The sequence below is a fragment of the Streptomyces sp. NPDC079167 genome (genome assembly GCF_040686735.1).
Lineage (GTDB): Bacteria > Actinomycetota > Actinomycetes > Streptomycetales > Streptomycetaceae > Streptomyces.
Map to the genome: position 1 here is coordinate 230436 of NZ_JBFBLO010000007.1, position 57671 is coordinate 288106.

Genomic DNA, 57671 nt, shown 5'->3' on the forward strand with positions numbered 1-57671 from the left:
ACACCCAGGAGCGGCTGGTGACCGGGCATGACGCCGATGTCGCCGGACGTGGTACGTGCGACAACGAGGGTGGCCTCGCCGGACCAGACACTGCGGTCCGCGGCGACCAGCTCGACATGCAGCTCAGCAGCCAAGGGTGGCTCCTCGGGTCACCACCCGGCGGTCGTGCCGGGTGTCGGTTCAATTCTACGGGGCGTGGTGAGGGGGGCGGGACACACCCACCCCCCTCGGTGAGCCGGAGGCTCAGGAGACGCCGAGCTCCTTGGCGTTGGCCTTGAGGTCCTCGATGCCACCGCACATGAAGAACGCCTGCTCGGGGAAGTGGTCGTACTCCCCGTCACAGATCGCGTTGAACGCGGCGATCGACTCGTCGAGCGGCACGTCCGAACCGTCCAGGCCGGTGAACTGCTTGGCGGCGTGGGTGTTCTGCGACAGGAAGCGCTCGACGCGACGGGCACGGTGGACGACGAGCTTGTCCTCCTCGCCCAGCTCGTCGATACCGAGGATCGCGATGATGTCCTGGAGGTCCTTGTACTTCTGCAGGATCCCCTTGACGCGGCTGGCCGTGTCGTAGTGGTCCTGCGCGATGTAGCGCGGGTCCAGGATGCGGGACGTGGAGTCCAGCGGGTCCACGGCCGGGTAGATGCCCTTCTCGGAGATCGGACGGGAGAGAACCGTCGTCGCGTCGAGGTGGGCGAACGTGGTGGCCGGGGCCGGGTCGGTCAGGTCGTCCGCGGGGACGTAGATCGCCTGCATCGAGGTGATCGAGTGACCACGCGTCGAGGTGATGCGCTCCTGGAGCACACCCATCTCGTCGGCCAGGGTCGGCTGGTAACCCACCGCGGACGGCATGCGGCCGAGCAGCGTGGAGACCTCGGAGCCGGCCTGCGTGAAGCGGAAGATGTTGTCGATGAAGAGCAGCACGTCCTGCTTCTGCACATCGCGGAAGTACTCCGCCATGGTCAGGGCGGACAGCGCGACCCGCAGACGGGTGCCCGGCGGCTCGTCCATCTGGCCGAAGACCAGCGCGGTCTTCTCCAGGACGCCCGAGTCGGTCATCTCGTCGATGAGGTCGTTGCCCTCACGGGTGCGCTCGCCGACACCGGCGAACACCGACACACCGTCGTGCAGCTTCGCCACACGCATGATCATTTCCTGGATGAGGACCGTCTTGCCGACGCCCGCACCACCGAACAGACCGATCTTGCCGCCCTTGACGTACGGGGTCAGCAGGTCGACGACCTTCAGGCCGGTCTCGAACATCTCGGTCTTGGACTCGAGCTGGTCGAAGGCCGGGGCCTTGCGGTGGATCGGCCAGCGCTCGGTGATCTGCGCCTCGGCCTCCGGCTCGTTCAGGATCTGGCCGAGGGTGTTGAACACCTTGCCCTTGGTGATGTCACCGACGGGGACGGTGATGCCCTCGCCCGTGTCGGTCACCGGGGCCTGGCGGACCACACCGTCGGTCGGCTGCATCGAGATCGCGCGGACCATGCCGTCACCCAGGTGCTGGGCGACTTCCAGGGTCAGCGTCTTACGAGCGCCGGCCTCGGCCGGGTCGTCGACATCGATGTGCAGGGCGTTGTAGATCTCCGGCATCGCGTCGACGGGGAACTCCACGTCGACGACCGGGCCGATGACCCGGGCGACGCGGCCCGTGGCAGCGGCCGTCTCAACTGTCGTCGTCATTACTTGTCACTCCCCGCGGACGCGTCGGCCAGCGCACCTGCACCGCCGACGATCTCGCTGATTTCCTGGGTGATTTCGGCCTGGCGGGCCGCGTTGGCAAGCCGGGAGAGGCTCTTGATCAGATCCCCGGCGTTGTCGGTCGCCGACTTCATCGCACGGCGGCGGGCAGCGTGCTCGGAAGCAGCGGCCTGCAGCAGTGCGTTGTAGATACGGCTCTCGACGTAGCGCGGCAGAAGGGCGTCGAGGACGTCCTCCGCCGACGGCTCGAAGTCGAACAGCGGAAGGATCTCGCCCTTACCCGTGTTCTCCTCCGCGACCTGGTCGAGCGAGAGCGGCAGCATCCGGCCGTCGACCGCGTTCTGCGTCATCATCGACACGAACTCCGTGAAGACGATGTGCAGCTCGTCGACGCCGCCCTCGGCCGTGTCCTTCTGGATGGACTCGATCAGGGGCGCGGCGATCTTCTTGGCATCCGAGTACTCGGGGCTGTCGGTGAAGCCGGTCCACGACTCCGAGACCTTGCGCTCGCGGAAGCCGTAGTACGCGACACCCTTGCGGCCGACGATGTACGTGTCGACCTCCTTGCCCTCGGCCGCCAGCCGCTCCCTCAGCCGCTCCGCCGCCTTGATGGCGTTGGAGGAGTAGCCGCCGGCCAGACCGCGGTCGCTCGTGAGGAGCAGGACCGCCGCCCGGGCCGGAGCCTCGGCCTCGGTGGTGAGCGGATGGTTGGTGTTCGAGCCGGTCGCCACCGCGGTCACCGCACGGGTGAGCTCGGTCGCGTACGGCATCGACGCCGCCACCTTGCGCTGCGCCTTGACGATGCGCGAGGCGGCGATCATCTCCATCGCCTTGGTGATCTTCTTGGTCGCGGTGACGGCTTGGATGCGGCGCTTGTAAACGCGAAGCTGAGCGCCCATCGATCAGCCCTCGCCCAGGAGCTTGCCGTCCGAGGTCTCGAACTGCTGCTTGAAGGCGGCGATCGCGTCGGCGATCGACTGCAGCGTGTCGTCGGACATCTTGCCGCCCTCGGCGATGCTGGTCAGGAGGTCCTTGCGCTCGCGGCGCAGGAACTCCAGCAGCTCGCTCTCGAAGCGGCGGATGTCCTCGACCGGGACGTCGTCCATCTTGCCCGTGGTGCCGGCCCAGACGGAGACGACCTGCTCCTCCATCGGGAACGGGGCGTACTGCGGCTGCTTCAGCAGCTCGACCATGCGCTTACCGCGCTCCAGCGATGCCTTGGAGGCCGCGTCCAGGTCGGAACCGAAGGCGGCGAACGCCTCCAGCTCACGGAACTGGGCGAGGTCCACACGGAGACGGCCGGAGACCTGCTTCATGGCCTTGTGCTGGGCGGAGCCACCGACTCGGGAGACCGAGATACCGACGTTGAGCGCCGGACGCTGACCCGCGTTGAACAGGTCGGACTCCAGGAAGCACTGGCCGTCGGTGATGGAGATGACGTTGGTCGGGATGAACGCCGACACGTCGTTCGCCTTGGTCTCGACGATCGGGAGACCCGTCATCGAACCGGCGCCCATGTCGTCGGAGAGCTTGGCGCAGCGCTCCAGCAGACGCGAGTGCAGGTAGAAGACGTCGCCCGGGTAGGCCTCACGGCCCGGCGGACGGCGCAGCAGAAGCGACACGGCGCGGTAGGCGTCGGCCTGCTTCGACAGGTCGTCGAAGATGATGAGGACGTGCTTGCCGTCGTACATCCAGTGCTGGCCGATGGCCGAGCCGGTGTACGGCGCCAGGTACTTGAAGCCGGCCGGGTCGGACGCCGGGGCGGCGACGATGGTCGTGTACTCCAGGGCGCCGGCCTCTTCGAGGGCACCGCGCACGGAGGCGATGGTGGAGCCCTTCTGACCGATGGCGACGTAGATGCAGCGCACCTGCTTGTTCACGTCGCCCGAGCGCCAGTTGTCGCGCTGGTTGATGATCGTGTCGACGGCCAGAGCGGTCTTACCCGTCTGACGGTCGCCGATGATCAGCTGACGCTGGCCACGGCCGATCGGCACCATGGCGTCGACGGCCTTGTAGCCGGTCTGCATCGGCTCGTGCACCGACTTGCGGACCATGACGCCAGGGGCCTGCAGCTCGAGGGCGCGACGTCCTTCGGTCGCGATCTCGCCGAGACCGTCGATCGGGTTGCCGAGCGGGTCGACGACGCGGCCGAGGTAACCCTCGCCGACGCCGACGGAGAGCACCTCACCGGTGCGCTGCACCGGCTGGCCCTCCTCGATTCCGCTGAACTCGCCGAGGACGATCGCACCGATCTCGCGCTCCTCGAGGTTGAGGGCGAGACCGAGGGTGCCGTCCTCGAACTTCAGCAGCTCGTTCGCCATGGCGGAGGGCAGGCCCTCCACCTTCGCGATGCCGTCGCCGGCAACGCTGACCGTCCCGACCTCCTCGCGCGAGGCCGCGTCCGGCTGGTACGACTGGACAAAGTTATCCAGTGCGTCCCGGATCTCCTCCGGCCGGATCGTAAGCTCCGCCATCTGGGGTTCCCTGCTCTCCTTGTTGGGCCCGAAGTTTCTCAAAGGGGTCTGGGGGCGACCCCCAGGAATCTTCTGCAATTTCTGCACGGCCCAACCGGGCCGCAATTCTTGCTCGTTCAGTTGGTGCGTGGGCGCTGCGCGCTGTCAGCCGGCCATCCTGCGGGTGACCTCTTCGAGGCGCTCCGCGATCGTGCCGTTGATGACCTCGTCACCGACGCGCACCGAGATCCCGCCGAGGACCGCGGGGTCCACGTCCAGGTTCAGGTGCATCTGCCGGCCGTAGATCTTCGCCAGGGCGGCGCCGAGGCGCTGCTTCTGGCGATCGGACAGCGGCACCGCCGAGGTGACGACGGCGACCATGCGGTCCCGGCGCTCCGCGGCGAGCCTGGACAGGGACTCGAGTCCCGCTTCCAGGCTACGTCCTCGGGGCTGCGTCACGAGGCGCGTGATCACGCGCTCGGTGACGGGCTGGGCCTTGCCGCCGAGCAGGCTGCGGAGCAGCTCGCTCTTGGCGGAGGCCGTGGCCTTCCGGTCGGTCAGCGCGGAGCGCAGCGCGACGTCGGAGGCGACGATCCGGCCGAACCGGAAGAGCTCGTCCTCGACGTCGTCGAGCGCACCGGAGCGCTGGGCCGCGGTGAGGTCCGCCGTGTTCGCCAGTTCCTCGACCGAGTCCACCAGGTCACGCGACTGCGACCAGCGGGAGCGGACCATGCCGGAGACCAGGTCCACGGCTTCGCCGCCCACCTGACCGCGCAGCAGTCGTCCGGCCAGCTCGGCCTTGGCCTCGCCGCCCTGCGACGGGTCGGTGAGGACCCGGCGCAGCGATACCTCGCGGTGGAGCAGCGCGGTGACGGCTGCCAGCTCCTCACCGAGCTTCGCCGCGTCGACCGACGTGGAGTCGGTCAGTGCGTCGAGACGCTCGCGTGCGGAGGCCAGCGCCTCGCGGCTCGCTCCGTTCATCGGACGGCCTCGGCCTTCGCCTCGAGCTCGTCGAGGAAACGGTCGACGGTGCCGCTCTGCCGGGCGTGGTCCTCGAGGGACTCGCCGACGAGCTTGCCGGCCAGGGCGGTGGCGAGGGTGCCCACGTCCTGACGCAGCGCGGACGCCGCGGACTTGCGGTCGGCCTCGATCTGGGCGTGGCCGGCCGCGATGATCTCCTCGCGCTGCCGCTGACCCTCCGCCCTCATCTCCTGGATGATGACGGCACCCTGCTCCTGCGCCTCCTGGCGCAGACGGGCGGCCTCGTGGCGGGCCTCGGCGAGCTGAGCCTTGTACTGCTCAAGAACGCTCTGGGCCTCGGTCTGGGCCGCGTCGGCCTTCTCGATCCCGCCTTCGATCGCCTCGCGGCGCTCTTCCAGAACCTTCTCGATGTTCGGGAGGAGCTTCTTGGCGAGGAAACCGAAGACGATGACAAAGGCGATCAGGCCGATGACGATCTCGGGGATCGCCGGGAGCAGCGGGTTCTGGATCTCTTCCTCGGCCGCCAGCTGTAGGGCGTTCACATCAATGCCTTTCGTCGCATCGGGCAGTCGGAATGCCGCGACTTAGTCGACCGGGTAGACGAAGGGCATGACGAGACCGATCAGGGCGAGCGCCTCACAGAGGACGAAGCCGAGGATCTGGTTCGAACGGATCAGGCCGGCAGCTTCGGGCTGGCGGGCCAGCGCCTGGGTGCCGTTACCGAAGATGATGCCGACGCCGACGCCGGGGCCGATCGCGGCGAGGCCGTAGCCGATGGAACCGAGGTTGCCCGTGATGTTGACGGCGGCGAGGGTCTCAAGAGCGGACATGCCGTTTCTTCCTTCTCTTTCAGAACCGGTGGGGGTTGGCCACCGGACGACTATCGGGGGTGGTGCTGGACTGCTCAGTGCTCCTTGGCGAGAGCACCCTGAATGTAGTTGCAGGCCAGAAGGACGAACACGTAGGCCTGCAGCGCCTGGATGAACAGCTCGAAGGCGGTCATCAGGATGGTCATCACGAACGACACACCGGCGTAGGCGATGCCGATGCCGTTCAGCAGGTACCAGCTGGCGATGGTGAAGATCAGCAGCAGCACGTGGCCGGCGAACATGTTGGCGAACAGTCGCACCGCGTGAGTGAACGGCCGGATCAGCAGGTTCGACATGATCTCGATGAGCATGACGAAGGGAAGAGCCGGGCCGATCGACGGGTCGTAGCCGGAGATGTTCTTCCAGCCGCCGACGAAGCCGTGCCGCTTGAAGGTCAGGCTGACCCACAGGATGTAGACGATCGCGGCCAGCGCCACCGGGAACCCGATGACCGAGACCACCGGGAACTGGGCGAGGGGAATGATCGCCCAGAGGTTCATGATCCAGATGAAGAAGAACAGCGAGACCATGAGGGGTACGTACTTCTTGCCCTCACGCTTGCCGAGCGTCTCGTACACCACACCGGTGCGGATGAAGTCGTAACCCGCCTCGGCGACCATCTGGAGCTTTCCGGGCACCAGCTTCGGCTTGTTGAAAGCCGCCCAGAAGAAGCCGACGACGACAACGGTGCTCAGGACCGCCAGCAGCATCGGCTTGTTGATCTCGATGCCGCCAACGGTGAACATCGGCTCGAAAACAAAGGAGTGCAGGCCAGGAGCCGGGAAGCCGCATCCGTCGAAGATGTGGCAGTCGGTCTCGAAGGCGAGCACCGTCGTCGGGTCAGCACTCACCGCGGGCTCCTTCAGCGTGGCGCATAGGTACGGCAACCTCGTTGTGTCGGCGCGGCAAGCAGCCGCTGGTCGGCACTGGACTGGTGTTACGGATGGGGGGCGGCTCAGGCATTACGCCTCGCGATGGAGCAGGCGCCGATTTTGATGCCCGCGCCCGCAGTGCCGCAGTTGGCACCGGACGATAGCAGGGTCTCGAACGCGCGCTTATCCCGGCCCTACCCCTCACGTCGAAGACCCCATGTTCTCGGGCGTCTTGCCCGCGGACGAGTCCGGCTCGACGTAAAGGATCTTGGTCTTCATGTGCACACGGATCTGCGCCGCGACCCACACGAGCGTCGCGGCCATCAGCGAGGCCGCGAAAGCCCTCGGGTTGAACAGCGTCGTGTTCTGGAAGGCGGCGACGAAGACGAAGAGCAGCAGCAGTTCGACCGTGTAGAGCACCAGGCCCATGGCCTGGAACAGATGCGGCATGGACTTCGCCGTGCGCTGCAGGACACCGAGTCCGATCCCCATGAAGAGGATCACCACCAGCGTCCCGACCGCAGCGCCGATCGCTCCCTTGCCGCCGGCGAGCGCAGCGCTGACGGCGACGGCGACAACACCGGCGGCAGCAGTGGGCACGGCGGTGTGGAGGAGAGTCCGGGCGTCGTTGGACGGCATGGCGGTTACTCCGCGTTGCAGGGGGTGGTCAGTGGTCGTCAGGGACGAGCGTAGGCCCGGTCCGAGTCGATGCTTCGGGTCGAAGGACCGTGCTTACCCAGGTCCTTCGGCCCCCTCACCGGGCTTCGTGAACGGTATCACAAACTATTTGATGAGGTCTTTACTCAGAAAGTGTGCCAGCTGTCACACATGAGGGTTACTTCGCGCGTGTGTGCAGAACATCACGGCGCATTGTCTGGTATTGGGGTTTCTGCGTCGGCGATGTCAACGCGGTGAGTTGGCCCGGTCCCGATCCGTGAAGCGCGAACGGGGGCCGATCGCGGTCGCTCCGTTGACGCCGGAGACACCCACGGACACGGAGGCCCGCTCCTGCTCCGGGGAGGCCATGTGCGAGCTCCCCGCCTCGTGTTGGGCGCCGGGGGCGCCGTCGGGCTCCCCCTCGCCGTCGTGCCGGCGACGACGCCGGTAGCGCGGCGGCACGAAGGACTCGGCCCAGTGCGGTGCCCGCGGGGTGAAGCGCGGCATGAGCAGCAGGACCAGGCCGACGGCGCTGAGGCCCACGATGACCAGAACGATCCAGAGCGAGGTGGAGTGCACGGAGTAACCGACCGCGCCGAAGGCGATCAGCGCCGACCAGAAGTACATGATCAGCACGGAACGGCTGTGCGAGTGCCCGATCTCCAGCAGCCGGTGGTGCAGGTGGCCCCGGTCGGCCGCGAACGGCGACTGGCCGTTCCAGGTGCGGCGCACGATCGCGAGGATCAGGTCGGCCGCCGGGATCGCGATGATCGTGAGCGGCAGCAGCAGCGGGATGAAGACCGGCAGCATCGCGTGGGTCGCCCCGCGTTCGCCCCCCACGAAGATACCGAGCCGGTCCGGGTCAACCTGTCCGGTAATCGAGATCGCACCGGCGGCCAGCACCAGGCCGATGAGCATCGAGCCCGAGTCCCCCATGAAGATTCTCGCGGGATGCATGTTGTGGGGCAGGAAGCCGAGGCACATGCCCATGAGGATCGACGCGAAGAGCGTCGCGGGCGCGGCTTCCTCGATCCCATATCCGTACCAGAGGCGGTAAGCGTAGATAAAGAACGCCGCCGTGGCGATGCAGACCATCCCGGCCGCCAGGCCGTCCAGGCCGTCCACGAAGTTGACCGCGTTGATGGTGATCACGACCAGGGCGACCGTGAGCAGGGTGCCCTGCCACTGGGTCAACGCGACGGTGCCGACGCCGGGGATGGGCAGCCACAGGATCGTCAGACCCTGGATGACCATGACCGCGGCGGCGATCATCTGTCCGCCGAGCTTGATCAGTGCGTCGAGCTCGAACTTGTCGTCCAGGACGCCGATCAGCCAGATCAGGGCGGCTCCGGAGAGCAGCGCCCTGGGTTCGTTGGAGAGTTCGAAGACACCGTTCAGGTTGAACAGGTGGTCCGCGACGATCAGTCCCGCGCACAGTCCGCCGAACATGGCGATGCCACCGAGCCGAGGTGTCGGTTCCCGGTGTACGTCACGCGCCCGGATCGCGGGCATCGCCCCGATCGCGATGGCGAACTTCCGCACCGGCCCGGTCAGCAGATAGGTAACCGCTGCCGTGACACAGAGCGTCAGCAGGTAATCACGCACGGGCTGCCCCAGAAAATTCGCCGGCCATCTCAGCCCCACACCCTAGTCTCCTGGGCAAGGACGCCGAGCCACGGGTTGTCGGTTGCACATACCTGGTTCACACCGCCTACCCCGGATACGGCGGATTGCGCTCGGCGAGCCCGCGGACCTCGGCCCGCAGGAGCCCCGGGGCGCTCTCCTCGCGCACGGCCGCGCCGAAGAGCTCGGCGATCCGCGCCATGTCGTCCTCGTCCATTCCCTGGGTGGTGACGGCCGCGGTGCCGAGCCGGATCCCGCGCGCGTCCCCGTACGGCAGGGCGCAGGTGTCCAGGACCATCCCGGCGGCCATGAGCCGCTCGCGGGCGGTGCGGCCGTCGACGCCCAGCGGGCCGGGGTCGGCGACGACGATGTGGGTGTCCGTACCGCCCGTGGTGACCTCGAAACCCTCGGACTCCAGGGCGGCCGCCAGGACACGGGCGTGGGCGACGACCCGGTGGGCGTACACCGCGTACGCCGGGGTGGCCGCCTCCCCGAACGCGACGGCCTTCGCCGCGACGGTGTGCATCTGGGCGCCGCCCTGGGTGAACGGGAACACCGCGCGGTCGATCCGCTCCGAGAGCTCGACGCCGCACAGGATCATGCCGCCGCGCGGGCCGCGCAGCACCTTGTGCGTCGTCGCGCACACCACGTCCGCGTACGGCACCGGGCTGGGCGCCGCTCCCCCGGCGATCAGTCCCATCGGGTGGGCGGCGTCCGCGATCAGATAGGCGCCCACCTCGTCGGCGATGTCCCGGAACTGCTCGTAGTCGGGGTGCCGGGGGTAGGAGATCGACCCGCAGACGATCGCCTTGGGGCGCCGGGCGCGGGCCAGGGCGCGCACCTGCGTGTAGTCGATGAGCCCGGTGTCCGGGTCGACGCCGTAACCGGCGAACCGGAACCAGCGTCCGGAGAAGTTGCCCGGAGCGCCGTGGGTGAGATGTCCGCCGTACGGGAGACCCATGGCCAGCACCGTGTCACCGGGGCGCAGCAGCGCGGCGTAGGCGGCGAGGACGGCCGACGATCCGGAGTGCGGCTGGACGTTGGCGTGCTCGGCGCCGAACAGCTCCGTCGCCCGCCGGACGGCGACGCGTTCCGCGGCGTCGGCCTGCTCGCAGCCGCCGTGGTGACGGGCCCCGGGGTAGCCCTCGGCGTACTTGTTGGCGAGCGGGGAGCCGAGGGCGGCGAGGACCGCGGGCGAGGTGAAGTTCTCGGCGGCGATGAGCTGGAGGGTGCTCGCCTGCCGCCCCGCCTCGGCCATCAGGACGGAGCCGATCTCCGGGTCCTGGCGGAGCAGGGCGCCGAAGTCCTGGGGCATGGCGGTGTCCGGCGTGGGCGCGGCCGCGCGTGCGGCGGGAGTGGTGACCGGCATCGGGGGCTCCGGGCCTGGAGGAGGGGGTGCGTGGCGTCAGATCCAATGTAGGCCCGCCCCGGGCCGCCTGCCCGCTGCCGGGCGCCCCTCTACGCCGGTCGGCGCACCCCGTGCGGGGCGCGCGGGCCGGCGGTGGTTCAGTGCGGGGCGCGCACCCCGGTGAGGGCCGTCATGACGGGGTCGAGGGCCTGGCTGATCTCGTCACCGATGGACCGGAAGAACGTGATGGGGGCGCCGTACGGGTCGTAGACCTCGTCGGCCTCCGCCGTGGGGGCCAGCAGCCAGCCGCGCAGGGCCGCCGCGGCGCGCACCAGCGCGCGGGCTCGCTCGACGACGCCCTCCTCACGGGCGTCCGGCAGCGTCGCGGGGTCTATGGCCCGCACCAGCCGGGTGAACTCCTTGAGGGTGAAGGTCCGCAGGCCCGCCGAGTGGCCCATGGAGATCACCTGGGCGCGGTGGTCACGGGTGGCGGTCAGCACCAGGTCGGCGCGGATCACGTGCTCGTCGAGAAGCTCGCGGCCGACGAAGCCGGTGGCGTCGGCGCCGAAGTCGGCGAGGACGACCTCGGCGTTGGCCTCCATGGGCGCGCCCTCGTGCCCCCAGGTGCCCGCGCTCTCCACGATGAGGCCGCCGCTGAGCGGGTCACCGAGGCGGTCCACGAGGGCATGCCGGGTCAGCCGCTCGGTGATGGGCGAGCGGCAGACGTTGCCGGTGCTGACGTGGAGGATGCGGAAGGTGTCGTGCCGCCCCGTTATGCCACGCCCCTCAGGGGCGGTCAATTGGCCACCTCGAGGTCGGGTACCACCTTGCGGAGTTCCTCGACCGAGAGCGCGCCCGCCCGCAGCAGCACGGGGATCTTGCCGGTGACGTCGACGATCGAGGACGGGACGATCCCGGGGGTGGGGCCGCCGTCGAGGTACACGGAGACGCTGTCGCCGAGCATCCCCTGCGCGGCGTCACAGTCCTCGGGCGAGGGGTGTCCGGTGAGGTTGGCGCTGGAGACGGCCATCGGGCCGACCTCCGTGAGGAGCTCGATGGCCACCGGGTGCAGGGGCATCCGGACGGCGACCGTGCCGCGGGTGTCGCCGAGGTCCCACTGGAGGGACGGCTGGTGCTTGGCGACGAGGGTGAGGGCGCCCGGCCAGAACGCGTCGACGAGCTCCCATGCCTGCTCGGAGAAGTCGGTGACCAGGCCGTGCAGGGTGTTCGGGGAGCCGATCAGGACAGGGGTCGGCATGTTGCGGCCGCGGCCCTTGGCGTCGAGCAGGTCGGCGACGCCCTCCGAGCTGAAGGCGTCCGCACCGATCCCGTACACGGTGTCGGTGGGCAGCACGACCAGTTCGCCGCGGCGGACGGCGGACGCGGCCTCACGCAGGCCGGTCGTACGGTCGGTCGCGTCGTTGCAGTCGTATCGCCGTGCCATCAGCCGGCCTCCTCGGACATGTGCGGGTCTGTCGGGTGGGGTTCTCGCGGTGCCGGTGTCCCGGTGGTCACGGCATGGCCTTGCGGGCCGTGGCGAACCGGGGCCGATTGTTCAGGTCGGGGTGGTCGGCCGCGTCGGCCCAGCCCCGCTCCTCGGTGAAGATCCACGGCACCTGGCCGCCCTGGGTGTCGGCGTGCTCGATGACGACGAGCCCGCCGGGGCGGAGCAGCCGGTGCGCGGTGCGCTCGATGCCGCGGATGGTGTCGAGGCCGTCCTCGCCGGAGAAGAGCGCCATCTGCGGGTCGTGGTCACGGGCCTCCGGCGCCACGTACTCCCACTCGGTGAGCGGGATGTACGGAGGGTTGGAGATGACCAGGTCGACCTGTCCGTCGAGCTCGGGAAGGGCGCTCAGAGCGTCTCCCCGGTGGACGGTGACCCTGGACCCCTCGGCGTTCTTCCGGGTCCACCTCAGGGCGTCCTCGGACAGCTCCACGCCGTGCACACGCGAGCGCGGCACCTCCTGCGCCATGGCGAGCGCGATGGCGCCCGACCCGGTGCAGAGGTCGACGATCAGCGGTTCGACGACGTCCATCGCGCGGACCGCGTCTATCGCCCAGCCGACCACCGACTCGGTCTCCGGGCGCGGGACGAAGACTCCGGGCCCGACCTGGAGCTCCAGGTAGCGGAAGAAGGCGCGGCCGGTGATGTGCTGGAGCGGCTCGCGGGCCTCGCGGCGGGCGATCGTCTCCCAGTAGCGGGCGTCGAAGTCGGCGTCCGGCACATGGTGCAGCTCGCCCCGCTTGACGCCGTGCACGAACGCGGCGAGTTCCTCCGCGTCGAATCGCGGTGAGGGGACACCGGCGTCGGCCAGCCGCTGGGTGGCCTGGGCCACCTCGGCGAGCAGCAGGTTCATCGCGGTTCTCCGTACGGGTTCACGAGCGGGGCGGGGCGGTCGTGCTCACTGCCTACGCGGCGGCGAGCTTGGCGGCGGAGTCGGCGTCGACGCACGCCTGGATGACGGCGTCGAGGTCACCGTCGAGCACCTGGTCCAAGTTGTACGCCTTGAAGCCGACGCGGTGGTCCGAGATCCGGTTTTCCGGGAAGTTGTACGTCCGGATCTTCTCGGAGCGGTCCACGGTGCGCACCTGGCTGCGGCGTACGTCGGAGGCTTCCTGCTCGGCGGCCTCCTGGGCGGCGGCCAGCAGCCGGGACCGCAGGATGCGCATGGCCTGCTCCTTGTTCTGGAGCTGGCTCTTCTCGTTCTGGCAGGAGGCGACGACACCGGTGGGCAGGTGCGTGATGCGGACGGCGGAGTCCGTGGTGTTGACGGACTGGCCGCCGGGGCCCGAGGAGCGGTAGACGTCGATGCGGAGGTCGTTGGCGTGGATCTCGACGTCGACCTCCTCCGCCTCGGGCGTGACGAGCACGCCGGCGGCGGAGGTGTGGATGCGGCCCTGGGACTCGGTGGAGGGCACGCGCTGCACGCGGTGCACGCCGCCCTCGTACTTCATCCGGGCCCAGACGCCCTGGCCGGGCTCGGTGGCGCCGTTGCCGCCCTTGGTCTTCACGGCGACCTGGACGTCCTTGTAGCCGCCGAGCTCGGACTCGGTGGAGTCGATGATCTCGGTCTTCCAGCCGATGCGCTCGGCGTAGCGCAGGTACATGCGCAGCAGATCGCCGGCGAAGAGGGCGGACTCGTCGCCGCCCGCGCCCGCCTTGATCTCCAGGAGAACGTCCTTGTCGTCGCTGGGGTCGCGCGGGACCAGGAGAAGGCGGAGCTTCTCGGTGATCTCCTCGCGCTGCTTCTCCAGGACCTTGACCTCGGCGGCGAAGTCCGGGTCGTCGGCGGCGAATTCGCGGGCGGTCCCGATGTCGTCGCCGGTCTGCTTCCAGGACCGGTAGGTGGAGACGATCGGGGTCAGCTCCGCGTAGCGCTTGCTGAGCTTGCGCGCGTTGGCCTGGTCGGCGTGGACCGACGGGTCGGCGAGCTTCTTCTCGAGATCGGCGTGCTCGCCGATCAGTTCCTCGACCGCCTCGAACATCTTCGGGCTCCTGGTTTCTGCGTCATACGTCTGCGGGCCTGCTGGACGGTGTGCCGCCGGGGAGCGCCCGGGAAGGCGCACCCGGCCGCACAGCCGGAAAAACGCCGGTCCCGGCGCCCGTTGGAGGGCGTCGGGAACCGGCGCAGTGGCTCGCTACTTGCTGGCGGAGCCGGCAGCCTTGCCGAAGCGGGCCTCGAAGCGGGCCACGCGGCCGCCGGTGTCGAGGATCTTCTGCTTGCCCGTGTAGAACGGGTGGCACTCGGAGCAGACGTCGGCACGGATCGCGCCGCCCTCAAGGGTGCTCCGGGTGGTGAACGACGCACCGCAGGTGCAGCTGACCTGCGTCTCGACGTACTCGGGGTGAATGTCGCGCTTCAAGGTGTCTCCTAGATTCGGGAGGGCTCCGGGTCGTTCGCGCGGATTGCGTGTCCGTGAACCGGGGCCGACGTACCAGTCTGCCAGGACCGGCCGTATCTCCCAAAACGAGGGTACGGCCGTGTGTATTCCCGTGCGTTCGGGGAACGTTCCGCGACCATATGGTGACGGCAGGTGCCGTTACCGTACGACCTTCCCGGCCCCGCCCTTGTCGCCGGCCGACTCCTCCGTGGCGGACGCGGGGATCGGCTCGTCCTGCTTGAGGGCCGCCCACACCTGCCGGTCGGCCTTCTCCTGGGGCAGCACCCGGTTCGGGTCCTCGGGGTCGTACTCCACGGGCAGGGTGACCATGTCGATGTTCTTCGAGCCGAGGCCCTTGAGCCCGTTGGCGAAGCCGGTGAGCTTCTTGACGGAGGCGAGCCGGGAGTCGGTGGTGACGGCCTTGGTCGCGGTGTCGGCGAGCCCGAAGAGCGTCTTCGGGTTCGAGAACACCCCGACGCTCTTCGCCTGGTCCATCAGCGCCTTGACGAAGGCCTGCTGGAGCTGGATGCGTCCCAGGTCGCTGCCGTCGCCGACGCTGTGGCGCGTACGGACGAGGCCGAGCGACTGCTCGCCGCTCAGGGTGTGGCGGCCGGGCTTCAGCGAGAGGTGGCTGTCGGGGTCGTCGATCGCCTGCGAGGTGGTGATGTCGACGCCGCCCAGCTCGTCGACGAGCTCCTTGAACCCGGTGAAGTCGACCTCGACGTAGTGGTCCATGCGGATGCCCGACATCGACTCGACGGTCTTCACCGCGCAGGCGGGTCCGCCGACCTGGTAGGCCGAGTTGAACATCGTCCCGTGCTCCGCGCCGACCTGTTCCCCGGTCGTGTCGCTCGTGCAGGCGGGACGGTCGACGAGGGTGTCCCGCGGGACCGAGACCACGCTCGCTGAGGTGTGCCCCTCGTTGACGTGGACGATCATCGCGGTGTCCGCACGCGCGGAGCCCTCGTCGGCGCCGTACTCGGCGTTGGCACCCGAACGGGAGTCCGATCCCAGCACCAGGATGTCCTGCGACCCGTTGTCCACGTCGTCGGGACGCTCGGCCCCCAGTGCGGCGTCGATGTCGACACCCTTCAGATTCCCGTTGAGCGTGTAGTAGGCGTAACCGAGCCCGGATCCTCCGACGGCCACCAGGGCGGCGGCGCCCCACAGCGCGATCCTCTTCGCCCGGCGGCCCGGGGACGGCTTCTTCCGGCGGCTGCCGGTGCCGCGTATTCGGCCGGCGCTCCTGCTCTGCTCGCTCATGCGGGTCCCTCTTTCGCTTCTCGCTCTTACCCCCTGCCGTGGTGCACGGGCGCGGTCCGGCGTCGCTCGGTGGGACGACGGAGCAGCCAGCAGCCTCGCACAGCGAGCTGAGGCCCCCGTCGGGCGACGGGGGCCTCGGAAGAAGCGGGTGCACGGACCTGGAACCGGGCGCTCACCTGGGGTTTCAGCCGAACGGGACACGGCCGCTCCAGCCGGTGACGAACCCGGCGTATGTGGCAAAGATCGCACCCTGGCGTTCCGTCGCCGGGACGGCCGCCGACGCGGTAAGGGGCGGCACGCGCCCTCCCACGCGGCAGTGGACGCCCGAGCGTGGCGGGGGCGGCCGGAGGGGCCGCGCTCTCCCCCGGCTCGCACGGCGGCACCCTCAACCGGCCGGTGCGGAGACACAACAGATGCCCCGTCACGAGGTGACGGGGCATCTGTCGTGGAGCTGCGGCGCGGCGACGTCAGTCGTTGCTGTTGCCGTTGCCCGGTGTCGTCTTCTGGATCTGGAGCAGGAACTCCGCGTTGGACTGCGTCTTCTTCATGCGGTCCAGCAGAAGCTCGATCGCCTGCTGCTGGTCGAGCGCGTGAAGCACCCGGCGCAGCTTCCAGACCACGGCCAGCTCATCGGTGCCGAGCAGGATCTCTTCCTTGCGGGTGCTGGACGCGTCGACGTCCACCGCCGGGAAGATGCGCTTGTCCGAGAGCTTCCGGTCGAGCTTGAGCTCCATGTTGCCGGTGCCCTTGAACTCCTCGAAGATCACCTCGTCCATGCGCGAGCCGGTCTCGACGAGCGCGGTGGCCAGGATGGTCAGCGAGCCGCCGTCCTCGATGTTGCGCGCGGCACCGAAGAAGCGCTTCGGCGGGTACAGCGCGGTCGAGTCGACACCACCGGACAGGATGCGGCCGGAGGCCGGTGCCGCCAGGTTGTACGCACGGCCCAGACGGGTGATCGAGTCCAGCAGGACCACCACGTCGTGGCCGAGCTCCACGAGGCGCTTCGCGCGCTCGATGGCGAGCTCGGCGACCGTGGTGTGGTCCTCGGCGGGACGGTCGAAGGTCGAGGAGATGACCTCGCCCTTCACCGACCGCTGCATGTCGGTGACCTCTTCCGGACGCTCGTCGACCAGGACGACCATCAGGTGGCACTCGGGGCTGTTGACCGTGATCGCGTTGGCGATGGCCTGCAGGATCATGGTCTTACCGGTCTTCGGCGGGGCCACGATCAGGCCTCGCTGGCCCTTGCCGATCGGGGCGACCAGGTCGATGATCCGGGTGGTCAGGACGTTGGAGTCGGTCTCCAGGCGGAGCCGGTCCTGCGGGTACAGCGGGGTCAGCTTCTGGAACTCCGGACGGCCGCGGCCGGTCTCGGGCGCCATGCCGTTGACGGAGTCGAGACGGACCAGCGCGTTGAACTTCTCGCGGCGCTCGCCGTCCTTGGGCTGGCGCACCGCACCGGTGACGTGGTCACCCTTGCGCAGGCCGTTCTTGCGGACCTGGGCGAGCGAGACGTACACGTCGTTCGGTCCCGGCAGGTAGCCCGAGGTCCGGATGAACGCGTAGTTGTCGAGGATGTCGAGGATGCCCGCGACGGGGATCAGGACGTCGTCGTCGGCGACCTGCACGTCGGTCGCGAAGTCGTCGCGGCCACGACGGCCGCGGCGGTCGCGGTAGCGGCCCCTGCGACCGCGCCGGCCGCCCTCGTCGTCGTAACCGTCGTCCTGCTGGCCGCCGCCGCCCTGCTGCTGTCCCTGGTTCTGGCCGCCGCCCTGCTGGCCCTGACGGCGTCCGCCGCCCTGCTGGCCCTGGTCGTCGCCCTTGCCCCGGCGGTCGCGCTGGCGGTCGCGGCGGTCACCGCGGTCCTGGCGGTCACCGCGGTCACGGCGGCCGTCCTGGCGGTCGCCGCGACGGCCCTCGGCCGTGTCGGCGGCGGACTCGGCCTTGGCCTCGCCCTTCGCCTCGGCGCGCTCGTCGCCGCGGTCCTGGCGGCTCTCGGCCTTCGGCTCGGCCTGGGCCTTCGACTCGGCCCTCGGCTCCGCCTTGGGCTCGGACTTGGTGTCGGGGCTGCCCGCCTGGGCGGTCGCCCGGCGACGGCGGCGCTCGCCCGCCGGCGGTTCGTCGTTGGCCGGCTGGCCCGGGATGTCGATCTGCTGCTGCGCGTCGGCCTTGTCGGCGGCCGGCGCGGCAGCGCTCTCGTCACCGGTGCGGGTCTTGGACGTGGCACGCCGCTTCGGCTTGCTCCCGGCGTCCGTACCGGCGGATGCGGCGGCCTTCGGGGCGGGCGCGGAGGATCCTCCGGCCTGCGCCTCCTTGATGACCTCGATCAGCTGGCTCTTACGCATACGCGCGGTTCCCCTGATGCCGAGGCCGGACGCGACCTGCTGCAGCTCGGCCAGGACCATGCCCTCGAGGCCGGTGCCGGAGCGGCGGCGCCGTGCGGTGGTGCCAGTGGCAGCACCTTCGGCGGGCACGGAGCTGTCGACGCTCTTGTCGGCAGTCACGCCCATCAGATCGGTGGTGTCGCTCACGAAGGGTCCTTCCCTGGAGCGGACGTCGGCCTTCTGGCTCGGCGACCGGTTGTGCTGTCCGACTGCGGTCTTTGATCGTGTCGATCGCGGACCTTGCCGGGGCGGTGGTCCGCCGGGTACGGCGGAGAGACGAATGTGCGGGGTTCCGGCGCGAGATCCCCCTGCTCGGCCCACTCCTGGACGAGCAAGAGGGTGTCGTGCCGGTTCCGGAGCGTGCTCGAAAGCTCAGGCGGGCTGCTCAGGCAGTCGGGGAGGCTCCCGGAAGAGTGGTGGTCCCGGAGGGGGACACGAAGCAACGCGCCACGAAGACGTCGATTGCTGACTTGAGGTTAACACTACCGGCTCCAACAAACATTCCCCCTCTCATGCACCGGCAATCACATGCGGTTACGCGGCGAGCGGCAACACGCTCGCACCCGTGGCGTCGAGAGCGAGCCGGTTCGCGGCCCATCCCTCGCCCGCCAGCCGGGCGACCTTGTCGGCGGAGCCCTCGTCCGCCAGCGCGAGCACCGTGGGTCCCGCGCCGGAGATGACGGCGGGGACGCCGTCGGCACGCAGCCGGTTCACCAGGTCGACGGTCTGCGGCATCGCGGGGCCCCGGTACTCCTGGTGGATCCGGTCCTCCGTCGCCGCGAGGAGCAGCTCGGGGCGCCGGGTCAGGGCCTCGACGAGCAGTGCGGCGCGACCGGCGTTGGCCGCGGCGTCCACATGGGGGACGGTGCGCGGCAGCAGGCCACGGGCGGTCTCGGTGAGCACCGGGGTGGCCGGCACGAAGACCACCGGCACGACGGCGGTGGAGGGGTCCATCCGGATCGCCCTGGCGGCTCCGCCGTCCATCCAGGCGAGGGTGAATCCGCCGAGGAGACAGGCGGCGACGTTGTCGGGGTGCCCCTCGATCTCGGTGGCCAGCTCCAGCAGCGCGGCGTCGTCGAGACGGGCCTCGCCGCCCGTCGTCACGGCGCGGGCGGCGACGATCCCGGCGCAGATGGCGGCGGACGAGGAACCGAGGCCGCGGCCGTGCGGGATGCGGTTGGCGCAGACGATCTCCAGGCCGCGGGGCTGGCCGCCGAGCAGGTCGAAGGCCGTGCGCAGGGAGCGTACGAGCAGGTGGTTCTCGTCGCGGGGGAGCGTCTCGGCGCCCTCGCCCGCGATGTCGATGTGCAGCCCGGCGTCGGCGACCCGGACGACGACGTCGTCGTAGAGCCCCAGCGAGAGGCCGAGGGCGTCGAAACCCGGGCCCAGATTGGCGCTGGTTGCGGGGACGCGCACCCGGACGGCGGCGGCTCGGAACGCGGGACCGGCCATCGGTTGGACGACTCTTCCTGTACGGCGGCGGGGATGTTGTGCAGGGTACTGCGACGTGCGTGGGGTGCCGTTGCGCGGGGGGACGGGGGGCCCGGCAGTCACGACGGCTGCTGCACCGCGGCGGATGCGGCGGGGCGGGTCGGGGACAGCTTATCGAAGGAAGGTTCTGCGGCGACATAGGGCGCACAGGAGGCGCACGATGCGTGTCGCACACCTCCTATGCGCTCTCCGCCCCCGGGAGGGCGGTTGAGCTGCGGCGAGGGCCTGTTACGCGAGGCCCAGCTTCTCGGCCGCGGCCACCGCGTCGACCGGGACGGTGACGGGCTGCGGAGCGCCCGCGACGGCCCAGTCGGGGTCCTTGAGGCCGTTGCCGGTGACGGTGCAGACGATCTTCTGGCCGGGGTCGACCTTGCCCTCCTCGGCGGCCTTGAGCAGACCGGCCACGGACGCCGCCGACGCGGGCTCGACGAAGACGCCCTCCTGGGAGGCCAGCAGGCGGTAGGCCGACAGGATCTGACGGTCGGTCACCTCGTCGATGAAGCCGCCCGACTCGTCCCGCGCGTCCAGCGCGAACTGCCAGGACGCCGGGTTGCCGATGCGGATCGCGGTGGCGATGGTCGCCGGGTCCTTGACGATCTCGCCGCGCACGATCGGCGCGGAACCGGACGCCTGGAAGCCCCACATGCGCGGGGTGCGCGTGGAGACACCGTCCCCCGCGTACTCCTTGTAGCCCTTCCAGTAGGCCGTGATGTTGCCCGCGTTGCCCACCGGCAGGACGTGGATGTCGGGGGCGTCGCCGAGCGCGTCGACGATCTCGAACGCGGCGGTCTTCTGGCCCTCGATCCGCACCGGGTTGACCGAATTGACCAGCGCCACCGGGTAGTTGTCCGAGAGGCTGCGGGCCAGGGTCAGGCAGTCGTCGAAGTTTCCGTCGACCTGGAGGATCTTCGCGCCGTGGACGAGCGCCTGCCCCATCTTGCCGAGCGCGATCTTGCCCTGCGGCACGAGGACGGCGCAGACCATGCCCGCGCGCACCGCGTAGGCGGCGGCGGAGGCGGAGGTGTTGCCGGTGGAGGCGCAGATGACGGCCTGCGCGCCCTCCTCCTTGGCCCGGGTGATCGCCATGGTCATACCGCGGTCCTTGAACGACCCGGTGGGGTTGGCGCCCTCGACCTTGAGGTGCACCTCGCAGCCCGTGCGCTCGGAGAGGACCTGCGCCGGAACGAGGGGGGTACCGCCCTCACGGAGCGTGACGACCGGCGTCGAGCTCGTGACCGGAAGCCGGTCCCGGTACTCCTCGATGATGCCGCGCCACTGGTGGGTGCCCTTGCTGGTCATGGGTCCTTACTCCCCTTCAACACGCATGATGCTGGCGACACCGCGCACGGTGTCCAGCTTGCGCAGCGCTTCGACGGTCCCGGAGAGGGCGGCGTCGGGCGCGCGGTGGGTGACGACGACGAGGGAGGCCTCGCCGCCGGTTTCCTGACTGTCCGGCCGGCTCTGCTGGCGGACCGTATCGATGGATACGCCCTGTTCGGCGAAGACCGTCGCGACCTGGGCGAGCACGCCAGGCTTGTCGGCCACGTCGAGACTGATGTGGTAGCGCGTGACGACGTCGCCCATGGGGCTGACCGGCAGACGCGTGTACGCGGACTCACCGGGACCGGTGGTCTCCCCGATGATGTTGCGGCACACCGCGACCAGGTCGCCCAGGACCGCGGAAGCGGTCGGGGCGCCGCCGGCGCCGGGGCCGTAGAACATCAGCTGTCCGGCCGCCTCGGCCTCGACGAAGACCGCGTTGTACGCCTCGCGGACGGAGGCCAGCGGGTGGCTGAGCGGGATCATCGCGGGGTGCACGCGGGCGGTGACGGAATTGCCGTCGGCGGCGCGCTCACAGATGGCGAGGAGCTTGACGGTGCAGCCCATGCGCCGGGCGGAGGCGATGTCGGCGGCGGTGACCTCGGTGATGCCCTCGCGGTGCACCTCTCCGATCCGCACCCGCGTGTGGAAGGCGATCCCGGCGAGGATCGCGGCCTTCGCGGCGGCGTCGAAGCCCTCCACGTCGGCGGTCGGGTCGGCCTCGGCGTACCCGAGGGCGGTGGCCTCGTCGAGCGCCTCGGAGTAACCGGCGCCGCTCGTGTCCATCCGGTCGAGGATGAAGTTGGTCGTGCCGTTGACGATGCCGAGCACCCGGTTGACCTTGTCCCCGGCGAGGGACTCGCGCAGGGGCCGTACGAGCGGGATGGCGCCGGCCACGGCCGCCTCGTAGTAGAGGTCCCGGCCGTTCTTCTCGGCGGCCGCGTGGAGCGCCGAGCCGTCCTCGGCGAGCAGCGCCTTGTTGGCGGAGACGACGCCCGCGCCGTGCTCGAAGGCGGTCGTGATGAGCGTACGCGCGGGCTCGATGCCCCCGATGACCTCGATGACGACGTCGATGTCGCCCCGTTTGACCAGGGCGGTCGCATCGGTGGTGATCAGCGTGGGGTCGATGCCCTCCCGCACCTTGGAGGGCCGGCGGACGGCGACGCCGGCGAGCTCGACCGGCGCGCCGATGCGCGCGGCGAGGTCGTCGGCGTGCGTCGTCATGATGCGCGCCACCTCTGAGCCGACCACTCCGCAGCCCAGCAGCGCCACCTTCAGCGGACGCGTACGCATCATCCGACCTCGTTTCTCATACTTCAGATGTGTTGACCAGTCTCACTCACCGGACGGGGGTTTCTGCCACCCGTCCGGATTTTGAGATGTGAATTTCATCAGCCGACATCGAGACGCAGGAGATCTTCCTCCGTCTCGCGCCGGACGACGACCCTGGCCCGACCGTCGCGCACGGCGACGACGGGCGGGCGCAGGGCGTGGTTGTAGTTGCTCGCCATGGAGCGGCAGTACGCGCCGGTGGCCGGCACCGCGATGAGGTCACCCGGGGCCAGGTCGGACGGCAGGAACGCGTCCTTGACCACGATGTCCCCACTCTCGCAGTGCTTGCCGACGACGCGTACGAGCATGGGTTCGGCCTCGGAGCTGCGGGAGACCAGCGCGACGCTGTACTCGGCGTCGTACAGCGCGGTGCGGATGTTGTCCGACATCCCGCCGTCGACGCTCACGTACGTCCGGAGACCTTCGAGGGGCTTGACGGTGCCGACCTCGTACAGGGTGAACGCGGTGGGGCCGACGATCGCGCGGCCCGGCTCGACGGAGATGCGCGGGGTCCGCAGACCCGCGGACTCGCACTCCCGGGTCACGATGTCGCTGAGCGCCTTGGCGATCTCGTGCGGCTCACGGGGGTCGTCCTCGGAGGTGTACGCGATCCCGAGGCCACCGCCGAGGTCGATCTCGGGGAGCTCGACGCCGTGCTCGTCGCGGATCTCGGCGAGCAGCTGCACGACGCGCCGCGCGGAGACCTCGAAGCCGGCCATGTCGAAGATCTGCGAACCGATGTGCGAGTGGATGCCGATGAGCTCCAGGCCGTCCAGTGTGAGCGCCCTGCGGACCGCCTCGGCCGCCTGTCCTCCGGCCAGCGCGATGCCGAACTTCTGGTCCTCGTGCGCGGTGGCGATGAACTCGTGGGTGTGGGCCTCGACGCCGACCGTGACGCGGATCTGGACGCGCTGGCGGACACCGAGCCGCTGCGCGATGTGCGAGACCCGGACGATCTCCTGGAAGGAGTCGAGCACGATCCGTCCGACGCCGGCCTCGACGGCCCGCTCGATCTCGGTGACGGTCTTGTTGTTGCCGTGGAAGGCGATGCGCTCGGCGGGCATCCCGGCGTCCAGCGCGGTGGCCAGCTCGCCGCCGGAGCACACGTCGAGGTTCAGCCCCTCCTCCTGGAGCCAGCGCACCACGGCGCGCGAGAGGAAGGCCTTGCCGGCGTAGAAGACGTCGGCGTCGGCCCCGAAGGCGTCGGCCCAGGCGCGGCAGCGCGCCCGGAAGTCGGACTCGTCCAGGAAGTACGCGGGCGTGCCGAACTCCTCGGCGAGCCGGGCGACCCCGATCCCGCCGACGGTGAGCGCACCGTCCGCGTCACGGGTGACGGTGCGGGACCAGACCTTCGGGTCCAGCTCGTTGAGGTCGGTGGCCGGGGCGGTGTAGTGGCCCTCGGGAAGGACGTCGGCGTGACGGGGCCCGGCGGGGTGTGCGGATCGGCTCATCGTTCTGCTCTGCTCTCTCAGGTCTCTTCAGAGGTGTCGGGGCGCACTGATGCCGAGCACGAACAGGCCGCCTGCGAGCACCGTCCCGGCGGCTTCGGCAAGGGCCAGCCGGGAGCGGTGGGCGGCCGAGGGTTTCTCGTCGCCGACGGGGAGCGTCGGGCAGGCGTCGTGGAAGTCGAGGAAGGCGTGCGCCACCGTTTCGAGGTGCCGGGCGACCCGGTCCGGCGCCCGGTGGCGCGCGGCCGAGGCGAGTACGCCGGGGTGATCGGCGAGCGCGGCGTGCAGCGCGGGGGCGTCGACATCGGTCTCGTACCCGGCGGTGAAACCGAGCCGCTCCGCCTCGCGGGTGAGCGCGCGGGAGCGGGCGTGGGCGTAACGCACCAGGAACAGCGGATTGGCCTCCCCCTGTACGAGGAGGTCGTCACCCAGGGGCGCGTGGTCGTGGGCGGCGGGCCGCTGGAGCCCCCAGAGAGCGGCCTCAGGTCCGAGCCGGTCCAGCAGCGCCCCGGCGGTGGTGGAGGCGGGTACGGGGCGGATCTCGGTGCTCTCCTCGGCCCCGTACCGCAGGCCGGCCGTGACTCCCAGTTCCTCCCAGCGGGGGTCGGGCTCCTCGGTGCAGCCGACGATCACCTGACCTCCCTGGGTGCGCAGGAGGCGCGCCACGCTCCGGGCGACGACGGCGGCCCTGACCTCGCGGGGGTGGTGGAGCCGGTGGAGGCGACCGGCCTCCGTGGTGACCCGCCCGTACCGGAGGCCCAGCTCGCGGATCTCACCGACGCGGGCCGCGCGGGCCTCGGCGCCGGTGGCGGCGTCGAGCGTGAAGTTCAGGAAGCCGGGCCCCGTGATGTCGACCCGTCCGATCCCGGGGACACCCACGACGCGGTCCCGCAGCAGCGCGGCGACCTCCCGCGCCGGGAGCGCGGCGGGTCCGGCCAGCTGGAGGGCGACGGCGCAGGCGTAGTCGCCGCTGCCGCCGGGCCGTGTCCGCTCCACCCGCACACGCGCGGGCACCGGCGCGCGCAGGGCGTCCTCGTCGACCGCGCGGTGCACAGCGTGCAGCACGGTCCGGGAGAGATCTGCGGGGGTCACGGGACAAGCGTATGGGAGGAAGGGGGGCCCTCCGCCAACCGGTTTCGCCATACGGGCAGCCACCTCGCGGGGCACACCCTCAGCCGGCCGCGCTCCCGGCCGTCCCGGCACCCCGCCTGCCGTCGAACGGCGCCGGGTCCTCCCGGCTCGCGAGCCGTCGCACCATGCGCACCAGCTCGCTCGGCTCGAAGGGCTTCGCCAGGAACGCGTCGACCCCGGCGGCCACCCCCGAGTCCACCTCGTGGGGCGTGCAGGCACTGATGACGGCGACGGGCAGGTGGCCGGTCCGCGGGTCGGCGCGCAGCCGGGTCGCGGTCTGGATCCCGTCGAGCCGGGGCATCACCACGTCCAGGGTGATCACGTCCGGGCGGACCTCGTGCACCAGGTCCAGGCACTCGACGCCATCGGCCGCGGTCACGACCTCGAAGCCCTCCAGCTCGAGATTGACCCTGATCAGCTGCCGGATGACCTTGTTGTCGTCCACAACAAGCACGCGGCCGTACGCCCCTGACACCCTTCGAGGGTAGGTCGAGCGGAGGAGCTGCGTCCGGGTTTTGCCCACTTCCGCCCCCGGAGGGACCGGGGGACCACGCCGCATCCGGAGGCCGACGACGCGTAAATACCTGTTCCCGGACACCCCGCCGGAGCTGGTAGGGTTTCACTCGTCGCCGCCAAGCGCAGCGACATCGCCCCCGTAGCTCAGGGGATAGAGCATCGGCCTCCGGAGCCGGGTGCGCAGGTTCGAATCCTGCCGGGGGCACTTTCCGGAAGACCTCCTGATCAGCGACCCCGCTGACCAGGAGGTCTTTTCCATTCCCCCCGCCCCCTGGGGCCGCTGAGTCGTTGGGGATTTACGGACACACACCCGAACCTTATGTCCCATATGAGCGTCCGTAGCTTCCCAATGACCGGAAGCGGGGGCGTTGCGGTGGCCGGTTTGGGTTGCTGATCTCGGGGTAGCCGCTGCCCGAATCAACCTGTCCGGGCGCGGACGCCCTTGGGCAGCCGGCGCGGATGGCACGGCAGCACGCCAGGACCCGGCTGCCAGGACACATGACCGCCCGGCCGAGGCACCGCCACGGCCACGCGCCGCGCGCATCCGAACGTCCCACACCGCCGAGGGGCTGGGCGGCGCCATGTCTCTTTCGCCGGGGCCCAGGCCGACGCGAAAGGCACACGTGACCACGCTGACAACAGAGCCCCCGGGCAGGTCCGGGGCGCTCGGTGGAGGAGCCGGGCGGACCGTACGCGGGCCCGGCCCTGCCGGAACTGACCGGGAACGGTGGCGGAAACCGCGGAGGCCGTGCCACGAGCTCGCCGATGGTGCGCGGCATCTGCTCTGCGATGAAGGCGGGAAGCCGTGATCAGGCTCGAAATAGGCGGTGGCGTCAACAGCGCCGTCGAGTTCCTGGAAGCCCGGCTGCCCTGGCTCTTCGACTCCCTGCACTCCGTCGGCCAAGGCTTGTACAACGGCGTGTACTTCGTCATGTCGGGCCCCGACGCGCTGGTGATGGGGGCGATTCTCGCGCTGATCGCCTGGTGGCTGCGGGGTGTGGTGGCGGCCCTCCTCGCTTCCGCGGGCTTCTTCCTGATCAACTCGATCGAGTTGTGGGAAAAGGCGATGCAGACGCTGTCGCTTCTCGTCGTGGCGGCCACGATCACCATGGTGATCGCCGTCCCTCTCGGCATCTGGGCGGCCCGGAACAAGTCGGTGAGTTCGGCCCTCCGGCCGGTTCTCGACTTCATGCAGACGATGCCGGCCTTCGTCTACCTGGTCCCCGGCATCACCTTCTTCGGGGTGGGCGTGGTGCCCGGCATCGTCGCCACGATCATCTTCGCGATGCCGCCGGGCATCCGGATGACGGAGCTCGGCGTCCGGCAGGTGGACGAGGAACTGGTGGAGGCCGCGGAAGCGTTCGGAGCCCCTCCGCGTGCCATTCTGCTGCGCGTCCAACTGCCGCTGGCCCTGCCGACCGTCATGGCCGGCATCAACCAGATCATCATGCTCTCCCTGTCCATGGTGGTCATCGCGGGCATGGTCGGTGCCGACGGTCTGGGCACCGTCGTCTTCCAGGCCATCAGCTCGGTGGACATCGGCCTCGGCTTCGAGGCGGGTCTCGCGGTGGTCATCCTCGCCATGTATCTCGACCGCATGACCGGTGCGCTGAACCAGCGCATCTCGCCTCTCGGCCGCCGGGCGCTGGCCAGGGCGGCCTCCCTCCGGGCGGGGAAGGCCCTGCGGTGGCGGCCCAGCACAGCGTTCGCGGGCATAGGCGTGCTGGTCCTCGCCCTGCTCGCCGGCGGTCTGCAGTTCGTATCCGGTCCGGACGACGACGGGCTGGACGTGGACGAGAAGAACCTGGGCAAGGAGGCCGGTGCGGCTCCCAGCATCGGCTACTTCCCGTGGGACGAGGACGTGGCCGTCACCTATCTGTGGAAGAACGTTCTGGAGCGGCGCGGATACGAGCCCAGCATCCACCAGTACGACGTCGGGTCGATGTTCACCGCGATGGCCGGCGGCCAGGTCGATGTGGAGTTCGACGCCTGGCTCCCCAACGCCCAGAAGCAGTACTGGGACAAGTACAAGGACGACCTGGTCGACATCGGTCCCTGGTACGACGAGACCACGCTGGAAGTGACGGTGCCCAGCTATGTCAAGGGCATCGACTCGATGGAGGACCTCAAGGGCAGGTCGGAGGAGTTCGGCGGCAGGATCATCGGCATCGAGCCCGGAACCGGCCAGATGAACATGCTCAAGAACGAGGTACTGCCCGGCTACGGGCTCGACAAGGAGTACAAGGTCACCGACGGCAGTTCCCCCAGCATGATCCTGGAACTGCAGCGTTCGCTGCGCAAGCGCGAACCGGTGGCGGTCGTCCTGTGGTCACCGCACTGGGCGTACAGCAAGTACGAGTTGACCAAGCTCAAGGATCCGAAGAAGTTGTGGGGCGAGGTGAACGAGATCCGCTCGCTCGGCCACAAGTCGTTCCCGGGGAAGTTCCCCGAGTTCCACGGCTGGCTCAAGGACTGGCACATGTCGGAGGAGGAGCTCGGGGACCTGGAGGCGGCCATCCAGGACGAGGGCACCGGCCATGAGGAAGCGGCCGTGGAGAAGTGGATCGCCGAGAACCCGGGCGTGGTCGACGAGATGGCGCCGCTCTCCCCCTGACCGGGACGTACGGTGACGACCCGGCGGGCGCGGTGCGGTGCCGCGCCCGCCGTCCGGCGGTCGCCGGTCTCTCAGAAGGGGCGGTCCCCCGCGATGGCGACCCGCTCGGCGACCCGCGGGTGCGGGGCGTAGTCGTTCACGGCGTAGTGCTGGGTCGCCCGGTTGTCCCAGAAGGCGACGTCGCCCGGCTGCCAGCGGAAACGCACCTGGTACTCGGGTACGTGCGCCTGCTGGAAGAGGAAGCGCAGCAGGCGGTCGCTCTCCGCCCGGTCGATGCCGAGGATCCGGGTCGTGAACGAGGTGTTCACGAACAGCATCCGCCGCCCCGACTCCGGGTGCGTGCGCACGACCGGATGCTCGACCGGCGGGAACGCCTCCTGGTGGGGCGCGAGTTCCTCGGGCCCGTAGAAGCGTGTGAAACCGGGGATGAAGTCGTGGACGGCGCTCGCCCCGTCGATGCGGTCCTTCACGTCCTGCGGCAGGTTGTCGTACGCGGCGGCCATGTCCGCCCACATGGTGTCGCCTCCCAGCGGCGGCACTTCGCGCAGCTGCAGGACGGCGCCGAGAGCCGGACGCTCGCGGAAGGTGACGTCCGTGTGCCAGACGTTCTCGAACGTCTTCGGTGCCCCCGCCGACTTGTCGAAGCGGACGACGTCCTCGCTGTCTCCCCTGGCCAGCAACGGGTTGACCTCCAACTCGCCCCAGTGACGCGCGAAGTCACGCTGGGCGGCCGAGGTGAGGTTCTGCCCCCGGAAGAAGAGCACCTTCCACTCCAGCAGGGCACGGTTCAGCTCTTCGCGCAGGACCGGCTCCAACGGCCGGGAGAGGTCGAGGCCGTGGATCTCCGCGCCGATCGTGCGGGCCTGAGGGACGACGTCGAAGAGGGTGTACGGGCGCGCCGTCGCACCGGCCGGCAGCCGCTCCAGGACACGGTGCCCTTCGTACAGGCCGTCCTGCGGTATGCGTGCCTCACGCAGGACGGGCGGAGTGGCGGAGTGCCCGTCGGCGGTCGTGATGATCGCGTGCGGGGAAGCGGTGGTGGTCATGCGGTTCCTCCTTGGCGGACAGCGAGCCGCCGGGGGCTCCGGTGGGCGGGACCGTGTTCGAAGGGAACGGACGGGATCCGCGACAGCGGCCGGGGCCTCCGGCGGCGCGATGAGGTGGCCGCTCACGCCCACGCCGCGAGCCTGTCGAGCAGGGGCGGACACAGCGGGACCGTGAAGGGCCGGGGGGAGACAAACACCGGTGTTACCGGGTTATCGGCTTCGCCTCGCGAGGCGGCCGAGTGGAGTTGACGACCGGTCAGCGCGAAAAAACGCCGATGCGGGCGGGCGGCGAGCCGATACGGCCGCGGCGGCGCAGACAGGTCGTGGACCGCGGAGCACACTCGCCACAAGGCCCCGTCATCCGCAGGGCGACGGTGGTCAGCGAGTAGGGGGTCATGCTCCGCATTGTGTGCCGCCCCGCCGACGCGGTCAACCCCGCCCTGCGGTCGCGGCATTCCTCCTGCGGGTACCCGGCGGCACCTGGCAAGCCCTTCATGACTGGCCCGGACGTGGCGGAGCCCGGGGTTGCCGCCCAATTGCGTTTGCCAACGCCCTTCAAAGGTTCGGATCAGCCGCCATACCGTCGCGTTCCGGCTCCGACGAGGGCAACGTCGACGGGACAGCCGCAACAGCGGCCCGCTCGGCCCCGGCCGCGTCGACGAGAGGTATGCACACGGGATGGACCGGAAGCCCGGCGGCACTCCGAACTCCATGACCGCCGGTGGTCGAACGGGTCCATGCTCGGGCTGAACAGGGCGCATCCGGTGATGACGGACGGCCACCCCGTCCTTGGCGTCAGGCCACGTACCGTGGAGTCACGACTCCATGAGAGCCGGGACGTCGGCGTGGAACCCGTTTTCCGCAGCCTGGATGGCCTCACCGGGCCGCTGCCCCGGAATGTGATCGTCGACCACAGGCTTGCCCATCGCCGTGGCGATGTGTTCCTGGAGCACCTTCCGCCGCTCCTCGAAGAAGGCGTCGAAATCGTCGGCCCGCATCAGCCCAGGGTCCGCGAGGTGTGTCCTGATACGTCGCTCCACGCTCTCCGGGCTGGTCTCGGCCGCCTTGGCGAGCCGCTGCAGATAGTCGGACGGTGCGTGGCCGCCGATGATCCGGTTGGTCCGTGCCGTCAGGGGAGCCTTGTTGACGATGGAGTTGTAGACGGAGCGCTCGTGTCCGTTCTTCTGGCACCACGCCTGCGGGAAGATGTGATGGATGTCCATCGCCTCGTCGAAGTAGACGCTCACCTCCGCCTTCTCCCCCGTACGCCAGTCCGCGGCACCCGCCTTGAGCAGGAGCGCGTAAATGCCCTTGTAGGCTGCGCTCTGCCTGGTCCGCAGGGTCAGCAGCCGGCTCGCCGCGAACTGCGCCTGGCTGACCGTACGAGGTTCTTGCGTCGATCCGCGGATCCAGTCGACGACGTCGGGGAGATCGAGGTTGAACCGGGTTTCGGTTGTGCCGCCGTACAACTCGCCGAACACCCCGCACCAGTACCAGCGGGCCAGCTTCTCCTGTGCACCCGCGGTCTCCGCGTCCTTGCCGGCGAGGGCGAAGATCGCGGCGAGGGGGATGAGCTGCGTGCCGTACGGCAGGAATCGGGTATCGAAGACGAATTGCTGGCGCAGGAATTTGGCGGCGGCCTTGAAACCGGCGACGACATCGGGGGCGTACCGCCTGTAGTCCTCCAGGCTCAGCACGAGCATCTCCTTGCGCTTGCACCCGATGCGCGGCAGACGCTCCTCGTCCGTGCCCGCCGCTTCCTCCCTGCGCCGCCGCTCGGCAGTGGCGAGGAGAGTGACCGCCTGGAGGAAGTCGGTGTTGGAGACGTCTTTCAGGAGGGCGTATTCGGACGCTTCCCAGGCGGAACGGCACTCGTGCCAGTGCCGCCGCAGATCGAACTCGTCGGCGGCGTACGTCGCCGTCAGCAACTCGAAGACGGTGAGGGTGACTCCACCAGTGTTGACCTTCTCGAAGACCTGGCAGACCGCCTGACGTGGGGTGCCCATGCCGAGTTCGATGACCGGGAAGTGGTAGAGGTCGAACGACTTGATGAAGCTGTCCCGGAAGCGGTACCAGAGCTCCATCGCATCCGGTGCGAAACTGCAGTGGCGGGCGAAGCCGTCGCCCCATGAGTTGTCGAAGAGACTCTGCAGCGGGAAGACGCGGTGCTGGTACTCCAACTCCCTTGTCGAGTAGTCCTCCAGGACCTCGCCCCGGAAGTTGATCACCTTGCGCGCGGGCGGGACGAATCGGATCGCCTCCTCCCGGTCCTCGTTCTCGTCGATCGCCTTGACCATGTCGACGTAGAACCAGCCGCTCACCCGGCGTTTGCGCTCGTCCTGGGTCTCCACCGGGCTGTGCATCGCGAGCGACTGGAACAGCGAGGTGAGCCGCTGCTGGCCATCCAGAATCAGCGACTCCGGTTGCACCTGCCCGCTCGGGGCCGCTCCCTCGATCGGCCTGTACTTGAACCGGACATCCCCGCCGCCCTTGAGCAGCATCACGGTCCCGATCGGGTAGTTGAGGGACACCGAGGCCAGCAGACTCGCGATGTTGGGCCAAGGCCAGACCCAGCCACGCTGGAACTCGGGCAACTGAATCTTCCCCGCCTCGACCTGACCCAACAGATCCCGCAAGGGCCGCTTGTCGATGCTGAAAGTCTCTGTCGCCACATCTTCTCCTTGTGCAGCACAACACGTGCGCCGGCGCCCGCTCGTCGGGGGCGGGGGCGGCGCGCTCAGGATTCGCCCGGCTCGGCCCCGCCGGCCACCGGCCTATGACTTACCTCTCCCACCCTGCCTGAGCCTCAGCACTTCGGCCCCCTTCTTGGTCATTTTGCACCTGGAGCCGTGACGGTCCTGGAAGTGCAGGACTCAGCGTCCAGGAAGCAGCGGTGCCAGGAAGCGGCTCGGCTCACCGTGCCAGGTGCTGACCGAAGATCTCGTCGTTCGAGTCGAACTGATGGTGATCAACAGGGAATGACGGGAAATAGTCGGTCTCCGCCCGCCCTGTGAGAACGGCCAGAAGGAAGGGTCGTTCGTCGGGTAGACGGGCGTGACGGAGTACCCGATGGTTGCCCCTCGCTTGTCGACGACCGCCCTGACCTCTCCTCGACTCCCCGCATGACCGGCGAGCGAGCGAAGCGGTGCATGGTGACGAAGTTCCCACCGGCAAGCTCGGCATCGATTCGTTCAGTCAGCTGTGGGCGTTCTCCCACGCCTCGCGGATCGCGGCCGGAATGCGTCCGCCGGCGGATACTTGGTGACCGTTGGCCCGCGCCCATTCCCGAATGGTCTCGCTGTCGGCGGGTGGCCGGGCCGGAGCCTGTGGTGGGGCCCACAGCGTGGGGTCCGAGGGGACGAATGCCGTCGTCGGCTCGAGGACGTCCTTGGGGAACTGGGGCACGGACGTCTCACCGCTCAGTACGGAGACGAGGAACTCGGTGAGGGTCCCGTCGTAGGTGAACCACCGAGGCCCTCGGGCTTCATTCACGGCGACACGCCAGGCGTCCGGGGCAGTCCGTGGTTCAGTGATCCAGAAAAGGTGCTCGCCGTTTGTCGGTGCCGCCCATCGGCAGGAGTTGCCGCGGGTCGTACGGAGCAGGGTAGGTGCCTCGGTCGTGGTCCAGCTGCAGCTGCTCGCGGATCCTGGCGGGCATCGGGCCGGTGAGGTCGGCCCATTCAGTGACCCCGTCGGGTTGGTAGATGCGCAAGTAGTCGGCGAAGGACCCCGGGCCGTAAGTGGATGTGAGCTGCTTGTAGTCCTCGGGAAGCGGCACACCGAGAACGCTCTCGACCCGGTACCAGTCGATGGGGCGGTGGTGACTCGCATCCTCTGGTGGCGGGCAGAGTCGGGTCAGGGCGGCGAAGACGGTCACTGGATTCCTCTGGCGCGTCGTTTCAGCTGATCTGCGTGGTCAAGATTCTTGAACGGCTTGCCAAGGTGGAAACCACCTGATCCATTGGACTCCATCTGGATCCACTTCGGAACGGAGTCTTTCTCGTCGTCCGTGTATTCGAGGTAGACGCTATAAGTCACGGTCTCGTTGTTGTTGAAGACAGCATCGTAGATCTGCTTCTCGTAGCCCCGCATGTCCGGGCTGTTGGTAGGGGTCTGGGTGATGGTGAAAAGGTGCCATATCGCGGAAGGCGTCCTCGTCGACGTTCGGCCAGCCCACACCGACCACATCGAACATCGTGTCGACGCCTTCAGGAATCGTGTACCCCACGACGCACCCCCCGGTTAACGGATCATCAGCTCGGACCGCCATACGATTGGGCGCCAGGTCCTGCGCGATCGGGAGAGACGGGCACAATCGCCCGCCAGTACACCCACCGGTTCACCGGAAAGGCCGGTCCGCATGTCCGTCAGTCAGAAGTCCTGGGAAAGCGCGGTACGCCACCTGTTCGAGGACGCGTACCCGTATGACGCCACGGGTCCGCGCCGCCACGAGGACTGGGTGCTCGACGTCCTCGTGCTGATGGCGCGAGTACCGGACCCGCGCGGCTGGGCCGGTCTCGACGACGCGGCCCGGAACCCGGAGCGTGAGGCGTCCGCCACATATCCCTTCGTCGCCCACCCGCCGGAGTACGTCGCGAGGCGTCTCCAGGAGATCGACCGGAACAGCGCCGAGGATCTGCTCCTGGCCCTCACGGACGATGGGTGCACCCACTCCCGCCTGGCGCGCTTCGCGGAGAGTCGGGAGGAGCTACGGATGATGGCACGCACGATCCTCGCGCGTTATGGGGACGGCGCCAGCTACCACACCAACGTCACCAGGCCCGGCCATGCATACGGTTCACTCGATTTCACGAAGTCGGACTGGGGCTACAGCCCACTCAGCGTCTACACGGAGGACTACGGCCTCATCGTGGTCACGGACACCGAGGTGGGTATGTTCTGGAATTTCGCCGATTACTGATCCGCGCATGCCCTCTGCCGCGCGACCTCGGGAATCCGGCGGCGGTGCCGATCAAGGAGCGCGCATCAGGTTGCGGAGGCTGCCGACGAGGGCCGCCACATCTCGTTCACCCTGCTCCGGGTCCTCCGCCGTGCCCGGCAGGTCCGGAGCGGTTCGGCCGGGCCGTGGCGGCCGCTGGGCGGGCGGCGTCCACTTCCCCTTGTCGACGGCCTCCTGAAGCCGCACCAAGAAGTACGCGTGAGCTTCGCGCCACACCTGGCCCATGCCGCCGGCGCCGATCCGGCACACCAGGGCATACCCGCCGACCGTCTTCGGGTCGTCGTCCCGCAATGGCTCCACGCGCCGCACCTCCCCCACGTGACCGGTGTGAGCCGCCCTGATACGCGTGCGCCCCGGACTCGCCGAGTGCAGGCGACGGCCGGTGCGAAGGGCCCGCTCAGGGGCATGCCACTCGCGTCCCGCCACCGGCCGCCCCCGGACGTGGCGGAGCCCGGGAGTCGTATCCAGCTCCCGGGCCCCTGGGGTTGCCACCCAATTGCGCTTGCCAGCGCGTTTAAGAGTGCGGATCAGTCGTCATACCGTTGCGTTCTGCCTTTGAACTACCGCGCCGCGTAGAGGCGCAGGCCGGATTCGAACCAGCATTCAACGGTGTTCGTCCGTACTCGGTCGATCTGGCAATCGGCGGCGATACTGAAGCTGGAGCGAGAGTCTGAGATTGATCGCGGCTGCCTCTGCCATGTTGGGCCACCCCGGCAGGTGGTGCCGGGGGGAGGACTCGAACCTCCACCGTTACCGCGTCTTCAGGCTGAACGTTCAGTTTCAGCTTGCGCTCGTCACACGGGGCGGACCTCAATTCCGCCTCGTGCAGGGTGCGCAGCCCCCACGGCATTGGCGCGGGGGCGTTCTTGGGGGTGTGCCGCCTGGTGTTCGGGGTCAGCCGAACAGGTAGCCGAACACCGCGTCTCCGACCCTCCGGTCGGTGACCTCGGCGCCGTTGGCCTCCTCGCGGGCGAACTTCACCGCGTGCTGGAGCTTCTCGACGCGCTCCAGCAGCTCGTTCACCCGTCGCGCCGGCAGCGCTCCGGAGAACTTCACTGTCGTCCAGTACCCGATGGGCACGTCCTCGTAGTACACGTCGACCTGCGCCGGGTGCTTGTCGGTCGCCTCGGCCTTGACGTGGTTGCGCGGGACCTTCTTCGTGCGGATCGTGCGGACCGGGTCCGTCTTCCACAGGTCGGTCGAGGGGTCCAGCGACCAGGACTCGGCGGCGTCCAGGACCGGGAGCTTCTTCACGAAGGTGTGGAGGTCGGTGAGCTGCTTCTCCAGGAAGAGCAGGTAGCTGACCGGCACTTCGCTGACGACCGTACGCCCGTCCACGGTGACGTCCGCGCGGGCCGAGCAGTTCGCCCAGTCCTTCGTCGCGGTCACGTCGAACAGCCGGGTCAGCGACGCGGACATCTCACGCAGCGCCTCCTCGGCCTTGATCTGCACCCGCGCGGACTCGGGCGGCAGCTGCTCGCCCTCCTCGTCCTTCGGCTGGTACGTACGCGAGATGCCCGCCAGCAGCGCCGGCTTCTGCACCTTGTGGTGGGCCGCGGTGATGTCCTGGAGCGACTTGCTCTTGACACCCTTCTCCACGGCGATGATCTGGTTGAGCTTGGTCACTTCGCCCCCTTCGAGTGACAGAAACGTACCGCACCTGAACTCGATCACCCGTACGGTTTTTCGGCAGGCAGGGGCTACGGGGCCGAGGCTACGTCGCCGGGTACGTCACCCGGCCGCGCCCGTCGACCCGTGGCTCCGCGCCCCAGGCGCCCAGTTCGTGGACGCGGGGCTCGCCGGAGCCGGGGCCCATGATGTGCCGGACCGTCCAGCCGCGGGCGGTGAGCGTGTTGGCGATCAGCAGGCGGTGGCAGCGCCACGGCACCGGTTCGCCGCACATGACGGCGACACGGCCGCGCTCCGCGAGCGTGGTCAGGCGGGTGATGCCGTCCTCGTACGCCGGGAGGAGCGTGTAGTCGGCGTAGTTCCTGAAGCTCGGGTTGTGCCAGCCCGCGTTGACGGCGGGGTCCACGTCCTGCTTGCGCCGGCGGCCACCGAGCTCGTCCAGGTACACGTAGTCGATCCCTTCCCGCTCCAGCCACTCGCGCATCGCGTCGCGGGAGAACTGCGGACTCCGGCGCGAACCGGGGTGCGCCCGGACGTCGGCCAGTACGTCGATGCTCCGGTCCTCCAGCAGGCCGGTGAATGTCTCCTGGGGGCACGTCCAGTGCCCGATCGTCCAGATCTCATCCACGTGGACATGATGCCCCGGCGTACCCGGCGGCCGGGGGCGACATGCGGAGGACGTCAGCGCACGCTGCGGGCCAGCCGGAGGCCGAGGTCGTCGATCGCGAACGTGGGGTGGCTGCGGCGGCGCACCGTGGCGCCGCAGCCGCGCTCCGGTTCGGCCCAGCCTCCGCCCCGGAAGGTGCGGTACTCCCCGTAGACCTCCTCGTCGTAGAGGTCCCAGCACCACTCCCAGACGTTGCCCAGCATGTCGTGCAGGCCCCAGGCGTTCGCGGACCTGCCGCCGACGTCGTGCACCCGGCCGCCGGAGTTGCCGTCGTACCAGGCGATGGCGTCGATGTCGCCGTAGCGGTATCCCGGGGTCCCCGCCTTGCAGGCGTACTGCCACTCCGCCTCGGTGGGCAGGCGGTAGCCGTCGGAGGCGGGGTCGCGGGTCACCTCGCCGGTCCGTGCGTCGTGGGAGTAGACCGGGTCGAGTCCTGCGCGGGCCGAGAACAGGTTGCACAGGTCGACGGCGCCGAGCCAGCTGATGTCCGTCACGGGCAGGGCGCCGCCCGGCACGGTGGGTCCGAGCTCCTCCCCCGTGACGGCGCGGTGCTGCCGGGCGGTGGTGACGGGGTGGCGGCCGAGGAGGAAGGGCTCGATCCCCACCTGCCACTGTGCGCCCCGCCGGTCGTCCCTCAGGTCCACGGTGCCTGCCGGTATCCGGATCATGCAGGAGGCCGTCTCGTCGTCGGTGGGCGTGTGCACGCGGTGGGCCTTCCCGTACGGGGAGGCCGAAGTGCCCCCGTGCTCAAGCTAATCGGTCACCGGCCGAGCCTGCGGACAGGCGCACCGTCGAGGTAGGCGCGGATGTCCTCGACCGCGTCACCGTAGTACGCCGCGTAGTTGGCCTGCGACACATAGCCCAGGTGCGGTGTCGCCAGGAGGCGCGGTGCGCCGCGCATCGGGTGGCCCGCCGGGAGCGGCTCGACGTCGAACACGTCCACGCCCGCGCCCGCGATGGCTCCCCGGCGCAGTACGTCGAGCAGCGCGTCCTGGTCGACGATCGCCGCCCGCGAGGTGTTGACCAGGAAGCTTCCGGGCCGCATCAGCCCCAGCTCCTTCGCCCCCAGCAGCCCGCGTGTGCGCTCGCTCAGCACCAGGTGGACGGTGACGAAGTCGCTGGTCTCCAGCAGTTCCTCCTTGGACGCGGCGAGAACCGCCCCGGCCTCCCCGGCCCGCTCCGCGGTCAGGTTCTCACTCCAGGCCACCACGTCCATGCCGAAGGCGCGGCCGACGGCGGCGACCCGGCTGCCGATCTTGCCGAGCCCGAGGATGCCGAGCCTGCGCCCGTGCAGATCGGTTCCCACGGTGGACTGCCAGGGACCGCCCTCACGGAGGGAGTTGGCCTCGGTCACGAGGCCGCGCGCGAGGCCGAGCAGCAGCGCCCAGGTCAGCTCGACGGGCGGGGTCGCCGTGCTGGCGGTGCCGCAGACGGTGACGCCGTGGCGTTGGGCGGCGGCGTGGTCGATGGAGGTGTTGCGCATGCCGGAGGCGACGATCAGTCGGAGCCTGGGCAGCCGTTCGATCAGCGTCGCGGGGAACGGCACGCGCTCCCGGAGGGTCACGACCATGTCGAAGTCGGCCAGGCGGGAGGCGAGTTCGTCCTCCGTCGCGCAGTGCTCGGCGAAGCTGACCACGTCGATGTCGTCGGCGACGGGTGACCAGTCGGCGGCGGTGGCCGCCACCGACTGGTAGTCGTCGAGCACGGCACAGCGGAGCTTCATGGTGGCTTCCCCTTCGACGGTACGGGTACTGGCACTGCGGCAGCACCGGGGAATCTACCGGCCGCGTACCGGGCTCACGCGTCCGGCCAGGCCTCCCTGTTCCGCGCGACGTCGTAGACCCTCTCCACCTGGGTGGGGGTGAACACGCCCGTCAGCGGGGTGAGGACGGACAGCTGACGCTCCCGGCAGACGCGGACGCCGGCCGGTGTGGAGGCCACCTCCAGCGCCGTGACGCCGGTGAACACCAGCACGGTCTGTACGGGCACGTCGAAGGCGCAGTACGCCTCCAGCGCGGCCCGTGCCCGCCGGGCGCCGGGCCGGCCGTCGAGCTCGTACGGCTGCGGGGCGCCGTCGTCGATGTGCAGGGCGCCCTCTGCGATCCGTACCGAAGCCCCGGGGCGGTGATCGGTGCTCACGGCGAACACACCGCCGGGCCCGATGAGCAGGTGCCCGATCTCCGTGCCGTCCGGCAGCGGTACGGAGTGCAGGACCCTCCAGCCGTGCCGGGTCAGCCGCTTGAGCTCCGCCCCGACCCGCCGCTCCCCGGCGAGGGCGCCGCGCCGCGGGTCCGCGTCCTTGTGCCGCCGCAGCGCCCCGGTGGCGACCCGTACGAGCGCGCCGGTCCCGGATTCGCCCAGTTGCTCGCGGAGTTGGGCGCCCGGCCGGCGCGACGCCAGGTCGGTCGCGGGTGTCAGCGCGGGGAGGACGGCCGGCCTCCGGGGCCGCTCCTGCGCAGGCACCACCTCCGACGCGGGCACCCCCTCCGGCGCGGGCACCGCTTCGGGCGCGGGCGCCACGTCCGGAACAGGCACCGCTTCGGGCGCAGGCACCACCTCCGACGCGGGCGCCGCCACGCCCGGAACAGGCGCCACGTCCACCGCGGGCGTCACGTCCACGTCAGGCGCCACGTCCACCTCGGGCGCCGGTCCCCGCACGGGCGGCGCCTCCTGCGCGGCCCCCCGCTTCCGCATCCCCCGCATCGGCGGGATCCGCGGGACCGGAGGCGGCGCGGGCCGGGACCGGGGTCCGGCCGGGGCCTCCTCGCCGACGAGCGCCGGCAGGTCCGGGACCTGGCGTGCGAGCGCGTCGGTCACGGCGTCGCGGTAGCGCGGGTGCAGGACGGTGATCGTGCCGCTGCCCCGGTCCGCCCATCCGATCGCGGTGCCGTCCGGCAGGTTCACATAGAGCCGGTCGTGCCCGAAGAGCTGCCATGACGTGACCTTGAGATCCTGCATCGTGCCCCCTCTGTTCACCCCACCGACGTCCTTGCCTCCCCCAGCCTGTACGGCGGGCCGGCCCCCGCACAGGGCGCAGAGCGGGCGCGCGGAGTCGGGAGCACGGCGTTCCGGAGCAGTCCGGGCCCTGTGTGCCCCGGACTGCTCCGGCGCCCCGGTCAGGCCAGGGGGAGGCCCGGTGCCGGATATGCCTCCATCATGGTCCTCACTTCGTCCCTGACCTTGGAAACGGTCGTTTCGTCACCTGTACGAGCGGCATCGACCACAAGATCGATCCACTGCGCGACCGCACCCATCTCGGAGGAAGGAATACCCCGGGACGTCAGGGCGGGCGTGCCGATACGGATGCCGGACGGGTCGAAGGGCTTACGGGGGTCGTACGGGACGGTGTTGTAGTTGACGACGATCCCGGCCCGGTCGAGCGCCTTGGCCGCGATCTTCCCGGATACGCCCTTGCCCGTGAGGTCGGCCAGCAGCAGATGGTTGTCCGTACCGCCGGAGACGAGGTCGAAGCCGCGTGCCGCCAGCTCCTCGCCCAGCGCACGGGCGTTGGCGACGACCTGGCGGGCGTAGGCCGCGAAGTCCGCCCCGGCCGCCTCCTTCAGCGCTACGGCGATGGCGGCGGTCGTCTGGTTGTGCGGGCCGCCCTGGAGGCCGGGGAAGACGGCGCGGTCGACGGCCTTGGCGTGCTCGGCCCGGGTCAGCAGCATCGCCCCGCGCGGCCCGCGCAGGGTCTTGTGGGTGGTCGTCGACACCACGTCGGCGTACGGGGCGGGCGAGGGGTGCGCACCGCCGGCGATCAGCCCCGCGATATGGGCGACGTCGGCCACCAGAACCGCGCCGACCTCGCGGGCGATCTCCGCGAAGCCGGCGAAGTCGATCACGCGGGGCACGGCGGTGCCGCCGCAGAAGATCAGCTTGGGCCGTTCGGCACGCGCCAGGTCGCGTACCTCGTCCAGGTCGATGCGTCCGGTGTCGCGCCGCACGCCGTAGCGCACGCCCCGGAACCACGTGCCGGTGGCCGAGACGCCCCAGCCATGGGTGAGGTGGCCGCCCATCGGCAGCGACATCCCGAGGACGGTGTCGCCGGGCTCCAGGAACGCCAGGTAGACGGCGAGGTTGGCCGGGGAGCCGGAGTAGGGCTGGACGTTGGCGTGGTCCATCGCGAACAGCGCCTTGGCCCGCTCGACGGCGAGGGTCTCCACCTGGTCGATGACCTGCTGGCCCTCGTAGTAGCGCTTGCCGGGGTAGCCCTCGGAGTACTTGTTCTGCAGGACGGTGCCGGATGCCTCCAGCACGGCGGCGGAGACGTAGTTCTCGCTGGGGATCAGGCGCAGGGTGTCCGCCTGGAGCCGCTCCTCGGCGTCCACCAGGGCGGCGAGTTCCGGGTCGGCTTCTGTCAGGGCGGGGCGTGCCGGAGCGAAAAGGGACGGCGCGGTTCCGGACTGAGCGGAACGGGACGGCGCGGTTCCGGACTGAGCGGGGCGGGGCGGTGCGGGACGGCGTGCATCGGACGGCTGTACGGCCACGGGTTTCCTCCCGGGTCGGTCGCACGGGGGCGACGTGGACCCGGACTGCCCAGGCGGACGGCCTCCGGCGACGACTCCCCGGGACGTGCCCGGGGTGTGCCGCTCCCTCGTGGTCGATTCCACGGAGCACCCTTGCGGGTACGCGCCAGTCGCGGCACTCGGCACTTTACTGCGGGGCCGCCCGTCCCGACACCGTGCGCGGCGCGTGTCAGGCCGAGGTGCGTTTCCGTGCGCCCCCGGACGGCTTCTTCGCCGCGGGCTTCTTCTCGGCGACCTTCTTCGCCGTCGTCTTCCTGGCCGCCTGCTTCTCGGGCGCCGACTTCTTCGCCGGCGGTTTCCCGGAGCTCTTCTTCGCCTCGGTCTTCTTCGCCGCCGTCTTCCTCGGTGCCGTCTTCCTCGGTGCCGCCTTCTTCGGTGCCGCCTTCTTCGAAGAGGCCCCCTCCGAGGACGCCCCGGTCTTCTTGGCGCCGCCGCCCCGGCCGGAGCCGATGTGGTGGACGTCGGCGTCCTTGCTGTCGCCGTCCTCCCCGTGGGACTCCTTCGCCGCCCGCACGCTGTTCTCCAGCGCCGCCATCAGGTCGATCACCTTGCCCTCGGGCTTCTCCGCCTCCTCCGCCAAGGGCTCGCCGGCCGCCTTCGCCGCGACCAGTTCCTCGACCGCCTCGCGGTAGTCGTCGTGGAGCGTGTCCATGTCGGCGTCGCCGAGGGTGTTCATCAGCGCGTCCGCCAGGTCCAGTTCCGCGTCGCGCACCTTGACGCCGGTCTCCGGGGCCACGCCTTCCGGGGCGCGGATCTCGTCCGGCCACAGCAGGCCGTGCATCGCGATCACGTCGCCGGAGACCCGCAGCATGCCGAGCCGCTCCCGCCCCCGCAGGGCGTACTTCGCGACGGCGACCTTGCCGCTGCGCCTGAGGGCCTCGCGCAGCAGGGCGTACGGCTTGGCGGCGGGGACGCCGTTGGCCGAGAGGTAGTAGGCCGAGTCCAGCTGGAGGGGGTCGACGGCCGAGGACGGCACGAACCCCTCGATCTCGATCGTCTTGGCGGTGGGGAGCGGCAGCGAGGCCAGGTCCTCGTCGGTCACGGGGATCACCGTGCCGTCGGCGTCCTCGTACGCCTTGACGGTCTCGGAGGCCGGCACCTCCTCCTCGTCCAGCTCGCAGACCTTGCGGTAGCGGATCCGGCCCCCGTCCTCGACGTGGATCTGCCGGAAGGAGATCGCGTGGTTCTCCGTGGCGTTCATGAGCTTGACCGGGATGCTGACCAGACCGAACGAGATGGAGCCGTTCCAGATGGACCTCACCGTTCACCCCTTACGCCCGCCACGACCACATTCATGCGATTTCATGTGATTCTTATCGTATGACGCCGATCACAGAGGTGGAGGGGCGGCGCCTGGCGCTCAGCAATCTCGACAAGGTGCTGTACCCCGCCACCGGTACGACCAAGGGCGAGGTGCTGCACTACTACGCGGCCACGGCGGCGGACGCGATGCTGCCGCACCTGCGCGACCGTCCGCTGTCCTTCCTGCGGTATCCGGACGGGCCGGAGGGGCTGCGCTTCTTCACCAAGAATCCGCCGCCCGGTACGCCCGACTGGGTGCGTACGGCCCCGGTCCCCCGCAGTGACGACCCCGGTGCCCGGCAGGTGCTCGCCCAGGACCTTCCTTCGCTGATGTGGGCGGCGAACCTGGTGGTGGAGTTCCACACCCATCAGTGGCGGCAGGACGCCCCGGCCGTGGCCGACCGGATGGTGTTCGACCTGGACCCCGGACCGCCCGCGGGCGTCGTCGAGTGCTGCGCGGTCGCCCTCTGGCTGCGGGAGCGGCTGGCGGAGGACGGGCTGTCCTCGTACGGGAAGACCTCGGGCTCGAAGGGGCTGCATCTGCTCGTCCCCCTGGAACCCACCCCCTCCGAGGAGGTGACGGCGTACGCGAGGAGACTGGCGGTGGAGGCGCAGGGGGCGCTGCCCGATCTGGCCGTGTACCGGATGACGCGCGCGCTGCGCCCGGGGAAGGTGTTCGTGGATTTCAGCCAGAACGCCGCCGCGAAGACCACCGCGGCGCCGTACACCCTGCGGGCGAAGGGCAGCCCGACCGTCTCCGCACCCGTCACCTGGGACGAGATCGAGGCCTGCGGGGCGCCGGGCGATCTCCTCTTCCTCGCCGGCGGCATGGCCGAGCGGCTGGAGAGGCACGGAGATCTGCTGGCTCCACTCACCGATCCCGGGCAGGCCCGGCCCTTGCCGGAGGACTGAGAGCGGCGGAGGGTACAGGCCACGCACAGCGCTCCCACAGCCCAGGGCGGGTGCGGCCAGGAAAGGCCGCAAGTGGAGGGTGGATTGTCCTGGGCGTGGTGCACACTCGGCGCAGACGCTGCTGTGCGGGCACGGCTCCGCCGCGTCCGGGGTCCAGGAAACGGGGAGGGTGTGGCGTGTTCACGGGGATCGACGAGGTCGACTGGGCCTCGATGGAGCATGCCTACGGTCCGGCCGACGATGTGCCGGGGCTCCTGTACGGACTCGCCTCCGCCGATCCGGCGGAGCGGGAGTACGCGCTCGACGGCATGTACGGCGCGGTGCACCACCAGGGCGATGTGTACGCCTGCACGCTCGCGTGCATCCCGTTCCTCTTCGAGCTGGCCGTGGACCCCGGGATACGGGACCGGGGCGGCATCGTCGAGCTGCTCACCAGCATCGGCGGCATCGATCTGGACGAGGACGACGAGAACGAGCTGGACGAGGACGAGATCGAGGGCGTGGCGAACTACGCGATGGCCGCGGCCGCCGTGTCCGCCGGTTCCGCGGTGTTCTTCGAGCTGGTGGCCGACGAGGACCCGGGTGTGCGGCTCGCCGCGCCGCTCGCCCTGGCCACCCTGCACGGCCGGCCGGGCAGGGTGCTCGCGCTGCTGCGGGAGCGGCTGCCGGTGGAGGCGGACGACGAGGTGCGGCTGGCGCTCGTCGAGGCCGCGGGCCGGATCGCGCTGCGCCACCGGCCGCTCGCGGGGCAGGCGGCAGACTGGCTGAGCAGGCTCGCCGCCGAGGCGTATCCGCCCGGGCTGCGGCTCGCGGCCCTCGCCCAGCTGGCCAGGTGCGCCCCGGACGCGCTGCCCGGTGACGTCGTACGGGTGGTGTCGGGTCTGCTGCGGGAGCTGCGCTCGCGGCCTTCGCGGCCGGAACCGCCGGCCGCGAAGGCGCCCGGCGGTGACGACGCCGGGGCGGACCGGGCCACCTCACCGACGCTGGTGGGCCAGCTGCGGGAGCTGTCGGCCGGGGAGCCCGCCGGCCGCAGCACCCCGTGGGCCGCCGACCTGCTGCGGACGCTCCACGTCGGCCTGGACGACCGTGTCGAGGACCGTACGGCGCTGCTGGCCGACCAGCTGTGCAGCCCGGACCCCTGGCAGCGCATCGACGCCGTGCGGATGAGCGGCGGGCTGATCCGGGCCTGGCGCGGTTCGTACGAGGGCCTGGTGCGGCTCGTCGGCGTACAGCTCACGGATCCCGAGCCGCGGCTCGCCGAGGCCGCCTCGCACGTGCTGGAGGAGTTGTTCGGGCTGGCGGCGCCCGCTGCCGATGCCCTGGCCGCGCGGGTGGCCGCGGACCCGGGTGCGTGGGTCAGGGCGTGGGCGAGCGGGCCGCCGGGCCTGGGCTCGGCGGTGAAGGCGCTGGCCCGGCTGGGTGACGCCCGGGTGCTGCCCGCGCTGGCGGCGGCCCTGGAGCGGCCGGAGGTGCCGCACGACGTGGGATTCGCGATCCGGTGCCTCGGTGACGCGGCGGCCCCCCTCGCGGGGACGCTGCGGCGCAGGCTCGGCGAGGTCGGCCTGGACGAGGGGGCGTACGACCGGGCGAGCCCGCTGCTCGCCGGGCTGACGGCGCTGCGCGCGGGTGAGGCCGCTCCGGAGGTGCTGCGGGTGCTGCGGGGGGCGCCCGAGTACCGGGGCGAGTGGCTGCGTACGGCGGCCCTTCGGGCGCTGAGGTCGTTCGGGCCGGCGGCCCACTGTGCCGTTCCGGAGCTGCGGCGGCTGATCCGGCGGCCGGGGACCGCGGCGGCGACGGAGGCGGCGGAGGCCCTGTGGGCGGTCACGGGCGACGCGGGCACGGTCCTGCCGGTGCTGGCCGAGGGGCTGCGGGCGGAGCAGGTGCGCGACTGCCGGGCGGCGGTGAGCGCGCTGGGCGGGCTGGGGAGGCGGGCCGAGGCGGTGGCTCCGAGGCTGCGGGGCCTGCTGGCGCACGAGGAGCTGTGGCTCCGTGTCGACGCCGCGATCGCCCTCTGGGAGGTCTCGGGGCGCGCGGACGACTCCGTCCCGGTGCTCCTCTCCGCGTGGGAGCAGAACCGTCACGTCAGGGTCCGGGTCGCGGAATGTCTGGCGCGGATGGGCCCGGCTGGTGCAGGGTCGGACGCGGCACAGGTGCTGCGTGCCGAGCTTCTCTCCGTACGCCGTCACAACGCGATGGACGGCGGCTACGGCAGTCACGACACTTATGAGGACGAGAGGCTGCTGGCGCTCTGCCGGCGGGCACTCCTGGGAGACACGGGGAAAGGAACCACATCATGATCATTTTCGGCACCAAGGGCTACCTCTACCAACTGGCGGTCCTGACGATGGTGTGCGGCTGGTGCGGCAACCCCGCGGCGCACACGCTGCGCAAGCGGGTCACCAAGTTCACGCTGTTCTTCGTGCCGCTGTTCCCGTTCTCGACGAAGTACGCGACGCAGTGCACCTTCTGCGGCGGCGAGCGGCAGATACCGAAGGAGCAGGCCGACCAGCTGCTGGCACAGGCCCAGGGCGGCCAGGACGGCAATCCGTACGGCGCCGCGCAGCAGCAGCCCGGCTACGCGCCCCCCGGCGGCCAGAACCCGTACCAGCGCTGACAGCGCGCCGGGAGCGGCCGAGGAGTGCCACGAAGCTGACATAAGGGAAATAACACCCGCCTCTTGCTACGTTGCGGGGCATGACCGCACCGACGGCGGAGGCACGCCCGCCCGAGCTACGCCTGCCCAAGCGGCGCGGGGTCGAGCTCTCGCTCCTGATCGGGGCCGTGATCGTCTCCGTCTACGGCTACGCCGCCGTCGGCCTCGCCCGGAACGACGCCGTACCTCCCGATGTCGCCGGATACGGCGCCGGTCTCGGCCTCCTCGCCCTGCTCGCCCATCTCGCGGTCCGCTTCCGCGCCCCGTTCGCCGATCCGCTGCTGCTGCCCATCGCCGTGCTGCTCAACGGGCTGGGCCTGGTGCTGATCTACCGGCTGGACCTGGAGACCCCGAGCGACCGGGCGGCGACGACGCAGCTGATCTGGTCCACGCTCGGGGTGGCGTTCTTCATCGCGGTGGTGGTGTTCCTGCGTGACCACCGGGTGCTCCAGCGGTACGCCTATCTTTCGGTCGCCGCCGCCCTCGTCCTGATGATCGTGCCGATCTTCTTCCCGGCGGTGAACGGGGCGAAGATCTGGATCAGGGTGGGCGGATTCTCCTTCCAGCCGGGCGAGTTCGCGAAGATTCTCCTCGCCGTCTTCTTCGCCGCCTACCTCGCGGCGAACCGCAACGCGCTCGCCTACACCGGCCGCAGGATCTGGAAGCTCCAGTTCCCCACCGGCCGGGTGCTGGGCCCGATCGTCGCGATCTGGCTGCTCAGCGTCGGTGTCCTCGTCCTCGAACGGGATCTGGGCACCTCGCTGCTCTTCTTCGGGCTCTTCGTGATCCTGCTCTACGTGGCCACCGGCAGGACCGGCTGGATCGCGGTGGGACTGCTCCTCGCGGCGGCCGGCGCCTTCGCCGTCGGCTCGTTCGAACCCCATGTGCACAGCAGGGTGGAGGACTGGCTGGACCCGTACGCCACGATCGACGCGGGCCAGGGGCCCAGCCAGCTCGCGCAGTCCCTCTTCGCTTTCGCGGCGGGCGGGATGCTCGGCACCGGTCTCGGGCTAGGCCACTCCATCCTCATCGGCTTCGCCGCCAAGTCCGACTTCATCCTGGCCACCGCGGGGGAGGAGCTCGGCCTGGCCGGACTCACCGCGATCTTCCTGCTGTACGCCCTGCTCGTCGCCCGCGGCTTCCGTGCGGGGCTGGCCCTGCGGGACCCCTTCGGGCGGCTCCTGTCGGTCGGTCTCGCCTCGATCCTGGCGCTCCAGGTCTTCGTGATCGCGGGCGGGGTGATGGGGCTGATCCCGCTGACCGGGATGGCGATGCCCTTCCTGGCCCAGGGCGGATCGTCCGTGGTCACCAACTGGATCATCGTGGCGCTGCTCATCCGGGTCAGCGATGTGGCCCGCACACCCGACCCCGCCACGGAGACCGTGCCTGCCGGGGAGGGACCGTGATCCGCCACATCCGGCACGCCGCCGGGTTCTGCCTGCTCCTGCTCCTCGCCCTGCTGGCCAACGCCGCGCGTGTCCAGCTCTTCGAGGCCGACGAGCTCACGACCAACCCCGCCAACCGCCGCACCACCATCGACCGTTACGACCAGCAGCGCGGCAACATCCTGGTCGGCGACGAACCCGTCACCGGGTCGAAGGACACCGGCGAGCAGCTCGCGTACGAGCGCACCTACCGCCACGGGCCGCTGTACGCGCCGGTGACGGGCTACGCCTCGCAGACGTACGGCACCACGCTGCTGGAGAACGCCGAGGACGGCGTCCTCTCCGGCACCGACCCGATCCTGGCCCCGCTCCCGCTGTGGGGGGACATCACCCGCAGCCGGCAGCCCGGCGGCGACGTCGTCACCACCATCGAGGACTCGGTGCAACGCGCGGCGTACGAGGGACTGGACGGCCGGCGCGGCGCGGTCGCCGCCCTGGACCCCGCCACCGGCCGGATCCTGGCGCTGGTCTCCTCCCCGTCGTACGACCCCGAGGTACTCTCCGGCACCGGTTTCGCCGTCACGGACGCCTGGGCGCGGCTCAACCGCGCGGAGAGCCGGCCGATGCTCAACCGGGCCATCCGGCAGACCTACCCGCCCGGCTCCGCCTTCAAGATCGTGACAGCGGCGGCGGCACTGGACGCGGAGGTGGTCACCGATCCGGACGCGGAGACCGACACCCCGTCCCCGTACGTCCTGCCCGGCACCTCGACCGTGCTGCCCGACGAGGCACGCGGCTGCGAGAAGGCGTCCCTGGCGGAGGCGATCCGGGTCTCCTGCAACACGGTGATGGCGCACCTCGGCGTCGAGGTGGGGCTGGACGGGATGCTGGAGGCGGTGGACAGGTTCGGCTTCAACGACGACGGCCTGAAGATCCCGTCCCGGGTCGCCCGCAGCAACTTCGACTCGGACATGAGCGACGACCAGCTGGCCCAGTCCTCGATCGGCCAGTTCGACACGACGGCGACCCCGCTCCAGATGGCCATGGTGGCCTCGGCGGTCGCGAACGGCGGCGATCTCATGCGCCCCCACCTGGTGGAGAAGGTCACCACCGACGACGGTGACACGGTCCGGCAGCAGGGCTCGGACTCGTACCACCGGGCGATGAGCCCGACGACGGCCCAGCAGCTCCAGCGGATGATGGTCGACGTGGTGGAGGACGGCACCGGCACCAACGCGGCGATCGACGGGGTGACGGTCGGCGGCAAGACGGGCACGGCGCAGCACGGGGTCGACAACTCCGGTACGCCGTACGCCTGGTTCATCGCCTGGGCACAGGCACCCGACTCCGGCCGCCCGGCGGTCGCCGTGGCGGTGGTGGTGGAGGACGCGGCGGCGGACCGGGCCGATGTCAGCGGGGGCGGCGACGCGGCTCCGATCGCCCGAGCGGTGATGGAGGCGGCGCTGAATGCCCGAGACTGACCGCATGACTTCAGCGGTGGCGGCGGCGCTGGCCCGGATCGGCGAACTGGATCCGGAGCTGCACGCGTTCACGGAGGTACGGCACGAGGAGGCACTCGCCGAGGAGCGGTCCGCCCGTGGTCTCCCGCTCGCCGGGCTGCCGTTCGCGGTGAAGGGCCGCAGGGGCCTCGGCTCGTACGCGGCCCGCCGCCTGGCCGCCGCGGGGGGCGTCCCGGTCGGCACGACGTCCGTCCCGGGGCCGGGTACCCACTGGCAGACGTGGGGTCAGGGCGCGCACGGCCGTACGGTCAACCCGTGGCGGCCCGACCGCACTCCGGGAGGCTCCTCGGCGGGCTCTGCGGTGGCGGTCGCGGCCCGCATGGTGGAGCTGGCGACGGGCAGCGACGGGGCCGGTTCGGTGCGGATCCCGGCGGCGTGGTGCGGGGTGTTCGGCCTGAAGACGACGAACGGCGCGCTGCCCTCCCCCGACCGCACGGGCCTCGCCTCCCCCGGTGTGCTGGCCGGCTCGGCGGCACGGGCGGAGACATGTCTGCGCCACGTGCTGGACGGCTACGCGCCCCGGCCGGCGCTGCTTCCGGTCCCGGCCGCCTACAGCCCTGACCTGGGCTTCGCGTCCGTGGAGCCGGAGGTGGCCGGGGTGACGCGGGCGGCGGTGGAGCGGCTGGCGGAGGCCGGGGTGATCCGCCTGGTCCAGGACCCCGTCACGCTGCTCGACCCGGCGGAGACGTGGATGGCGGTGCGCGGGGAGTCGACGACCCCCGCCACCCGGGCGCTGCGGGCCGCCAACGACCGCACGCTCGACGGCTTCTTCGCCCGTACGCCCCTGCTCCTCACCCCGGTGACGCCCAACCCGCCGCACGGCCACGAGGGCCCGGGCGACGTCTATTCCACGGCGCTCACCTGGGCGTTCAACCTCAGCGGCCATCCGGCGGCGAGCGTGCCGGCCGGTTTCACCCCGGACGGCTGCCCGGCCGGTCTCCAGCTGGTGACCGACCGGGGGACGGAGGCGGCACTGCTCGGCATCGCGTGCGCGGTGGAACGCGTCCTGCCGCCGCCGGGACCGCCGCGCCGGATCGGCTGACCCGTCAGTTCAGGGGCTCCCGCCGCAGGCGCCACTCGGATGGAACGCCCTCCACCCCGGTGGCCGCCCCGACGACGCCCCCGGTGATGGCGCATGTGGTGTCCACGTCCCCGAAGCCCTCCGCCGTCGACCACAGGGCGGCCTCCAGGTCGCCCGGGTGCCGCGCGGCGGTCCACAGGGCGAACGGCACGGTGTCGTCGGCCCTGATCCGGCTCCCGTTGCCCAGGAGGTCGGCGGCCTTCCACGGCTCGCTCGCGAACGGCACCTCCGCCGCGCGGAGCACTCCGTCGCGCACCGGCCCCTCGGGGGTGTGACCGGCGACCGCCTCCAGCGTGAACTCCCCGCGCACCGACAGTGCCGCGGCGACCGCGACCGCCACGGCACCGGCGACGCCCTCCGGGTGGGCGTGGGTGACGACCGCCGAGAGCACGGCCTGTTCTGCGGCGTGTCCGAGGTCCGCGTGGAAGCGGGCCCCGAGGGGCGCGACCCGCATCGCCGCTCCGTTGCCCAAACTGCCGCCCTCGAATAGCCCCGGCGCGAGGGTGCGCCAGTCGGCCGGTGAGGCCAGCAGCTCCGGCAGCAGCACGTGCATGCCGTGGCCGTAACCACGGGCACGGTCCGCGTCGAAGGCCAGGGCGTAGTACAGGGCGAGCCGGTCCTGCTCGACCTGCCCGTACTCGTCGAGGACCCGCTGCAGGGCCAGCGCCAGCGCGGTGTCGTCGGTCCAGTGCCAGAGGGGCTCGTGCGGGGCACGGCGCGCCCGGACCTCGGCGTAGGCCTGCCGGGGCGGCCGGAAGAGCGGGAACCAGCGCTCCCCGAAGGCGTCACCGAGGGCGAGTGCTTCGAGGCTGCGGCGGGCCGCTTCGGCGTCACCGGGGCCGGGAGGGGAGTTCATGCCCGCCATCCTCCGCCCGCGTACCCGGTACGTACACCGGATATGAGTACGGAAGCTCACGCCCCTCCTCTCCGGCCACGGCAGGCTGGGCACAGTCACCGACCACCAGAGGGAGCCCCACCATGCGCACGGCCGACCGAATCCGCACCACGCTCGGGCTCGCCCTCGCCGGTGTCACCGTCGCCCTGTCCACCACCGCCTGCTCGATGCAGGACGCCGTGTGCGGGGGCGGCGAGTACCCGGTCCTGCACGTGGGCAGCGCCGGCAGCGCGTGCGTGTCCGACGACGAGGAACCGCCCAAGGGCTACGCCCGCTACCCGGAGGGCAAGGTGCCCGAGCGCGTGGACGACAAGTGGTACACGTACTGGAGCACCCGGACCCTCGACGAGAACGGCAGGACCATCGAGATCCCCGAGGAGGGCTGAGGCTGCTCCGGGGCCTGAGTTCAGCCGTCCGTCCCGCCCTCCGCGATCGCCTCCGCGACCTCGGCGACCCGCTCCTGCTCCTCCGCCGCGAAGCGGTCGCGGTCCAGCTGCTCGGCTATCTCCTCGTCCTGGGCCATCAGGAGGTCGAGATTCGAGTCGCCCAGCTCGAAGACACCCATGTCGACGTAGGCCTTCTGGAGCCGTTCGCCCCAGAGGCCGATGTCCTTCACACAGGGGACGATCCGGCTGAAGAGGAGCTTGCGGAAGAGCTGGAGATATTCCGAGTGCTCGGAGAGGTCCTTGGCCTCCTGCTTGCCGATGCCGAAGTTCTCCAGGACCTCGACGCCGCTGAGCCGGTCGCGCATCAGGTAGCAGCCCTCGATGACGAACTCCTCGCGCTCGCGCAGTTCCGCGTCGCTCAGCTGCTTGTAGTAGTCGCGCAGCGCCATCCGCCCGAAGGCCACGTGCCGGGCCTCGTCCTGCATGACGTAGGCGAGGATCTGCTTGGGCAGCGGCCTGGTCGTGGTGTCGCGGATCATGCCGAACGCGGCGAGCGCGAGCCCTTCGATGAGGACCTGCATGCCGAGGTAGGGCATGTCCCAGCGGGAGTCGCGCAGGGTGTCTCCGAGCAGCCCCTGGAGGTTGTCGTTGACCGGGTAGAGCATCCCGATCTTCTCGTGCAGGAAGCGGCCGTAGATCTCCGCGTGCCGCGCCTCGTCCATGGTCTGGGTCGCGGAGTAGAACTTCGCGTCCAGGTCGGGGACGGACTCCACGATCCGCGCGGCGCAGACCATGGCGCCCTGCTCACCGTGGAGGAACTGGCTGAACTGCCAGGAGGTGTAGTGCTTGCGGAGCTCGCCACGGTCCCGCTCGGTCATCTTGGCCCAGTGCGGGGTGCCGTGGAGCGTCAGGGCCTCGTCCGGGGTGCCGAGCGGGTCGGCGGGGTCGACCTCCAGGCTCCAGTCGATGCGCTTGTTGCCGTCCCACTGCTTGTCCTTGCCCTTCTGGTAGAGGGCGAGGAGGCGTTCGCGGCCGTCGTCGTAGTCCCAGCTGAAACGGGCCGCGCCCGTGGCGGGCACCTGCCATGTCGGCGCGGCGGGTGGGGTGATGTAGAGGTCGTGTGTCGACACGGACAGCTCCTTCGCCCGGCGAGGATCGTGCATTCCGTGGTGCTGACGTCAGTTGGCAGGTTCACACGTTGGTAGACACGCGGTCAACAAGTCGCGCACGAGGGATTGACTCCCTTGCTGACAGGCAGTCTCATAATTCATGAGCGAAACCTGACCGCCGGTAACCCCTCTGCGAGGTGCCTTCAGCCGTGACGACAGTGACCGACGAGGACATACAGGCGCTGCGCGATGCGCTCGGCCCCCTCAAGGACCGTGAACAGGTGGCGGCCCGCCTGCTCGAGGCCTCGGCCAAGCACTCCTTCGACCCGGACACCGAGCTCGACTGGGCTTCGGCCGTCGAGGACGGCAAGTGGTTCTGGCCGCCCGAGCTGGTCTCCCTCTACGACACCCCGCTGTGGCGGAAGATGTCCGAGGAACAGCGGATGGACCTGGCCCGCCACGAGGCGGCGTCGCTGGCCTCGCTCGGGATCTGGTTCGAGATCATCCTGATGCAGCTGCTCGTCCGGCACATCTACGACAAGTCCGTGACCAGCAAGCACGTCCGCTACGCCCTCACCGAGATAGCCGACGAGTGCCGGCACTCCATGATGTTCGCCCGCATGATCGAGTGGGGCGGTGCTCCCGCCTACCCGGTCCCCCGGCGCTACCACAACCTGGCGCGGGTGCTGAAGACCGTCTCCACCACTCCCGGTTCGTTCGCCGCGACCCTGCTCGGCGAGGAGATCCTGGACTGGATGCAGCGGCTGACCTTCCCCGACGAGCGCGTCCAGTCACTCGTACGCGGAGTGACCCGCATCCACGTGGTCGAGGAGGCGCGGCACGTGCGTTACGCCCGTGAGGAGCTGCGGCGCCAGATGGTGACCGCTCCCCCCTGGCAGCGCAGGCTCACCCGGCTCAACTGCGGGGAGGCGGCGCGTGTGTTCTCCGTCTGCTTCGTGAACCCGCAGGTGTACGAGAACGTCGGCCTGGACCGCCACGAGGCCGTCGCGCAGGTGAAGGCGAGCGGCCACCGGGCGGAGGTCATGCAGACGGGAGCGAAGCGGCTCACGGACTTCTTCGACGACATCGGCGTGCTCAACGGGGTGGGACGCAGGCTGTGGAAGAGCTCGGGTCTGCTGGCCTGAGGCAGCCCCCCGGGTGCCGGCCGGCCTTAGGCTTCGGAGTATGACCTCCGCACCCGCAGCACCGCCGGCCCGCGCATACCGACGGCTCGGTGTCGAGGAACGCCGCGCCCAACTGCTGGGCGCGGCGCTCACGCTCTTCGCCCACCGGGCGCCGGACGACGTGTCGATCGACGAGGTGGCGGCGGCGGCCGGGGTCTCCCGGCCGCTCGTCTACCGCTACTTCCCCGGCGGCAGGCAGCAGTTGTACGAGGCGGCGCTCGGGTCGGCCGCCGAGCAGCTGACGCTCTGCTTCGCGGAACCCGCGGTCGGCCCGCCCACGGAGCGCGTCAGCCGGGTCCTCGACCGCTACCTCGGTTTCGTCGACCAGCACGACGCCGGCTTCAGCGCCTTGCTGCGCGGGGGCAGTGTGGCCGAGACCTCCCGCACCTCCACCATCGTGGACGGTGTGCGCAGGTCGGCGGCCGAGCAGATCCTGCTCCATCTCGGCCGGGGCCGTGGCCCGGGGCAGGAACCGGCCGGGCCGCGCCTGCGGATGATGGTGCGCACCTGGATCGCCGCCGTGGAGGCCGCGTCCCTGATCTGGCTGGACGAGGAGAAGCAGCCGGCCGCCTCGGACCTGCGGGGCTGGCTGGTCGACCATCTGATGGCCCTGCTCGCGGCCACCGCGGCCTCGGACGAGGAGACGGAGGCCGTGGTGGCGGACCTGCTGAGCAAGGAGACCGCCGACGGCCCCGCCGGACGGCTCGCGACGCTGATCATCCCGGTGGCAGGCCGGGCCGCGCACCTGCTGCCGCCCGGCTGATCCGGCGGGGCCGGACAGGCGCCCCGGCGGCCGCCTGGGTCAGACTGGCAGCGTGAAAAGCGAGAACACGCACTTCCGTGGCGGGCCCCTGGACGGCCGGGTGCTGCCCGTCCTGCTCGGGCCCACCGGCCATCCGCCCAAGTGGTACGAGGTCCCGGTGCCGGACGCCGACGGCGGGCCCGCCACCGTGTACGCCTACCGGCGCGCTCCGGCGGGTTATTCGAAGCGCCTCGGGCTGCAGCGCGGCTGGGTGTACGAGTTCGCCCCCGGGGGCCGTGAGCGTTTCGCCCCCAAGTGGCCCTGGACCAGGCCCCGCAGCGGGTCCTGAGCGGCGTCGAGGCCCCCGCCCGTAAGATCTGCGGTCAGGTGCCGAGGGCACGGTCACAAGGGGGGTGCGCCATGGAGGCGCTGCGTCAGGACGATCCACGCCGCTTCGGCCCGTACACCACGCTGGCGCGCCTCCGCGAGAGCGCCGGCGCCGTGCACTTCCTGACCCGGGGCGAGAACCGCGACGACCTCGTCGTGGTGACGGCCGCCCGGCCCGCCCTCGCCTCCGTGCCCGCCTTCCGTCGCCGCTTCCGGTCCGAGGCCCGCACCGCGGAGCGGCTGGCCGGCGGATGGGTGCAGCCGCCGCTCGCCACGCCGGACGACGAGGGCCTGTGGACGGCCACGGCCTATGTGCCGGCGGTGACGCTCGCCGAGGCGATCGGCCTCGCCGGTCCGCTGCCCGAGCGTGCCGTACGGATACTGGGCGCGGGTCTGGCCGAGACCCTCTCCCGGGTCCACGCCACCGGGGCCGTGCTGCAGGGGCTGGCGCCTGAGACGGTGCTGCTGGCCGAGGACGGCCCACGGCTGACCGCGTTCGGGCCTCTGGGGGCCGCTGCCTCCGCCGAGGCGCGGGAGGGTGGGCAGCTGTCCGTACGGCTGGGCTACCTCACCCCCGAGCAGGTCGAGGGCAGGGAAGTGGGTCCGGCGTCCGACCTGTTCGTCCTGGGCCTGCTGCTGGCGTACGCGGCGACGGGGACGACCCCGCTCGCCGAGGGCCCCGCGGAGGAGGCCGCGGAGCGGATCGCCCACGGGTCCGCCGAACTCGGCGCCGTACCCGACGATCTGCGCGCGCTGATCGCGCGGTGCCTGGCGAAGGACCCGGACGACCGGCCGGGTGCCGGGTCGGCCGCCGCCGAACTGGCGCTGGAGGGCGCGGCGGGGCTCGCCAAGGGCGGCTGGCTTCCCGGGCCGCTGGCGGCGGCCGTGACGGACCAGGCGGCGCGGGTGCGCGCGCTGGAGGCGCCGGACCGTGAAGGGACGGCCGGGGCCGCCGGCGAGCCCGCCGATGCGGTGCCCAGCGGCGGTGGCGACATCGGCGAGGACAGCCGGACCACCCGTTTCCTGGGGACCGGGGCGCGCGCACCGCACTCCGACCGGGCGACGACCCAGCTCGCCGTTCCTCAGGAAGCGGCCGCACCCGTACCTCCGCGCACCCCTCCGCCCGCGCCCGCCCGGCCCTACCCCTACGCCTGTCCGGCCGCCGCACCGCAGGGCGCGCCCGCCGTGCCCGCACCGCTCCCCCAGGCCCTGCCCACCGCCCTGCCCGCCGCCGCACCGCGCCCCGCGGCCGCCCCGGCCCCCAGCCGGCGCGCGCTGCTCACCACCGTCGCCGCCGGTGCGGCCGGCCTGGTCCTGGGCGGGGCGGCCGTGTCCGTCCTCGGGTCCGACGAGCCCGCCTCGGCGGCCGACGAGAAGCCGGTCGCCGAGCCGCGCCCCACGGTCCCCGGCCGGGCGCCGGATCCCCGGTGGATGTACACCCACCCGGCCACCGCGCCGGCGCCGCTCACCGCGGGCGTCTGGCGGGACGAACTGCTGGTGCTGACGGACACGGCGGGGGCGACCGCCGTGAGCCTTCGGACCGGGCGCAAGATCTGGGAGCGCGCCGACGCCGCGGGCGGCCAGGCGGTGCCAGCGGCCGGGGACGGCCTGTGCTTCCTGGCGAGCCCCACCGAGTTCCTCTGGCTGGCGCCGAAGGACGGGCGGGTCGTGCACCGGGTGCGCTTCGTGGACCAGTTCACCGGCGTACCGGACATGAAGGTGGCTCCGCTCACCGGGGTGTCCGGCACGGTCCTCTGGTTCACCGGCTCCCACACCGTCACGCAGAAGGCGCCGAAGCCGAAGAAGGGCAAGAAGCCCGGTAAGGACAAGCAGGTCGTCAAGGCGTACTTCTTCGCGTACGACTTCGTGCGGCGCGAGGAGCTCTGGCGCGTCGCCGTCCCCGCCGGCCGGGCGCCCGGCACCCCGGCCTACGAGCTGGTCGCCCTCGGGAAGGCCGACCTCGTCGTACGCCAGGACGCGGACACGCTCACTCCCGCCGATGCCTCGGCGGGCAAGGGCAGGGCGACCTTCCGCTGCTTCGACCGTACGACGGGGAAGCAGCTGTGGACCCGGCAGTTCGGCAAGGTCGGGCCGGCCGGCGCGGCGGCGGGCGACGGGGAAGGGCGGCTGTACGGCGCGGTCGGCGACGACCTCCAGGCCTTCGATACGGGCACGGGGAAGCCGGTCTGGACGCTGAACGGCACCGAGTCGTCCGTCTTCGGCACGCCCGTCCCCGCCGGGACGCTGCTCCACACCACCAATCGCAACCAGGAGGTCGGCGCGGTGGAGCGGGCGACCGGGAAACAGGTCTGGCGGCGGTCCACCGAGGTTCCGCTCGGCCAGGACGCCCCCGTGCTCACGCTGAGCGGTGGCGGGAAGACACTGCTGGCCGCGGACGCCACGCAGGTGACCGCGTTCGCCGCGGCGGACGGGCGCCGGCTGTGGAAGTTCCAGGACATCGGGGCCCAGGACCCGGGGGGCGCTACCGTCAGTGCTCCGTACCGGGTGCTGGCCACCGGGCGGACGGCTGTCGTCCAGCGCGAGCGGGCTTTCTACGCGTTCCCCGCGGAGTGACCTCCAGGCGTCCACCGTTCGGGGCATTCCCCCGGGCGGCACGCCGGGCGGTCCTTGCATCACCCGGGGCCGAGTGACCGGATGGACGAGATCCGAGCACTTGTGGGGTAGTCCGATTAATCGGCCTCGCCCCTGTCACCGGAGGTGATGTCGTGGCACGCAGGTTCGCGCGCACCCTCTGCGCGGCGGCCCTGGCCGGGGTCGTCGCCGCCTCCCCCGCCGTCGCGGAACCGTCGGAACCCGAGCCGGAGCCGGCGACCGCGCCGGCCGCCGGGGCACCACAGAGCGTCGCAAGTCTCCTGAAGCAGTTGCAGACGCTCTACCGGAAGGCCGAGGAGGCCGGCGAGGCCTACAACGGCACCGAGGAGGAGCTGAAGAAGCGGACCGCCGAGGCCAGGAAACTCCGCACCGAGCTGGCCGAGGCACGGAAGGCGTTGAACGCCGGGCGCAGGGACGCCGGACGGCTGGCACGTGACCAGTACCAGGGGCGCACCGACTTCTCCGTCTACGTGAGACTGCTGCTGGCGGACGACCCGGCCCGCGCCCTGGAGCAGAGCCATGTCATCGAGCGCGCCCAGGCCGGCCGTTCGGCCGTGGTCGACCGGCTCACCGGCGCTGAGAAGCACGCCGAGGTCCTGGCGGCCAGGTCCCGGGCGGCCCAGGAGCGGCAGCGGGTGCTGGCCGAGCGGCAGAAGAAGCAGCGCGACACCGTGCGGTCCCGGCTGAAGGGCATCGAGGCGATGCTGGCCTCGCTCTCGGCCGAGCAGCTCGCCGCCGTGGCGAAGCTGGAGGAGAAGAACATCGGCGCCGCCCAGGGCGCGCTGA

Annotated in this window: 53 protein-coding genes, 1 tRNA gene and 1 riboswitch (2 of these 55 cut by a window edge); of the genes, 15 read left to right on the top strand and 39 right to left on the bottom strand. The window is 70.7% G+C overall.

Annotated elements, in window-relative coordinates:
- The 24 genes from AB0P41_RS17270 to AB0P41_RS17385 all read right to left on the bottom strand — a co-directional run.
- A protein-coding gene (locus AB0P41_RS17270; protein ID WP_104789137.1) for a F0F1 ATP synthase subunit epsilon crosses the window boundary here: on the bottom strand, positions 1-134 show its start. Its footprint begins 241 nt before the window's first position; only the first 134 of its 375 coding nucleotides appear in the window; it begins with the start codon at positions 132-134; its stop codon lies off the left edge, out of view.
- 109 nt (positions 135-243) lie between these two features.
- The gene (gene atpD / locus AB0P41_RS17275) at positions 244-1686 is read right to left on the bottom strand and encodes a F0F1 ATP synthase subunit beta (protein WP_356711599.1); all 1443 of its coding nucleotides are present in this window, start codon (positions 1684-1686) and stop codon (positions 244-246) included.
- Entirely contained in the window at positions 1686-2603 is a 918-nt protein-coding gene (locus AB0P41_RS17280) for a F0F1 ATP synthase subunit gamma (RefSeq protein ID WP_356711602.1), read from the bottom strand. Before AB0P41_RS17280 ends, atpD begins: the two co-directional genes overlap by 1 nt.
- Positions 2604-2606: 3 nt before the next feature.
- A complete protein-coding gene (gene atpA / locus AB0P41_RS17285; RefSeq protein WP_073745255.1) occupies positions 2607-4178 on the bottom strand; it encodes a F0F1 ATP synthase subunit alpha in 1572 nt (523 codons plus the stop codon).
- 144 nt (positions 4179-4322) lie between these two features.
- Entirely contained in the window at positions 4323-5138 is an 816-nt protein-coding gene (locus tag AB0P41_RS17290) for a F0F1 ATP synthase subunit delta (protein ID WP_356711604.1), read from the bottom strand.
- Complete coding sequence (locus AB0P41_RS17295; protein WP_356711606.1) at positions 5135-5680, bottom strand: F0F1 ATP synthase subunit B; 546 nt, start codon at positions 5678-5680, stop codon at positions 5135-5137. The genes AB0P41_RS17290 and AB0P41_RS17295 overlap by 4 nt, the downstream gene beginning before the upstream one ends.
- A gap of 42 nt (positions 5681-5722) precedes the next feature.
- Entirely contained in the window at positions 5723-5968 is a 246-nt protein-coding gene (gene atpE, locus AB0P41_RS17300; RefSeq protein ID WP_014048348.1) for an ATP synthase F0 subunit C, read from the bottom strand.
- A gap of 74 nt (positions 5969-6042) precedes the next feature.
- Entirely contained in the window at positions 6043-6858 is an 816-nt protein-coding gene (atpB, locus tag AB0P41_RS17305; protein ID WP_104789126.1) for a F0F1 ATP synthase subunit A, read from the bottom strand.
- A gap of 222 nt (positions 6859-7080) precedes the next feature.
- Positions 7081-7518 carry a hypothetical protein gene (locus AB0P41_RS17310; protein ID WP_356711608.1) on the bottom strand — a complete coding sequence of 146 codons (438 nt, stop codon included), beginning with the start codon at positions 7516-7518 and terminating at the stop codon, positions 7081-7083.
- Positions 7519-7782: 264 nt separating this feature from the next.
- Positions 7783-9153 carry an MraY family glycosyltransferase gene (locus AB0P41_RS17315; protein WP_365932843.1) on the bottom strand — a complete coding sequence of 457 codons (1371 nt, stop codon included), beginning with the start codon at positions 9151-9153 and terminating at the stop codon, positions 7783-7785.
- A gap of 94 nt (positions 9154-9247) precedes the next feature.
- Positions 9248-10528 carry a serine hydroxymethyltransferase gene (gene glyA, locus AB0P41_RS17320; RefSeq protein ID WP_365932709.1) on the bottom strand — a complete coding sequence of 427 codons (1281 nt, stop codon included), beginning with the start codon at positions 10526-10528 and terminating at the stop codon, positions 9248-9250.
- A 137-nt stretch (positions 10529-10665) separates the two neighbouring features.
- Entirely contained in the window at positions 10666-11307 is a 642-nt protein-coding gene (locus AB0P41_RS17325) for a protein-tyrosine-phosphatase (protein WP_104789118.1), read from the bottom strand.
- A complete protein-coding gene (locus tag AB0P41_RS17330; protein WP_099174464.1) occupies positions 11304-11951 on the bottom strand; it encodes an L-threonylcarbamoyladenylate synthase in 648 nt (215 codons plus the stop codon). The genes AB0P41_RS17325 and AB0P41_RS17330 overlap by 4 nt, the downstream gene beginning before the upstream one ends.
- 67 nt (positions 11952-12018) lie before the next feature.
- Complete coding sequence (gene prmC / locus AB0P41_RS17335) at positions 12019-12864, bottom strand: peptide chain release factor N(5)-glutamine methyltransferase (RefSeq protein WP_056794331.1); 846 nt, start codon at positions 12862-12864, stop codon at positions 12019-12021.
- A 52-nt stretch (positions 12865-12916) separates the two neighbouring features.
- On the bottom strand, positions 12917-13993 hold the full coding sequence (gene prfA / locus AB0P41_RS17340; RefSeq protein ID WP_356711614.1) for a peptide chain release factor 1: 1077 nt from the start codon (positions 13991-13993) through the stop codon (positions 12917-12919).
- 153 nt (positions 13994-14146) lie between these two features.
- Complete coding sequence (gene rpmE, locus AB0P41_RS17345; protein WP_099174467.1) at positions 14147-14371, bottom strand: 50S ribosomal protein L31; 225 nt, start codon at positions 14369-14371, stop codon at positions 14147-14149.
- 177 nt (positions 14372-14548) lie between these two features.
- Positions 14549-15652, bottom strand: coding sequence for an LCP family protein (locus AB0P41_RS17350; protein WP_356711616.1), 1104 nt, complete (start codon positions 15650-15652; stop codon positions 14549-14551).
- A 467-nt stretch (positions 15653-16119) separates the two neighbouring features.
- Entirely contained in the window at positions 16120-18183 is a 2064-nt protein-coding gene (gene rho, locus AB0P41_RS17355; RefSeq protein ID WP_356711618.1) for a transcription termination factor Rho, read from the bottom strand.
- A gap of 387 nt (positions 18184-18570) precedes the next feature.
- Positions 18571-19488 carry a homoserine kinase gene (gene thrB / locus AB0P41_RS17360; protein ID WP_356711620.1) on the bottom strand — a complete coding sequence of 306 codons (918 nt, stop codon included), beginning with the start codon at positions 19486-19488 and terminating at the stop codon, positions 18571-18573.
- Positions 19489-19755: 267 nt separating this feature from the next.
- A complete protein-coding gene (gene thrC, locus AB0P41_RS17365) occupies positions 19756-20826 on the bottom strand; it encodes a threonine synthase (RefSeq protein ID WP_356711622.1) in 1071 nt (356 codons plus the stop codon).
- Between the two features lie 6 nt (positions 20827-20832).
- Entirely contained in the window at positions 20833-22143 is a 1311-nt protein-coding gene (locus tag AB0P41_RS17370; protein ID WP_356711624.1) for a homoserine dehydrogenase, read from the bottom strand.
- A gap of 95 nt (positions 22144-22238) precedes the next feature.
- Positions 22239-23630 (bottom strand): diaminopimelate decarboxylase, encoded by a 1392-nt coding sequence (gene lysA / locus AB0P41_RS17375; RefSeq protein ID WP_365932713.1) that lies wholly within the window; start codon positions 23628-23630, stop codon positions 22239-22241.
- Between the two features lie 27 nt (positions 23631-23657).
- Positions 23658-24719, bottom strand: a complete 1062-nt coding sequence (gene nrtL / locus AB0P41_RS17380) for an ArgS-related anticodon-binding protein NrtL (protein WP_365932715.1) — start codon at positions 24717-24719, stop codon at positions 23658-23660.
- Between the two features lie 79 nt (positions 24720-24798).
- Positions 24799-25233, bottom strand: coding sequence for a response regulator (locus AB0P41_RS17385; protein WP_356711630.1), 435 nt, complete (start codon positions 25231-25233; stop codon positions 24799-24801).
- Between the two features lie 174 nt (positions 25234-25407).
- On the opposite strand from AB0P41_RS17385, the gene AB0P41_RS17390 reads away from it, so the two are divergent.
- Together AB0P41_RS17390 and AB0P41_RS17395 are read left to right on the top strand one after the other, a co-directional pair.
- Positions 25408-25479, top strand: a tRNA-Arg gene (locus tag AB0P41_RS17390).
- 600 nt (positions 25480-26079) lie between these two features.
- A complete protein-coding gene (locus tag AB0P41_RS17395) occupies positions 26080-27888 on the top strand; it encodes an ABC transporter permease/substrate binding protein (RefSeq protein ID WP_365932717.1) in 1809 nt (602 codons plus the stop codon).
- Positions 27889-27959: 71 nt separating this feature from the next.
- On the opposite strand, the gene AB0P41_RS17400 is transcribed toward AB0P41_RS17395, so the two are convergent.
- From AB0P41_RS17400 to AB0P41_RS17420, 5 genes are all read right to left on the bottom strand, one after another.
- On the bottom strand, positions 27960-28934 hold the full coding sequence (locus AB0P41_RS17400; protein WP_365932719.1) for a TauD/TfdA family dioxygenase: 975 nt from the start codon (positions 28932-28934) through the stop codon (positions 27960-27962).
- Between the two features lie 815 nt (positions 28935-29749).
- The gene (locus AB0P41_RS17405; RefSeq protein ID WP_365932721.1) at positions 29750-31606 is read right to left on the bottom strand and encodes a DUF262 domain-containing protein; all 1857 of its coding nucleotides are present in this window, start codon (positions 31604-31606) and stop codon (positions 29750-29752) included.
- Between the two features lie 523 nt (positions 31607-32129).
- Positions 32130-32426 (bottom strand): histone-like nucleoid-structuring protein Lsr2, encoded by a 297-nt coding sequence (locus AB0P41_RS17410; protein WP_365932723.1) that lies wholly within the window; start codon positions 32424-32426, stop codon positions 32130-32132.
- Positions 32427-32460: 34 nt separating this feature from the next.
- Complete coding sequence (locus tag AB0P41_RS17415; RefSeq protein WP_365932725.1) at positions 32461-32811, bottom strand: hypothetical protein; 351 nt, start codon at positions 32809-32811, stop codon at positions 32461-32463.
- Positions 32808-33026, bottom strand: coding sequence for a hypothetical protein (locus tag AB0P41_RS17420; protein WP_356711816.1), 219 nt, complete (start codon positions 33024-33026; stop codon positions 32808-32810). The genes AB0P41_RS17415 and AB0P41_RS17420 overlap by 4 nt, the downstream gene beginning before the upstream one ends.
- Positions 33027-33294: 268 nt before the next feature.
- Between AB0P41_RS17420 and AB0P41_RS17425 the strand changes: the two genes are divergently transcribed.
- Positions 33295-33855, top strand: a complete 561-nt coding sequence (locus AB0P41_RS17425) for a hypothetical protein (RefSeq protein WP_365932726.1) — start codon at positions 33295-33297, stop codon at positions 33853-33855.
- A gap of 51 nt (positions 33856-33906) precedes the next feature.
- On the opposite strand, the gene AB0P41_RS17430 is transcribed toward AB0P41_RS17425, so the two are convergent.
- The 8 genes from AB0P41_RS17430 to AB0P41_RS17465 form a co-directional block, all read right to left on the bottom strand.
- Positions 33907-34194, bottom strand: a complete 288-nt coding sequence (locus AB0P41_RS17430; protein WP_365932727.1) for a hypothetical protein — start codon at positions 34192-34194, stop codon at positions 33907-33909.
- A gap of 594 nt (positions 34195-34788) precedes the next feature.
- Complete coding sequence (locus tag AB0P41_RS17435) at positions 34789-35520, bottom strand: hypothetical protein (protein ID WP_365932729.1); 732 nt, start codon at positions 35518-35520, stop codon at positions 34789-34791.
- 88 nt (positions 35521-35608) lie between these two features.
- Positions 35609-36151 carry a DUF488 domain-containing protein gene (locus tag AB0P41_RS17440; RefSeq protein WP_365932731.1) on the bottom strand — a complete coding sequence of 181 codons (543 nt, stop codon included), beginning with the start codon at positions 36149-36151 and terminating at the stop codon, positions 35609-35611.
- Between the two features lie 53 nt (positions 36152-36204).
- Positions 36205-36858 (bottom strand): formylglycine-generating enzyme family protein, encoded by a 654-nt coding sequence (locus tag AB0P41_RS17445; RefSeq protein WP_356711809.1) that lies wholly within the window; start codon positions 36856-36858, stop codon positions 36205-36207.
- Positions 36859-36950: 92 nt separating this feature from the next.
- The gene (locus tag AB0P41_RS17450) at positions 36951-37913 is read right to left on the bottom strand and encodes a D-2-hydroxyacid dehydrogenase family protein (protein ID WP_365932732.1); all 963 of its coding nucleotides are present in this window, start codon (positions 37911-37913) and stop codon (positions 36951-36953) included.
- A 74-nt stretch (positions 37914-37987) separates the two neighbouring features.
- Positions 37988-39148, bottom strand: coding sequence for an NERD domain-containing protein (locus AB0P41_RS17455; RefSeq protein WP_365932734.1), 1161 nt, complete (start codon positions 39146-39148; stop codon positions 37988-37990).
- A gap of 158 nt (positions 39149-39306) precedes the next feature.
- Positions 39307-40551: a serine hydroxymethyltransferase gene (gene glyA / locus AB0P41_RS17460; protein ID WP_365932845.1), complete on the bottom strand. Its 1245-nt coding sequence runs from the start codon at positions 40549-40551 to the stop codon at positions 39307-39309.
- A 166-nt stretch (positions 40552-40717) separates the two neighbouring features.
- Positions 40718-40840, bottom strand: a riboswitch (ZMP/ZTP riboswitch).
- A 45-nt stretch (positions 40841-40885) separates the two neighbouring features.
- Positions 40886-41977, bottom strand: coding sequence for a Ku protein (locus AB0P41_RS17465; protein ID WP_365932735.1), 1092 nt, complete (start codon positions 41975-41977; stop codon positions 40886-40888).
- Between the two features lie 59 nt (positions 41978-42036).
- On the opposite strand from AB0P41_RS17465, the gene ligD reads away from it, so the two are divergent.
- From ligD to AB0P41_RS17495, 6 genes are all read left to right on the top strand, one after another.
- The gene (ligD, locus tag AB0P41_RS17470; protein WP_365932737.1) at positions 42037-42930 is read left to right on the top strand and encodes a non-homologous end-joining DNA ligase; all 894 of its coding nucleotides are present in this window, start codon (positions 42037-42039) and stop codon (positions 42928-42930) included.
- Positions 42931-43106: 176 nt separating this feature from the next.
- A complete protein-coding gene (locus tag AB0P41_RS17475; RefSeq protein ID WP_365932739.1) occupies positions 43107-45227 on the top strand; it encodes a PBS lyase in 2121 nt (706 codons plus the stop codon).
- The gene (locus tag AB0P41_RS17480; protein WP_356711659.1) at positions 45224-45544 is read left to right on the top strand and encodes a zinc-ribbon domain-containing protein; all 321 of its coding nucleotides are present in this window, start codon (positions 45224-45226) and stop codon (positions 45542-45544) included. The genes AB0P41_RS17475 and AB0P41_RS17480 overlap by 4 nt, the downstream gene beginning before the upstream one ends.
- A gap of 80 nt (positions 45545-45624) precedes the next feature.
- Positions 45625-46989, top strand: a complete 1365-nt coding sequence (locus tag AB0P41_RS17485) for an FtsW/RodA/SpoVE family cell cycle protein (protein ID WP_356711661.1) — start codon at positions 45625-45627, stop codon at positions 46987-46989.
- The gene (locus AB0P41_RS17490) at positions 46986-48449 is read left to right on the top strand and encodes a penicillin-binding protein 2 (protein ID WP_365932741.1); all 1464 of its coding nucleotides are present in this window, start codon (positions 46986-46988) and stop codon (positions 48447-48449) included. The genes AB0P41_RS17485 and AB0P41_RS17490 overlap by 4 nt, the downstream gene beginning before the upstream one ends.
- 4 nt (positions 48450-48453) lie before the next feature.
- On the top strand, positions 48454-49530 hold the full coding sequence (locus tag AB0P41_RS17495) for an amidase family protein (protein ID WP_365932743.1): 1077 nt from the start codon (positions 48454-48456) through the stop codon (positions 49528-49530).
- A 4-nt stretch (positions 49531-49534) separates the two neighbouring features.
- Here AB0P41_RS17495 and AB0P41_RS17500 read toward each other — a convergent pair whose 3' ends face one another.
- Positions 49535-50425, bottom strand: a complete 891-nt coding sequence (locus tag AB0P41_RS17500) for an ADP-ribosylglycohydrolase family protein (protein ID WP_365932745.1) — start codon at positions 50423-50425, stop codon at positions 49535-49537.
- A gap of 122 nt (positions 50426-50547) precedes the next feature.
- On the opposite strand from AB0P41_RS17500, the gene AB0P41_RS17505 reads away from it, so the two are divergent.
- Positions 50548-50850, top strand: a complete 303-nt coding sequence (locus tag AB0P41_RS17505) for a hypothetical protein (protein WP_356711668.1) — start codon at positions 50548-50550, stop codon at positions 50848-50850.
- A gap of 20 nt (positions 50851-50870) precedes the next feature.
- On the opposite strand, the gene AB0P41_RS17510 is transcribed toward AB0P41_RS17505, so the two are convergent.
- On the bottom strand, positions 50871-51980 hold the full coding sequence (locus tag AB0P41_RS17510; protein WP_356711670.1) for a ferritin-like domain-containing protein: 1110 nt from the start codon (positions 51978-51980) through the stop codon (positions 50871-50873).
- Between the two features lie 188 nt (positions 51981-52168).
- Between AB0P41_RS17510 and AB0P41_RS17515 the strand changes: the two genes are divergently transcribed.
- From AB0P41_RS17515 to AB0P41_RS17535, 5 genes are all read left to right on the top strand, one after another.
- On the top strand, positions 52169-53104 hold the full coding sequence (locus AB0P41_RS17515; RefSeq protein WP_356711672.1) for a diiron oxygenase: 936 nt from the start codon (positions 52169-52171) through the stop codon (positions 53102-53104).
- 40 nt (positions 53105-53144) lie between these two features.
- Entirely contained in the window at positions 53145-53906 is a 762-nt protein-coding gene (locus AB0P41_RS17520) for a TetR/AcrR family transcriptional regulator (protein WP_356711674.1), read from the top strand.
- 52 nt (positions 53907-53958) lie between these two features.
- Complete coding sequence (locus AB0P41_RS17525; RefSeq protein WP_365932747.1) at positions 53959-54234, top strand: hypothetical protein; 276 nt, start codon at positions 53959-53961, stop codon at positions 54232-54234.
- A gap of 71 nt (positions 54235-54305) precedes the next feature.
- Positions 54306-56846 (top strand): PQQ-binding-like beta-propeller repeat protein, encoded by a 2541-nt coding sequence (locus AB0P41_RS17530; protein ID WP_365932749.1) that lies wholly within the window; start codon positions 54306-54308, stop codon positions 56844-56846.
- 152 nt (positions 56847-56998) lie between these two features.
- A protein-coding gene (locus tag AB0P41_RS17535) for an NlpC/P60 family protein (RefSeq protein WP_365932750.1) crosses the window boundary here: on the top strand, positions 56999-57671 show its 5' portion. Its footprint extends 479 nt past the window's final position; 673 of the gene's 1152 nt are visible here — the first part of the coding sequence; its start codon is at positions 56999-57001; its stop codon lies beyond the right edge, outside the window.

Excerpts from the sequence above, each read along its gene's own strand:
- AB0P41_RS17290 (WP_356711604.1), bottom strand. The coding sequence starts at position 5,138 with ATGAACGGAGCGAGCCGCGAGGCGCTGGCCTCCGCACGCGAGCGTCTC.
- AB0P41_RS17280 (WP_356711602.1), bottom strand. The coding sequence starts at position 2,603 with ATGGGCGCTCAGCTTCGCGTTTACAAGCGCCGCATCCAAGCCGTCACC.
- atpA (WP_073745255.1), bottom strand. The coding sequence starts at position 4,178 with ATGGCGGAGCTTACGATCCGGCCGGAGGAGATCCGGGACGCACTGGAT.
- atpD (WP_356711599.1), bottom strand. The coding sequence starts at position 1,686 with ATGACGACGACAGTTGAGACGGCCGCTGCCACGGGCCGCGTCGCCCGG.
- AB0P41_RS17505 (WP_356711668.1), top strand. The coding sequence starts at position 50,548 with ATGCGCACGGCCGACCGAATCCGCACCACGCTCGGGCTCGCCCTCGCC.
- thrB (WP_356711620.1), bottom strand. The coding sequence starts at position 19,488 with ATGGCCGGTCCCGCGTTCCGAGCCGCCGCCGTCCGGGTGCGCGTCCCC.
- prfA (WP_356711614.1), bottom strand. The coding sequence starts at position 13,993 with ATGTTCGAGGCGGTCGAGGAACTGATCGGCGAGCACGCCGATCTCGAG.
- atpE (WP_014048348.1), bottom strand. The coding sequence starts at position 5,968 with ATGTCCGCTCTTGAGACCCTCGCCGCCGTCAACATCACGGGCAACCTC.
- thrC (WP_356711622.1), bottom strand. The coding sequence starts at position 20,826 with ATGACCAGCAAGGGCACCCACCAGTGGCGCGGCATCATCGAGGAGTAC.
- lysA (WP_365932713.1), bottom strand. The coding sequence starts at position 23,630 with ATGAGCCGATCCGCACACCCCGCCGGGCCCCGTCACGCCGACGTCCTT.
- AB0P41_RS17350 (WP_356711616.1), bottom strand. The coding sequence starts at position 15,652 with ATGAGCGAGCAGAGCAGGAGCGCCGGCCGAATACGCGGCACCGGCAGC.
- AB0P41_RS17420 (WP_356711816.1), bottom strand. The coding sequence starts at position 33,026 with ATGCGGGGCTACGAGAAGCAGATCTACGATGCTGTCTTCAACAACAAC.
- AB0P41_RS17330 (WP_099174464.1), bottom strand. The coding sequence starts at position 11,951 with ATGGCACGGCGATACGACTGCAACGACGCGACCGACCGTACGACCGGC.
- AB0P41_RS17445 (WP_356711809.1), bottom strand. The coding sequence starts at position 36,858 with ATGATCCGGATACCGGCAGGCACCGTGGACCTGAGGGACGACCGGCGG.
- AB0P41_RS17455 (WP_365932734.1), bottom strand. The coding sequence starts at position 39,148 with ATGCAGGATCTCAAGGTCACGTCATGGCAGCTCTTCGGGCACGACCGG.
- AB0P41_RS17370 (WP_356711624.1), bottom strand. The coding sequence starts at position 22,143 with ATGATGCGTACGCGTCCGCTGAAGGTGGCGCTGCTGGGCTGCGGAGTG.
- AB0P41_RS17450 (WP_365932732.1), bottom strand. The coding sequence starts at position 37,913 with ATGAAGCTCCGCTGTGCCGTGCTCGACGACTACCAGTCGGTGGCGGCC.
- AB0P41_RS17400 (WP_365932719.1), bottom strand. The coding sequence starts at position 28,934 with ATGACCACCACCGCTTCCCCGCACGCGATCATCACGACCGCCGACGGG.
- AB0P41_RS17530 (WP_365932749.1), top strand. The coding sequence starts at position 54,306 with ATGGAGGCGCTGCGTCAGGACGATCCACGCCGCTTCGGCCCGTACACC.
- AB0P41_RS17310 (WP_356711608.1), bottom strand. The coding sequence starts at position 7,518 with ATGCCGTCCAACGACGCCCGGACTCTCCTCCACACCGCCGTGCCCACT.
- AB0P41_RS17495 (WP_365932743.1), top strand. The coding sequence starts at position 48,454 with ATGACTTCAGCGGTGGCGGCGGCGCTGGCCCGGATCGGCGAACTGGAT.
- AB0P41_RS17425 (WP_365932726.1), top strand. The coding sequence starts at position 33,295 with ATGTCCGTCAGTCAGAAGTCCTGGGAAAGCGCGGTACGCCACCTGTTC.
- AB0P41_RS17500 (WP_365932745.1), bottom strand. The coding sequence starts at position 50,425 with ATGAACTCCCCTCCCGGCCCCGGTGACGCCGAAGCGGCCCGCCGCAGC.
- AB0P41_RS17520 (WP_356711674.1), top strand. The coding sequence starts at position 53,145 with ATGACCTCCGCACCCGCAGCACCGCCGGCCCGCGCATACCGACGGCTC.
- AB0P41_RS17485 (WP_356711661.1), top strand. The coding sequence starts at position 45,625 with ATGACCGCACCGACGGCGGAGGCACGCCCGCCCGAGCTACGCCTGCCC.
- ligD (WP_365932737.1), top strand. The coding sequence starts at position 42,037 with ATGACGCCGATCACAGAGGTGGAGGGGCGGCGCCTGGCGCTCAGCAAT.
- glyA (WP_365932709.1), bottom strand. The coding sequence starts at position 10,528 with ATGCCGGTCACCACTCCCGCCGCACGCGCGGCCGCGCCCACGCCGGAC.
- prmC (WP_056794331.1), bottom strand. The coding sequence starts at position 12,864 with ATGAACCTGCTGCTCGCCGAGGTGGCCCAGGCCACCCAGCGGCTGGCC.
- AB0P41_RS17480 (WP_356711659.1), top strand. The coding sequence starts at position 45,224 with ATGATCATTTTCGGCACCAAGGGCTACCTCTACCAACTGGCGGTCCTG.